This window comes from Virgibacillus siamensis, assembly GCF_039522605.1.
In the GTDB taxonomy this organism is placed as follows: domain Bacteria; phylum Bacillota; class Bacilli; order Bacillales; family Amphibacillaceae; genus Lentibacillus; species Lentibacillus siamensis.
In genome coordinates this window covers 41,675-98,647 of sequence record NZ_BAAADS010000015.1, presented here as the reverse complement: position 1 = coordinate 98,647, position 56,973 = coordinate 41,675, and the positions used below count along the sequence as shown (strand labels likewise).

At 42.4% G+C, this 56,973-nt stretch carries 70 protein-coding genes and 2 riboswitches (1 of these 72 running past the window's edge); of the genes, 28 read left to right on the top strand and 42 right to left on the bottom strand.

The genetic code is table 11. The features are described from left to right. The 6 genes from selD to ABD010_RS10795 all read left to right on the top strand — a co-directional run. Window positions 1-962: the 3' portion of a selenide, water dikinase SelD gene (gene selD / locus ABD010_RS10820; protein ID WP_343812895.1), read on the top strand. It extends 82 nt beyond the left edge of the window; only the last 962 of its 1,044 coding nucleotides appear in the window; the start codon falls outside the window, past its left edge; its stop codon occupies window positions 960-962. A 27-nt stretch (window positions 963-989) separates the two neighbouring features. Beyond that, the gene (gene mnmH / locus ABD010_RS10815) at window positions 990-2,030 is read left to right on the top strand and encodes a tRNA 2-selenouridine(34) synthase MnmH (protein ID WP_343812893.1); all 1,041 of its coding nucleotides are present in this window, start codon (window positions 990-992) and stop codon (window positions 2,028-2,030) included. An 18-nt stretch (window positions 2,031-2,048) separates the two neighbouring features. Further along, a complete protein-coding gene (locus ABD010_RS10810; RefSeq protein WP_343812891.1) occupies window positions 2,049-2,852 on the top strand; it encodes a metallophosphoesterase in 804 nt (267 codons plus the stop codon). 76 nt (window positions 2,853-2,928) lie between these two features. Further along, complete coding sequence (locus ABD010_RS10805) at window positions 2,929-3,318, top strand: hypothetical protein (RefSeq protein ID WP_343812889.1); 390 nt, start codon at window positions 2,929-2,931, stop codon at window positions 3,316-3,318. A 121-nt stretch (window positions 3,319-3,439) separates the two neighbouring features. Continuing rightward, window positions 3,440-3,679 (top strand): hypothetical protein, encoded by a 240-nt coding sequence (locus ABD010_RS10800; RefSeq protein ID WP_343812887.1) that lies wholly within the window; start codon window positions 3,440-3,442, stop codon window positions 3,677-3,679. Continuing rightward, window positions 3,663-4,244: a hypothetical protein gene (locus ABD010_RS10795; protein WP_343812885.1), complete on the top strand. Its 582-nt coding sequence runs from the start codon at window positions 3,663-3,665 to the stop codon at window positions 4,242-4,244. The genes ABD010_RS10800 and ABD010_RS10795 overlap by 17 nt, the downstream gene beginning before the upstream one ends. Window positions 4,245-4,287: 43 nt before the next feature. On the opposite strand, the gene nagZ is transcribed toward ABD010_RS10795, so the two are convergent. From nagZ to ABD010_RS10780, 3 genes are all read right to left on the bottom strand, one after another. Then, a complete protein-coding gene (gene nagZ, locus ABD010_RS10790; RefSeq protein WP_343812883.1) occupies window positions 4,288-5,964 on the bottom strand; it encodes a beta-N-acetylhexosaminidase in 1,677 nt (558 codons plus the stop codon). A gap of 30 nt (window positions 5,965-5,994) precedes the next feature. Beyond that, complete coding sequence (locus ABD010_RS10785) at window positions 5,995-6,942, bottom strand: MBL fold metallo-hydrolase (RefSeq protein ID WP_343812881.1); 948 nt, start codon at window positions 6,940-6,942, stop codon at window positions 5,995-5,997. A 71-nt stretch (window positions 6,943-7,013) separates the two neighbouring features. Beyond that, a complete protein-coding gene (locus ABD010_RS10780; RefSeq protein ID WP_343812879.1) occupies window positions 7,014-7,193 on the bottom strand; it encodes a hypothetical protein in 180 nt (59 codons plus the stop codon). Window positions 7,194-7,455: 262 nt separating this feature from the next. Between ABD010_RS10780 and ABD010_RS10775 the strand changes: the two genes are divergently transcribed. Both ABD010_RS10775 and ABD010_RS10770 read left to right on the top strand, forming a co-directional pair. Then, entirely contained in the window at window positions 7,456-7,908 is a 453-nt protein-coding gene (locus ABD010_RS10775) for a hypothetical protein (protein WP_343812877.1), read from the top strand. Between the two features lie 92 nt (window positions 7,909-8,000). Beyond that, window positions 8,001-8,615: a spore coat protein gene (locus tag ABD010_RS10770; RefSeq protein ID WP_343812876.1), complete on the top strand. Its 615-nt coding sequence runs from the start codon at window positions 8,001-8,003 to the stop codon at window positions 8,613-8,615. Between the two features lie 274 nt (window positions 8,616-8,889). Here the strand turns inward: ABD010_RS10770 and ABD010_RS10765 are convergent, their stop codons facing one another. Both ABD010_RS10765 and ABD010_RS10760 read right to left on the bottom strand, forming a co-directional pair. Further along, complete coding sequence (locus ABD010_RS10765) at window positions 8,890-9,063, bottom strand: hypothetical protein (protein WP_343812874.1); 174 nt, start codon at window positions 9,061-9,063, stop codon at window positions 8,890-8,892. A 6-nt stretch (window positions 9,064-9,069) separates the two neighbouring features. Then, on the bottom strand, window positions 9,070-11,025 hold the full coding sequence (locus tag ABD010_RS10760; protein WP_343812872.1) for an aconitate hydratase: 1,956 nt from the start codon (window positions 11,023-11,025) through the stop codon (window positions 9,070-9,072). A gap of 128 nt (window positions 11,026-11,153) precedes the next feature. On the opposite strand from ABD010_RS10760, the gene ABD010_RS10755 reads away from it, so the two are divergent. Both ABD010_RS10755 and ABD010_RS10750 read left to right on the top strand, forming a co-directional pair. Then, entirely contained in the window at window positions 11,154-11,945 is a 792-nt protein-coding gene (locus ABD010_RS10755; protein ID WP_343812870.1) for a TIGR00266 family protein, read from the top strand. Window positions 11,946-12,025: 80 nt separating this feature from the next. After that, a complete protein-coding gene (locus ABD010_RS10750) occupies window positions 12,026-12,208 on the top strand; it encodes a YfhD family protein (RefSeq protein ID WP_343812868.1) in 183 nt (60 codons plus the stop codon). A 41-nt stretch (window positions 12,209-12,249) separates the two neighbouring features. Here ABD010_RS10750 and ABD010_RS10745 read toward each other — a convergent pair whose 3' ends face one another. Next, window positions 12,250-15,009: a UPF0182 family membrane protein gene (locus tag ABD010_RS10745; RefSeq protein ID WP_343812866.1), complete on the bottom strand. Its 2,760-nt coding sequence runs from the start codon at window positions 15,007-15,009 to the stop codon at window positions 12,250-12,252. Between the two features lie 125 nt (window positions 15,010-15,134). Between ABD010_RS10745 and ABD010_RS10740 the strand changes: the two genes are divergently transcribed. Then, entirely contained in the window at window positions 15,135-15,383 is a 249-nt protein-coding gene (locus ABD010_RS10740) for a DNA alkylation repair protein (RefSeq protein WP_343812864.1), read from the top strand. A 135-nt stretch (window positions 15,384-15,518) separates the two neighbouring features. After that, a complete protein-coding gene (locus tag ABD010_RS10735; protein WP_343812862.1) occupies window positions 15,519-17,510 on the top strand; it encodes an acetoacetate--CoA ligase in 1,992 nt (663 codons plus the stop codon). A gap of 191 nt (window positions 17,511-17,701) precedes the next feature. Here the strand turns inward: ABD010_RS10735 and ABD010_RS10730 are convergent, their stop codons facing one another. The 3 genes from ABD010_RS10730 to ABD010_RS10720 form a co-directional block, all read right to left on the bottom strand. Further along, window positions 17,702-18,034 (bottom strand): hypothetical protein, encoded by a 333-nt coding sequence (locus tag ABD010_RS10730; RefSeq protein ID WP_343812860.1) that lies wholly within the window; start codon window positions 18,032-18,034, stop codon window positions 17,702-17,704. Window positions 18,035-18,379: 345 nt separating this feature from the next. Next, a complete protein-coding gene (locus ABD010_RS10725; RefSeq protein ID WP_343812858.1) occupies window positions 18,380-18,988 on the bottom strand; it encodes a class I SAM-dependent methyltransferase in 609 nt (202 codons plus the stop codon). A 162-nt stretch (window positions 18,989-19,150) separates the two neighbouring features. Then, on the bottom strand, window positions 19,151-19,426 hold the full coding sequence (locus ABD010_RS10720; RefSeq protein WP_343812856.1) for a Spo0E family sporulation regulatory protein-aspartic acid phosphatase: 276 nt from the start codon (window positions 19,424-19,426) through the stop codon (window positions 19,151-19,153). Between the two features lie 433 nt (window positions 19,427-19,859). Between ABD010_RS10720 and ABD010_RS10715 the strand changes: the two genes are divergently transcribed. Then, complete coding sequence (locus tag ABD010_RS10715) at window positions 19,860-21,233, top strand: MATE family efflux transporter (protein ID WP_343812854.1); 1,374 nt, start codon at window positions 19,860-19,862, stop codon at window positions 21,231-21,233. 91 nt (window positions 21,234-21,324) lie between these two features. Here ABD010_RS10715 and ABD010_RS10710 read toward each other — a convergent pair whose 3' ends face one another. The 4 genes from ABD010_RS10710 to ABD010_RS10695 form a co-directional block, all read right to left on the bottom strand. Beyond that, window positions 21,325-21,822: a DUF899 family protein gene (locus ABD010_RS10710; RefSeq protein ID WP_343812852.1), complete on the bottom strand. Its 498-nt coding sequence runs from the start codon at window positions 21,820-21,822 to the stop codon at window positions 21,325-21,327. A 158-nt stretch (window positions 21,823-21,980) separates the two neighbouring features. Continuing rightward, complete coding sequence (locus ABD010_RS10705) at window positions 21,981-22,325, bottom strand: DUF899 family protein (protein ID WP_343812850.1); 345 nt, start codon at window positions 22,323-22,325, stop codon at window positions 21,981-21,983. Between the two features lie 34 nt (window positions 22,326-22,359). After that, window positions 22,360-22,845 carry an NUDIX hydrolase gene (locus tag ABD010_RS10700; RefSeq protein WP_343812848.1) on the bottom strand — a complete coding sequence of 162 codons (486 nt, stop codon included), beginning with the start codon at window positions 22,843-22,845 and terminating at the stop codon, window positions 22,360-22,362. Window positions 22,846-23,065: 220 nt separating this feature from the next. Further along, window positions 23,066-23,218, bottom strand: coding sequence for a hypothetical protein (locus tag ABD010_RS10695; RefSeq protein ID WP_343812846.1), 153 nt, complete (start codon window positions 23,216-23,218; stop codon window positions 23,066-23,068). A gap of 748 nt (window positions 23,219-23,966) precedes the next feature. On the opposite strand from ABD010_RS10695, the gene ABD010_RS10690 reads away from it, so the two are divergent. Together ABD010_RS10690 and ABD010_RS10685 are read left to right on the top strand one after the other, a co-directional pair. Further along, window positions 23,967-24,263, top strand: a complete 297-nt coding sequence (locus ABD010_RS10690; RefSeq protein WP_343812844.1) for a hypothetical protein — start codon at window positions 23,967-23,969, stop codon at window positions 24,261-24,263. 16 nt (window positions 24,264-24,279) lie between these two features. Further along, complete coding sequence (locus ABD010_RS10685; RefSeq protein ID WP_343812842.1) at window positions 24,280-24,423, top strand: hypothetical protein; 144 nt, start codon at window positions 24,280-24,282, stop codon at window positions 24,421-24,423. 212 nt (window positions 24,424-24,635) lie between these two features. Here ABD010_RS10685 and ABD010_RS10680 read toward each other — a convergent pair whose 3' ends face one another. The 12 genes from ABD010_RS10680 to ABD010_RS10625 all read right to left on the bottom strand — a co-directional run bounded on the left by ABD010_RS10680 (window position 24,636) and on the right by ABD010_RS10625 (window position 32,748). Next, on the bottom strand, window positions 24,636-25,208 hold the full coding sequence (locus ABD010_RS10680) for a CBO0543 family protein (RefSeq protein ID WP_343812840.1): 573 nt from the start codon (window positions 25,206-25,208) through the stop codon (window positions 24,636-24,638). A 243-nt stretch (window positions 25,209-25,451) separates the two neighbouring features. Continuing rightward, entirely contained in the window at window positions 25,452-26,006 is a 555-nt protein-coding gene (locus tag ABD010_RS10675) for a GNAT family N-acetyltransferase (protein ID WP_343812837.1), read from the bottom strand. Then, entirely contained in the window at window positions 25,996-26,460 is a 465-nt protein-coding gene (locus tag ABD010_RS10670) for a GNAT family N-acetyltransferase (protein ID WP_343812834.1), read from the bottom strand. Before ABD010_RS10670 ends, ABD010_RS10675 begins: the two co-directional genes overlap by 11 nt. Before the next feature lie 14 nt (window positions 26,461-26,474). Further along, entirely contained in the window at window positions 26,475-26,930 is a 456-nt protein-coding gene (locus ABD010_RS10665) for a helix-hairpin-helix domain-containing protein (protein ID WP_343812832.1), read from the bottom strand. 64 nt (window positions 26,931-26,994) lie between these two features. After that, window positions 26,995-27,369 carry a hotdog domain-containing protein gene (locus tag ABD010_RS10660; protein ID WP_390350859.1) on the bottom strand — a complete coding sequence of 125 codons (375 nt, stop codon included), beginning with the start codon at window positions 27,367-27,369 and terminating at the stop codon, window positions 26,995-26,997. Between the two features lie 89 nt (window positions 27,370-27,458). Then, entirely contained in the window at window positions 27,459-27,818 is a 360-nt protein-coding gene (locus ABD010_RS10655) for a VOC family protein (protein ID WP_343812830.1), read from the bottom strand. A 93-nt stretch (window positions 27,819-27,911) separates the two neighbouring features. Beyond that, the gene (locus ABD010_RS10650; RefSeq protein ID WP_343812827.1) at window positions 27,912-28,649 is read right to left on the bottom strand and encodes a CPBP family intramembrane glutamic endopeptidase; all 738 of its coding nucleotides are present in this window, start codon (window positions 28,647-28,649) and stop codon (window positions 27,912-27,914) included. Between the two features lie 47 nt (window positions 28,650-28,696). Next, on the bottom strand, window positions 28,697-29,278 hold the full coding sequence (locus ABD010_RS10645; protein ID WP_343812824.1) for a histidine phosphatase family protein: 582 nt from the start codon (window positions 29,276-29,278) through the stop codon (window positions 28,697-28,699). 157 nt (window positions 29,279-29,435) lie between these two features. Continuing rightward, window positions 29,436-30,410, bottom strand: a complete 975-nt coding sequence (locus ABD010_RS10640; protein WP_343812822.1) for a cation diffusion facilitator family transporter — start codon at window positions 30,408-30,410, stop codon at window positions 29,436-29,438. 547 nt (window positions 30,411-30,957) lie between these two features. Beyond that, a complete protein-coding gene (locus ABD010_RS10635) occupies window positions 30,958-31,185 on the bottom strand; it encodes a hypothetical protein (protein ID WP_343812820.1) in 228 nt (75 codons plus the stop codon). 249 nt (window positions 31,186-31,434) lie between these two features. Further along, complete coding sequence (locus ABD010_RS10630) at window positions 31,435-31,839, bottom strand: VOC family protein (protein ID WP_343812818.1); 405 nt, start codon at window positions 31,837-31,839, stop codon at window positions 31,435-31,437. Window positions 31,840-31,845: 6 nt separating this feature from the next. Continuing rightward, entirely contained in the window at window positions 31,846-32,748 is a 903-nt protein-coding gene (locus ABD010_RS10625; protein WP_343812816.1) for a LysR family transcriptional regulator, read from the bottom strand. Window positions 32,749-32,856: 108 nt separating this feature from the next. On the opposite strand from ABD010_RS10625, the gene ABD010_RS10620 reads away from it, so the two are divergent. The 3 genes from ABD010_RS10620 to ABD010_RS10610 all read left to right on the top strand — a co-directional run bounded on the left by ABD010_RS10620 (window position 32,857) and on the right by ABD010_RS10610 (window position 35,607). Continuing rightward, window positions 32,857-33,870 (top strand): YeiH family protein, encoded by a 1,014-nt coding sequence (locus ABD010_RS10620; RefSeq protein WP_343812814.1) that lies wholly within the window; start codon window positions 32,857-32,859, stop codon window positions 33,868-33,870. Window positions 33,871-34,099: 229 nt separating this feature from the next. Then, a complete protein-coding gene (locus ABD010_RS10615; protein ID WP_343812812.1) occupies window positions 34,100-34,519 on the top strand; it encodes a hypothetical protein in 420 nt (139 codons plus the stop codon). Window positions 34,520-34,608: 89 nt separating this feature from the next. Next, the gene (locus ABD010_RS10610; protein ID WP_343812810.1) at window positions 34,609-35,607 is read left to right on the top strand and encodes an NAD(P)/FAD-dependent oxidoreductase; all 999 of its coding nucleotides are present in this window, start codon (window positions 34,609-34,611) and stop codon (window positions 35,605-35,607) included. 92 nt (window positions 35,608-35,699) lie between these two features. On the opposite strand, the gene ABD010_RS10605 is transcribed toward ABD010_RS10610, so the two are convergent. The 7 genes from ABD010_RS10605 to ABD010_RS10580 all read right to left on the bottom strand — a co-directional run bounded on the left by ABD010_RS10605 (window position 35,700) and on the right by ABD010_RS10580 (window position 40,421). Continuing rightward, window positions 35,700-36,230, bottom strand: a complete 531-nt coding sequence (locus ABD010_RS10605; RefSeq protein WP_343812807.1) for an ATP-binding cassette domain-containing protein — start codon at window positions 36,228-36,230, stop codon at window positions 35,700-35,702. Between the two features lie 17 nt (window positions 36,231-36,247). Next, window positions 36,248-37,159: an ATP-binding cassette domain-containing protein gene (locus ABD010_RS10600; RefSeq protein WP_343812804.1), complete on the bottom strand. Its 912-nt coding sequence runs from the start codon at window positions 37,157-37,159 to the stop codon at window positions 36,248-36,250. 243 nt (window positions 37,160-37,402) lie between these two features. After that, window positions 37,403-37,447 (bottom strand): erythromycin resistance leader peptide, encoded by a 45-nt coding sequence (locus ABD010_RS18370; protein WP_142301762.1) that lies wholly within the window; start codon window positions 37,445-37,447, stop codon window positions 37,403-37,405. Window positions 37,448-37,521: 74 nt separating this feature from the next. Beyond that, entirely contained in the window at window positions 37,522-38,340 is an 819-nt protein-coding gene (locus tag ABD010_RS10595; RefSeq protein WP_343812802.1) for a multinuclear nonheme iron-dependent oxidase, read from the bottom strand. A gap of 35 nt (window positions 38,341-38,375) precedes the next feature. Next, window positions 38,376-39,821: a sodium/pantothenate symporter gene (panF, locus tag ABD010_RS10590; RefSeq protein WP_343812799.1), complete on the bottom strand. Its 1,446-nt coding sequence runs from the start codon at window positions 39,819-39,821 to the stop codon at window positions 38,376-38,378. After that, window positions 39,818-40,099 (bottom strand): YhdT family protein, encoded by a 282-nt coding sequence (locus ABD010_RS10585; protein ID WP_343812797.1) that lies wholly within the window; start codon window positions 40,097-40,099, stop codon window positions 39,818-39,820. Before ABD010_RS10585 ends, panF begins: the two co-directional genes overlap by 4 nt. A gap of 76 nt (window positions 40,100-40,175) precedes the next feature. Further along, complete coding sequence (locus ABD010_RS10580; protein WP_390350865.1) at window positions 40,176-40,421, bottom strand: MGMT family protein; 246 nt, start codon at window positions 40,419-40,421, stop codon at window positions 40,176-40,178. A 398-nt stretch (window positions 40,422-40,819) separates the two neighbouring features. On the opposite strand from ABD010_RS10580, the gene ABD010_RS10575 reads away from it, so the two are divergent. Further along, entirely contained in the window at window positions 40,820-41,182 is a 363-nt protein-coding gene (locus ABD010_RS10575; protein WP_343812793.1) for a PadR family transcriptional regulator, read from the top strand. Next, on the top strand, window positions 41,169-42,170 hold the full coding sequence (locus ABD010_RS10570) for an HAAS signaling domain-containing protein (protein ID WP_343812791.1): 1,002 nt from the start codon (window positions 41,169-41,171) through the stop codon (window positions 42,168-42,170). Before ABD010_RS10575 ends, ABD010_RS10570 begins: the two co-directional genes overlap by 14 nt. 67 nt (window positions 42,171-42,237) lie before the next feature. On the opposite strand, the gene ABD010_RS10565 is transcribed toward ABD010_RS10570, so the two are convergent. The 3 genes from ABD010_RS10565 to ABD010_RS10555 all read right to left on the bottom strand — a co-directional run bounded on the left by ABD010_RS10565 (window position 42,238) and on the right by ABD010_RS10555 (window position 47,612). Next, a complete protein-coding gene (locus tag ABD010_RS10565; protein ID WP_343812789.1) occupies window positions 42,238-45,921 on the bottom strand; it encodes a 5'-nucleotidase C-terminal domain-containing protein in 3,684 nt (1,227 codons plus the stop codon). A gap of 324 nt (window positions 45,922-46,245) precedes the next feature. Further along, on the bottom strand, window positions 46,246-46,668 hold the full coding sequence (locus ABD010_RS10560) for a DUF4064 domain-containing protein (protein WP_343812787.1): 423 nt from the start codon (window positions 46,666-46,668) through the stop codon (window positions 46,246-46,248). A 23-nt stretch (window positions 46,669-46,691) separates the two neighbouring features. After that, window positions 46,692-47,612 (bottom strand): aminoglycoside phosphotransferase family protein, encoded by a 921-nt coding sequence (locus tag ABD010_RS10555; protein WP_343812785.1) that lies wholly within the window; start codon window positions 47,610-47,612, stop codon window positions 46,692-46,694. Between the two features lie 116 nt (window positions 47,613-47,728). Beyond that, a riboswitch (TPP riboswitch) is annotated at window positions 47,729-47,843 on the top strand. A 180-nt stretch (window positions 47,844-48,023) separates the two neighbouring features. Between ABD010_RS10555 and thiW the strand changes: the two genes are divergently transcribed. From thiW to thiE, 5 genes are all read left to right on the top strand, one after another. Beyond that, window positions 48,024-48,512 carry an energy coupling factor transporter S component ThiW gene (thiW, locus tag ABD010_RS10550; protein ID WP_343812782.1) on the top strand — a complete coding sequence of 163 codons (489 nt, stop codon included), beginning with the start codon at window positions 48,024-48,026 and terminating at the stop codon, window positions 48,510-48,512. A gap of 9 nt (window positions 48,513-48,521) precedes the next feature. Beyond that, window positions 48,522-48,624, top strand: a riboswitch (TPP riboswitch). A gap of 59 nt (window positions 48,625-48,683) precedes the next feature. After that, entirely contained in the window at window positions 48,684-49,373 is a 690-nt protein-coding gene (tenA, locus tag ABD010_RS10545; protein WP_343812780.1) for a thiaminase II, read from the top strand. Beyond that, window positions 49,370-50,173: a bifunctional hydroxymethylpyrimidine kinase/phosphomethylpyrimidine kinase gene (thiD, locus tag ABD010_RS10540; protein ID WP_343812779.1), complete on the top strand. Its 804-nt coding sequence runs from the start codon at window positions 49,370-49,372 to the stop codon at window positions 50,171-50,173. The genes tenA and thiD overlap by 4 nt, the downstream gene beginning before the upstream one ends. Further along, complete coding sequence (gene thiM, locus ABD010_RS10535) at window positions 50,174-50,944, top strand: hydroxyethylthiazole kinase (RefSeq protein ID WP_343812778.1); 771 nt, start codon at window positions 50,174-50,176, stop codon at window positions 50,942-50,944. Between the two features lie 3 nt (window positions 50,945-50,947). Beyond that, window positions 50,948-51,553: a thiamine phosphate synthase gene (gene thiE / locus ABD010_RS10530; protein ID WP_343812776.1), complete on the top strand. Its 606-nt coding sequence runs from the start codon at window positions 50,948-50,950 to the stop codon at window positions 51,551-51,553. A gap of 70 nt (window positions 51,554-51,623) precedes the next feature. Here thiE and ABD010_RS10525 read toward each other — a convergent pair whose 3' ends face one another. The 3 genes from ABD010_RS10525 to ABD010_RS10515 all read right to left on the bottom strand — a co-directional run bounded on the left by ABD010_RS10525 (window position 51,624) and on the right by ABD010_RS10515 (window position 53,283). Further along, a complete protein-coding gene (locus ABD010_RS10525) occupies window positions 51,624-51,881 on the bottom strand; it encodes a hypothetical protein (RefSeq protein WP_343812774.1) in 258 nt (85 codons plus the stop codon). Further along, the gene (locus tag ABD010_RS10520) at window positions 51,859-52,599 is read right to left on the bottom strand and encodes a MerR family transcriptional regulator (protein WP_343812772.1); all 741 of its coding nucleotides are present in this window, start codon (window positions 52,597-52,599) and stop codon (window positions 51,859-51,861) included. Before ABD010_RS10520 ends, ABD010_RS10525 begins: the two co-directional genes overlap by 23 nt. 249 nt (window positions 52,600-52,848) lie before the next feature. Then, entirely contained in the window at window positions 52,849-53,283 is a 435-nt protein-coding gene (locus tag ABD010_RS10515) for a hypothetical protein (RefSeq protein WP_343812770.1), read from the bottom strand. A gap of 130 nt (window positions 53,284-53,413) precedes the next feature. On the opposite strand from ABD010_RS10515, the gene ABD010_RS10510 reads away from it, so the two are divergent. Further along, window positions 53,414-53,602: a hypothetical protein gene (locus ABD010_RS10510; protein ID WP_343812768.1), complete on the top strand. Its 189-nt coding sequence runs from the start codon at window positions 53,414-53,416 to the stop codon at window positions 53,600-53,602. Window positions 53,603-53,662: 60 nt separating this feature from the next. Here the strand turns inward: ABD010_RS10510 and ABD010_RS10505 are convergent, their stop codons facing one another. The 3 genes from ABD010_RS10505 to ABD010_RS10495 form a co-directional block, all read right to left on the bottom strand. Next, window positions 53,663-54,481 (bottom strand): squalene/phytoene synthase family protein, encoded by an 819-nt coding sequence (locus ABD010_RS10505; protein WP_343812766.1) that lies wholly within the window; start codon window positions 54,479-54,481, stop codon window positions 53,663-53,665. A 134-nt stretch (window positions 54,482-54,615) separates the two neighbouring features. Further along, complete coding sequence (locus tag ABD010_RS10500; RefSeq protein ID WP_343813041.1) at window positions 54,616-54,969, bottom strand: UPF0158 family protein; 354 nt, start codon at window positions 54,967-54,969, stop codon at window positions 54,616-54,618. After that, window positions 54,930-55,085 (bottom strand): hypothetical protein, encoded by a 156-nt coding sequence (locus ABD010_RS10495; protein ID WP_343812764.1) that lies wholly within the window; start codon window positions 55,083-55,085, stop codon window positions 54,930-54,932. The genes ABD010_RS10500 and ABD010_RS10495 overlap by 40 nt, the downstream gene beginning before the upstream one ends. A 111-nt stretch (window positions 55,086-55,196) precedes the next feature. Here ABD010_RS10495 and ABD010_RS10490 point away from each other — a divergent pair, with 111 nt between their 5' ends. Further along, a complete protein-coding gene (locus ABD010_RS10490; protein ID WP_390350864.1) occupies window positions 55,197-55,736 on the top strand; it encodes a sugar O-acetyltransferase in 540 nt (179 codons plus the stop codon). A gap of 75 nt (window positions 55,737-55,811) precedes the next feature. Next, on the top strand, window positions 55,812-56,258 hold the full coding sequence (locus tag ABD010_RS10485; protein WP_343812760.1) for a YaiI/YqxD family protein: 447 nt from the start codon (window positions 55,812-55,814) through the stop codon (window positions 56,256-56,258). A gap of 97 nt (window positions 56,259-56,355) precedes the next feature. On the opposite strand, the gene ABD010_RS10480 is transcribed toward ABD010_RS10485, so the two are convergent. Beyond that, window positions 56,356-56,973, bottom strand: a 618-nt coding sequence (locus tag ABD010_RS10480) for a glycosyl hydrolase family 18 protein (protein WP_343812758.1), incomplete at its 5' end; no start/stop codon positions are given.

The window sequence follows — 56,973 nt, the reverse complement described above, 5'->3', positions numbered from 1 at the left end:
TTTTACACACACTGCCCCAAAGCACTCCCAATGAAAATCTGCTTGTCGGACTGGATACAAGTGATGACGCCGGGGTATACAAACTGACCGATGACTTGGCAATTGTGCAAACGGTCGATTTTTTCACCCCGATTGTTGATGACCCGTATTCATTCGGGCAGGTTGCGGCTGCAAATGCGATCAGTGATGTATACGCAATGGGTGGAACGCCAATAACTGCTCTTAACATCGTTGCCTTTCCAATATCAACCCTGGACAAAGACATACTGACCAAAATCCTGCACGGTGCTCAGGACAAATTGGAAGAGGCAGGCGTTTCTCTTGTCGGCGGCCACTCGATTGATGACCAGGAACCGAAATTCGGACTTGCCGTGACCGGAACTGTTAATCCGGAAAAAGTTCGGACCAATCAGGGAGCAAAATCCGGTGACAAGCTTATTTTGACAAAGCCGATCGGGGTCGGCATTATGTCAACATCAATCAAAAATAACCTGCTGGACGACACAGAAATACAGCGTGTAACCGAAGTCATGACGACGTTGAATAAAACCGCTGCTGAAACAATGGCCAGCTACGATGTTCATGCAAGTACTGATGTAACAGGATTCGGACTGCTCGGACATGCTTCCGAAATGGCTGCAGCCAGCAGTGTGGAAATTCATATTCATCATGAAAGTGTTCCAGTTTTGCCACGGACGAAAGAACTAGCTGAATCGGGATCAGTACCAGGTGGAACCAAAAACAATTTCAAACATGTCCAGGATGTGGTGACCTACCCTGACACAATGGATCAGATCGATAAATGGATCCTCTGTGATGCGGTCACATCAGGCGGTCTGCTTATCGCAGCGGCAACGGATGATGCTAATTCACTGCTGAACGACCTGCAAAAAAATGGTGTGGACGCACATATCATCGGTGAAGTTGTTGACGGAAAAGCGGGAACCATTACGGTCAAATAGTATTTCATACAGGAAGTGACGTTATTTATGTTTCAGGATATTACACTAAATGAATTATTGGATCAGCAAAGCAAACCTCATTCCGTGATTGATGTACGCTCCCCGAATGAATACCATGATGCCACCATTCCAGGAAGCATCAATATTCCAGTGTTCAATGACGAAGAGCGTGCAGAGGTTGGCACACTATATAAACAGGTCAGTCAGGAAGCAGCTAAAAAACGCGGGCTGGAAATTTTCTCGGCAAAGCTCCCACAGTTCATGGAGCAATTTAATCAAATCAACGCGCCGAAGACAGTATTTTGCTGGCGTGGCGGCATGCGGAGTAAAACAGCTGCAACCGTTCTTGATTTAATGGGAATGGATGTCCATCGTCTAAAAGGTGGATACCGGACCTACCGCCAGTGGGTAGTTTCCTCCCTTGAAAATATGGATTTTAAACCAGCTGTTTATGTGCTGAACGGCAACACCGGATCCGGTAAAACCATTTTATTGAATGAACTTGCCAAAAAAGGATACCCGATGATTGACCTGGAAGCGATGGCCGGCCACCGTGGATCTATTTTTGGACAAATAGGGCTTAACCCGCATAATCAGAAAAAATTCGATTCATTGCTTATGCGGGAAGTTCGCCGTTTGCAGGATGCTCCTTTTGTTTTCATAGAAGGGGAAAGCCGCCGAATTGGCAAGGTAACGATTCCGGAGTTTCTGTATACGAAAAAGGAACAGGGGATGCAGTTGTTTATTGACCTGCCAATCGATGAGCGGGTGCGGAACATTCTGGACGATTATCAGCCATGGAATTCACCTGATGAATTTCTTGACGCGTTTCGCAGGATTAAAAAGCGGATCCATACACCGATTGCCGCAGAAATTGATCAGGATCTCCAAAATGGCATGTATCATGACGCTGTCAAATTGCTGCTTGAATATTACTACGATCCGCGATATGAACATGCTGCCAAACAATATCCGGAAAATAAGACAATTAACCTGCATGCTGATGATAATGAAGACGCACGAAGAAAGGTTGAAAGCATGATTCTGGAAGCTGCCAAAAATAAATAAACAAAATGGAGGATGGAAATGAAAATAGGTGTATTGTCCGATATTCACGAGGGGATTAACCGAAAGAGAACCGGAGAAAATATTTTGCCCATCATCCAAAACTGGATCGATACAAATAAACCGGATGTTTTTATCATTGCCGGAGATATAAGCGCCAAACCGCAAAAAGCATTGACCCTGCTGAAGCAGCTCCGGCAAGCATGCTCTCCAACGAAAATACTGTTCGTCCACGGGAATCATGATGTCTATGATGAAAGTTCGGTCAACGCCTATGAAACATTGCTGCAATTTCCGGGAAATCTCGGCAACGGTGTGGTTAAATTGAATAAAGACTGGGTGGTAATCGGTGATGGCGGCTGGTATGACTATAGCTACGGCCTTCCGGAATACACAACAGATGACTTCAAAAAAGGCACCTTCCGTGATTTCACATGGCCGGATAAGACATATGCCCATTGGTCGGAATCCGATCAGGATGTTACCGACCGCTACATACGCAAACTGTCGTACTGGCTGGAAAAACATCGCAACCAAAACATTATCATGGTTACTCATTTCGTGCCGTTCTCTCGTTTTGTGGAAGTAAAAAATGACCCGGGCTGGGATTTTTTCAATGCCATGCAGGGGAGTTCGGTATTTGGTGATCTTGCCAAGCAGTATAACATCAAAAAATATATCTTTGGACATGTACATAAACGGTACCATGAACAATGCAATGGTATGGAAATTATCTGCAATCCGTTAGGCTACTATCCGCACGAATGGACAACCGGATCAGCGGAGGAAGAAATTGCATCAGCAATCAAAATGATAACCATTTGACTGTAACCCCCTATTCATATGCCGTTCACATTATTGATGTATACTGAAAGCAGTTTTAAAAAGGGAGAGAAACATTTTGAATACGTACAGTAAAACATTACTCAGATTTTCAGCTTTATTTGCTTTAGTCGGGGCATTTCTCGGTTCCCATATGGCGGGGGCCGGCAGCCTGGCATTTAAAACGGTGCATGCCCATATTTTAGTCGTCGGCTGGCTTTCATTGTTCGCTTGGGCTGTTTATTATAAATTGTTCACTCCGGCAAATAAAATACTGTCCATACTGCATGTCACCACAGCAATCGTCGGGGCTGTCGGACTGACTGCCGGCATGTGGCTGTATTACCTGCGTCCATTTAATATTGCCGATAGCGTCGCAACCGTATTTTTCATCGTTGGCGGTTCGATTCTGCTGCTGGCATTCGTATTTTTCGCCATTTTGGTATTTTTGAAAACGGAAGACGAATAACTTAACAGGAATCTGTTGGACTGGAGATGCAACGGGTTCCGTTTTTTATCACATGTACACTTCTATTTGAGTATGGATAAGATAGATATATGATATAATTTATAATAAAGGTGGTGTTTTCATGCGTTCTGTCAAAATGTCCAGGATTGAGAGAAACATTTTGGAAAACCGTCCATTTGTAAATGAACGGTTACATTCAAAAAGTTCCTCTCATTCACGTATAAGACGAAACAGACCAAGGTCACCGGATGAAAAAGTCGCACTTACAAAAGTCACCAGAGCAAGCGTCGAACGGGCAAAACGGGAAGGAAAAATGAAAATGGTCGGAAAGCGGAGAATGTATTATGATCCAACTGAATGAGCTAAAAGACGAATTCAAAAATCTCATCAAGCTGACAAAGCATGAAAGAATGTTGGAGTTTTGCGCACTGTTGACCGACTTTTTTCAGAAGGATGGAATCAAACCAATTATCGTTGGTGGATTATCCGTTGAAATTTATACACGTTCAAATTACACAACTTACGATATCGACCTTATAACAGATGGAAGGGAAACCATCGATAATTTATTAACCAATGAACTAGGTTTTAAAAAACACGGTCGAAACTGGTATCACGAAACACTTGAACTTTCCATTGAAATCCCAGATAACTTTTTGGAAGGAAGCAAGGAAAAAGTACTAAAAATAGAACTAAAAAATGGCCGTAACATCCATGTGATTGCTATCGAGGACATCATTATCCACCGTCTAGAATCAGCTATTGTATCAAGTCCAAAACATCCCGAATGGACAGATGATTATGAATGGGCAGAACGGATGTTTCAAATCCATAAACATGACGCCGGAATTTTGGATCACAGATATCTTTTGACTGCTTCGGAAAATGCTCAAGTGGACAATATTATCAAAAGATGGTTAAAATAACTGAACCCCGTATCATCCAAAATGGTACGGGGTTTTTTGGTAATTATTCCTTCAGCACGTTCTGAATTGAGTTATTAAGCCTCTGAACGTTAACCGGGTTCGTTTTTGCATCTGACAGGTGGTACTTTTCTTTCAAGCGGATAATTCTTTTAACACTGCGATCAATCCGTTCTTCCGAAATTTCCCCGCTGTGTACTGCTTTCGTTAACCCTTGAACAGCTGTGGTCACCTTATCATAATCATGTGCAACCATGATAATATCTGTCCCCGCTTTAACTGACTTTACTGCAGCCTGACCGATTTCATAATTATTTGTAATCGCCTGCATCGTCATATCATCTGAAATAATTACACCATCATACTGGAAATCCTTCCTCAGCATTCCGGTTATAACCGGTTTTGACATGGATGAAGGGTATTCCTTATCGATTTTTGGCAGCAAAATATGTGCAACCATAACGACATCCGCACCATGCTGTATTGCATTTTTAAAGGGAATTAATTCCAATTTATTTAACCCTGCTTTGTCCTTATTTACAGTCGGAAGCTGCAAATGGGAGTCAACACTCGTATCACCATGTCCCGGAAAATGCTTAATAACCGAAATGACATTCTGTGATTGAATCCCTTTCATCGTTTGGATTCCCAACCTGCTTACGGTTTCAGGGTTGCTGCTGAATGCCCGGTTTCCGATTACCGGATTATCCGGGTTACTGTTCACATCCATCACCGGTGCAAAATTAAGATTGAATCCATACTCCTTCACCATTTTTCCAAGAAGTGTTCCAATTTCACGGGCATATTCCGGATTGTTGCGTGCGCCTATTTTACTGTTTGGCGGAATGCCCGTTAATTCACCCGGCAATCGTGAAACTGGGCCGCCTTCCTGGTCAACTCCAAGCAACAGAGGTAATGCATGTTGTTTATTGATTTGCTTGATATTATTTACAAAATCGACCGTTTGACCCGGACTTTTCATATTGTTTGCGTACAAAATGAATCCGCCTACTTTGTACTCCTTAATCAGCTTCTTCGTTTGTTCTGTAACTGTTGTACCGGAAACCCCGGCAAAAATCATTTGACCGATTTTTTCATCCAATGTCATGGTATTAACCTGCTTTTCCAATTGATAGGCAGGGCTCATAACGACAGAAATATGATCCACTGCCGGATTTGGACGAGCATCAGTTGGTTTCGGAACAACCCATTTCAAACGATAATCATCGTTGACATCGTACACGAGAATAATCTGATCATGTGTCTTGTCTGTATAAACGTGTGTTTCATCAGGCTCCCCTTTTAACTCTTTAATCTTCTTATAGTGAATATTAGAGAGCCTCGAATCCAATAGTCGAATATCAAAAACAGTCCCATGCTGGATACCAAAATGAACATTGTTATCCGGGAATTGAACATATTGCCCATTATTCGTTTGTACCGTTTCCTGGTAGTTGCCCCACTTTTTTGTGACTGACTTTATTTTCGTTTTGCCAGCTGTGAAAGAATGATTCGGTATTTTCCCATTTGCGGCCCTTGAAAATATGTTATTGATGGTCGCCTGCGTACGTTCGCCATCCGGTTTTTCCGTCTGCTGCGAATTTTCCGGTGCAGAATCAGAAGGGGCATCAGATGATGACTCATGTTCACCCTGCTGGGGCAGAAAATAAACCCCGATGATTAAAAGCGGAATAACAACTGCCAATCCAACCTTTTTAATCACTGAAATATCCTCCAAATGTATGTTTCACTTTTAATGCTTCATCTTCTGAAAATAATCGATAATCCCAAGTGCACTGACTTGCATGTCCAAATTAATCAACACGAACACATCGTGGTCTGATGGGACACCAATTCCGTTCAAATATTCCTTAACCCGAGAAAGCAATCTTTCTGCAAGCACGTCATACCCTTTACCTTCTGCTTTAACACCCTCACTGATCCCCATGAAGATATCAAGCCATTCCGACACTTGGCTTAATGCCGCTTCTACACGATTTGTCATTCCAAAGTGACCGAAATAAATCCTGTCAACACCCAAACTGCGAATCCGGTCAATCGATTCATGCATCGCTTCCGGATCGAAATGATTTGGGGATGTCGACGGCAAAAAGAAGTCGATTCCCTGCTTTGCCAGCTGTTCATAACGAATTCCGACCGTATCGCCAGTAAAAATTCCATTACTGATTGGATCATAAATACTGAAATGGTGTTTAGAATGTCCAGGCGTGTCCAAAAATTCCAGCGTGCAATTCGCTCCGATTTTTAATGTTTCGCCATCCTTTTTAATGAGGAGACGCTCTTCAGGTACCGGCACAATTGGGTCAAACAGCTCACTGAAACTGTCTCCGTAAACAGCCCGTGCACCAGCAGCAAGTGCTTTTGGATCTGCCAAATGTCTGGAACCCCTTGGATGCACAATCACTGTTGCGTTCGGACATTCCCGAAGCAGCAAACCTGCTCCGCCTGCATGGTCCAAATGAACGTGTGTGACGATGACATACTTTACCTGCTCCAATGAAAAGCCCAGCATACTCAGCCCTTTTTTAATGTATTTCACCGATGGACTTGGACCAGTTTCAACCAATGTCAGTTCATCTTCTTCAATCACATATGTACCCGTCCGTTCAGGCTTTCCCAAATCAAACCCATCGATTAAATGGATTCTATCATCAAGTTGGATTGGGTTTTTTTCCTCCACAAATCTTACCCCCTTATCACGCTTCTTTCTTAACTATACCAAAAATATCTCCCCTTTTAACAGTTCACCGTTTATTCATTTGTATAGTATTTCCCGCACTGCACACAAACTTCCACCCAAAGTGATTCTCCATCAGTCAATGTCACCATTTCGGATGCTTCCATTACTTTCTTGCACCTATGGCATATGGACATGACAGGGTCATTATAGTCCAAATCATCAAAGTTATAAAATTCCTCCAGATCTTCCATTCGTTCCAGCCCCTCATTTTTCTTGAATTATATAGCAGTTTTTGTTTATCCGCTAATACATAAAAATGCAAAACGCTGATGCATATCAGTGACAATTATTCATTTTCTTTACAGGAAAACATAATTTTCACCTTCATTCCATACGTCAAAAAAAGTTTTCAGGAATATTTAATTAGTACTTCCAAAAGTTGGTATAAGCAGAAAACCTTTTAACCATACTAAGGCTGAATGATATCAATTCACATCAAGGAGGAATGAACAGATGCGAAAAAAACTTTTGTACCTGATACCAACTGTTTTTGTACTGTTTGTTGCGGCAGCGTGCGATGCCGGTAGCAACGAACAGGAGGAAACAAGCGAGCACCCTGCACAGGAAGCAGCGACTGCAGTCGATCAATCTGCTTCGGAAGATCTGAAAAGCGGAGTGGATAACGTTTTATCAGCAGTAAAAGAACTGAAAGATGTACCAGCTGATGATGCCAAAAAAGTGAAACAAGTCGGCGATAAGCTTCGTGAAAGCTGGGATAAAATTGAAAAAGAAGTGGAAGATAATTATCTCAACTATTATATGAACATCGAACATACCTTATATCCGCTCATTGATGAAACACAAAATGCCAATCCTAATTCCGAAAAAGTATCCAAACTATGTGATGTCACCGTACGTAAGCTCGAAGCATTTAAAGAGAAAATCGGACCTGCTGCAGCATCATAGGATAAAACCCTCTTTTCAGGGGGTTTTTTCTATACATATTGCGCTCGGTTTTCGCTCAAAATAACATTGACTAACTTAAGGAGGTCAATGGAATGCTTAATCAGCAACCACAAAATCAAAACACTCAAGGAACGACTGGCATGCCCGCACAGCAATATGGTGCTCATGACATGTTTGATGCACACGAAGCACTCTCGTCACTCGTTGGAGGCATGGATCAATATGTCATGTACGAACAGCATGTCCAGGATCCTGAATTAAAAACAATGATGCAAAAACACAAGACATTTTGCACACAATTATACAACACAATTGTTGATACGCTGAAGTCCGGGCAAGACCCTTCAACACCAACACAGAGCTACGAAATGCAACAGGATAACAATGTAATTTACGGCATGCAGCCTTCACAGCCGAAAACACCTATTCAGTCAACCACCGAACTGAACGATGAGTGCATTTCCGGTTTCATGCTTGGCTGTATGAAAGCAAACACAACAGCATTTACGTCAGCTGCCCTGGAAATGTCCAACCCGGTTATGCGCCGGATTTTACAGGATAGTATCCCAAACATGTCGGAAATGGCATATGAAATATTTTTATACCAAAACAAAAACCGTTATTATCAGGTTCCAAAACTCCAGCCACAGGATACACAGGCATTCCAGAACAGTTATGCACCAACACAGGGCACCATGCCCCATTAACCGGCTGGATATTAGAAAACTTGGTTGTAACCAAGCCCTTTAGGTGACAGCCATAGTTGCACTTATGCAGTAAGAAAGGATTTTATACTTTCTTAACTGCCCATAAAACACCCGCTCATTGTTCCGAGCGGGTGTTTTTATGTTGTGATTTTCCATGGGGGATTACTGTATGCGCTAAGTTTTGGGTTGTCGCGCCGTATTTTTGCCGTTTGCCGCCGTACAAACGCTACCAAAGAGGCAGCACCTTTCGACAGACCATTCGGAAGAGCATGATTTAATCCAGCAAACGGTTGTTTTCATCTACTGACATAATCCGTGCACCTCTGTCAATATCCTTTACATCATAGCTGCCATCCCCGTCACAAACACTGCATTTATATTGCCAGCCTTCGTCATCGGACAGCATTCCAGAACCTTCGCATGCTTTACATGTGTATTCTCGTTCCATTTATTTTCACCCCTTTGCTGCTTGCCTGTCTTTGGCCCAGTTGATAATACCACCGGCCAACATGATTTCGATCTGTCGCTTCGAGAGACTGTGACGAACTTTAATTTGCTGGTTTTTATCCTTAACATCGATATCAAATTCATATCCCTGCTGAATTTTATTTCGCATATCTGTCAGAATAAGCGTATCCCCAGACTTTAACAGGTCATAGTCTTCTTCCTTTACAAACGTTAGCGGAAGCACGCCAAAGTTCACCAGGTTTTGCCAGTGGATGCGGGCAAAATCTTTCACGAGTGCAACCCGCAGTCCGAGATAGCGCGGCGCCAGTGCAGCATGCTCACGGCTTGAACCCTGGCCATAGTTAAATCCGCCGACTACTGCATGTCCTCCGTCTTCCACGGTACTTTTTCCGCGCTTATAGTAAGTGTCGTCGATAATTTCGAATGTAAATTTACTGATTTCCGGCAGGTTGCTTCGATACGGCAGCACGCGCGCTCCACCGGCAAGGATTTCATCGGTCGAAATATTATCACCCATTTTCAGTAAAATAGGCAATTCAAATTCATCCGGCATGGGGTCCATTTTCGGGATTGACGCGATATTCGGCCCTTTTTGCAATTCAATCGTCTTTGCATCCCCATGTGGAATCGGACTGTCTAGTAAATTAACATCGGTTGTCGGATGCTTTGGATCTTTCACTTTCGGGTAATCCATTTCCAATGTTCGCGGATCGGTGATTTTCCCCATCAATGCAGATGCTGCAGCTGTTTCCGGGCTGCACAAATAAACACTGTCCTCTTTCGTCCCTGATCTGCCCGGAAAGTTCCGGGGTGTGGTCCGCAGACTGTTCCTTCCTGTTGCGGGGGCCTGCCCCATTCCGATACACCCGTTACAACCCGCCTGATGCATGCGTGCTCCTGCCTGCAGCAAGCTTGCAATATGACTTTCTTTTACGAGATCGGTAAGCATCTGCCTTGAAGTCGGGTTAATATCAAGTGAAATTCCATCCGCTATATGCTTTCCGGCAACTGTCTGTGCGGCCACCGCAAAATCACGGAATCCCGGGTTGGCTGACGATCCGATATAAGACTGGTAAATGGGTGTGCCTGCAATATCTTTGACAGGTACTACATTACCGGGACTGGACGGTTTGGCTATGAGCGGCTCGAGTTTGGAAAGATCAATTTCCTCTAGAATATCGTATTCCGCACCATTATCCGCTTCCAATTCAATCCAGTCATCTTCACGGTCCTGTTCTTTTAAAAACCGTTTAACTTCCTTATCAGATGGAAATACGGTACCGGTTGCCCCCAATTCTGCTCCCATGTTGGCAATAACATGCCGGTCCATGGCACTAAGGTTCTTTAAACCGGGGCCAAAATACTCGACGACTTTTCCGACACCGCCTTTTACATCATGACGACGCAGCAGTTCAAAAATGACATCTTTGGCGCTTACCCAATCGGGAAGTTTACCAGTCAATTTAACGCCCCATACTTGTGGCATTTTCACGTAGAATGGCTCTCCGGCAATCGCAAGGGCCACATCAATACCCCCAGCACCCATCGCAAGCATGCCCATACATCCGTTTGCACATGTATGGCTGTCAGATCCAAGCAATGTTTTTCCCGGCTTGGCCAATCGCTGCATATGGACCGGATGGCTCACTCCATTACCAGGTCTGCTGTAATACAGGCCAAAACGGCGTGCGGCACTTTGCAGGAATAGATGGTCATCCGGGTTTTTGTTATCCTCCTGAATCAGATTATGGTCCACATACTGTGCGGAAGCTTCTGTCTTGGCTCGATCAAGCTCCATTGCTTCAAGCTCCAGCATAACCAGTGTACCTGTAGCATCCTGTGTCAGTGTCTGGTCAATTTTAAGTCCAATTTCCTCACCAGGAACCATTTCACCGGCTACCAGGTGATCCTTTATCAATTTTTGTGTAATGTTTAATGGCATGGACATACCTCCTACATAAATATACTTTTTTAGTATATGAATATACGCGAATAATTATTTGCAGGAAATTTGAATCTATTCACGGAAACATACGTAATATTATTATCAAAATAGAAGGGGTGGGAATATTGAATAATCATGAAATTGATTTTAATCTATATGGTGATGATATGCAGTTTGTTGAAGTGGAACTGGACCCGCAGGAAACGGTTATTGCTGAGGCGGGAAGCTTGATGATGATGGACAGTGACATCCGTATGGAAACCATATTTGGCGACGGTTCCGAGCAACAGGGAAGCGGATTAATGGGTAAGCTTCTTGGTGCGGGCAAACGGGTTATAAGTGGAGAAAGCCTGTTCATGACAACCTTTACCAACCAGGGATCCGGAAAAAAACATGTCGCATTTGCAGCACCTTATCCCGGAAAAATAATCCCGATGGACCTGAGTGAATTTGAAGGAAAATTAATTTGTCAGAAGGATTCATTTCTTGCTGCAGCAAAAGGAGTCTCAGTCGGAGTCGAATATCAGAAGAAAATTGGCGCGGGTTTCTTCGGCGGTGAAGGCTTTATCATGCAAAAACTGGAAGGAGACGGCATGTCATTTGTTCATGCCGGCGGTACGATGCACAAAAAAGTTCTGGAACCAGGTGAAACGTTAAAAGTTGATACCGGTTGTCTGGTTGCCATGACCGGAAGTGTTGACTACAATATCGAATACATCGGTGGTGTAAAAACAGCACTGTTCGGTGGTGAAGGCTTGTTTTTTGCAACACTGCGCGGACCAGGTACAGTTTGGATACAGTCTCTTCCATTCAGCCGCCTCGCCAGCAAAGTATTTGCCGCGGCCCCACAAAAAGGCGGTGACAAAGGCGAAGGAAGCATCGCAGGTGGATTGTATGACCTGCTGGGCGGGAAATAGGCACCACCCGAATTTTGTCGAATTAAAAAGCTCCCGTCTGCACATACTACCCTTGAACGTTCAATACAGGGGTGATGAGCATGGGCAGAGATGAGCACAATAAATCGAGAGGCAGGAACCGGCTGGCGCAGACTCCGAAGAACCAAAAGTCGGACGGACGTGATATTGAATTTTCCGAGGAACTTGCCGATCATGATGATAAAATAGCACAGGAAAGAAGCAAAGCTGCGGACAAACGGGTTAAAAATTATTCGCGGAAATAAACACAACGGGCTCAGCCAATCTGCGCTGAGTCCGTTTTATATCATTTCACTTCTTCCAGTTTTCCTTCAATCTGCTCCATGATTTCAGCCGCTTTTTTCCATTTTCCGCTGGACAATGCTTTTTTATACGTATCAAACAGGTCTGACAGATCTCTTAACTGTTCCTCCGCATTGGTTAACGGTTGTGATGAATTGTTTTTTTCTTCGGTATTATTATCCTTTATGGAATCCCCGTCTTTCCCAGTTTGCTTGTCGCCGCTTGACGGATTAATCTTTTTCAAAATCGCATCAAGTGCATCATCAAATGTTCTCTCCATTACGATATGGTCCCCGTAAGCAAGAATAACCCGCTTCACTTCCGGCAATGACGTTGCATTGGAGGATTCGATGTACACTGGTTCCACATAAAGTATCGTATCTTCAATCGGAACCACAAGCAGATTACCCCGGATTACCTTGGAACCGCCCTGCGACCATAAATTCAGCTGCTTGGATATTTTCCCATCCTGATTAATTCGGTTCTCAATTTGCTGTGGGCCGTATATATTTTTCTGCTTCGGAAAACGATATACAAACAGTTCACCGTAATTTTTCCCATCGTTGCGCACACCAATCCAGGAAATCATGTTTTGCCTGTTTTTTGGTGTATATGGCTGCATCAGGATAAATTCTTCGTCTTTTCCTTCCGGCAGCCGCATTGTCATATAATACGGCTCCATTACAATATCCTCATTGAAATATTTCTCAGTCGGAAACTGCCAGGCATCCTCACGGTTATAAAACACTTCCAGGTTAGACATGTGATAGGTTCCATACATTTTCGCCTGTACGGTAAACAGCTTCTCCGGATAGCGAAAATGCGACTTTATATCGTCAGGAATATCAGTCGTAAACATGTCAGGGAATATACGCTGATATGTCTTTAACAGTGGATCATCCGGATTCACAACATAAAAGTTCACATCACCTGTATAGGCGTTCACCGTGACCTTAATCGGATTGCGTATATAATTTTTTTCTCCTTTGTAAGGTTCAGCATTTGGATACCGTTTCGCTGTCACATACGCATCAATCATCCAGACCATGCTTCCGTTATCCCTGGCTACAATATACGGATCTTTATCATAGGTAAAAAACGGAGCAATGCGCTTAACCCGCTCCATGATATTTCGTGTATCAAGCAATTTACTTTCATCGGTAATCTGATCTGAAATCATCATTCGAAAAGACCCTTCACGCAGCGAAAACAACAGCTTGTTGATTCCATTCAAGGGGATCCCCGCATCTGCGTCAAAACGCGTATCAACGTTCTTTTCACCTGATGGATAATCGAATTCATCGACCGCACTGTTAACGATAACGTTTTGATAGGGTTCCTCACCGAAATAGATCTGCGGACGACGGATATCCAGCACCCCTTCTGGCGGAAGGTTTTTCACCATATATTTCGGTTGTCCCTGTGGAGTAACCTGATTAACATGACTCATGGTAATCCCGTAGCCATGTGTATAGCGCAAGTTCTGATTGACCCATGTTTGGGCCTGGTCGGGAAGGTCTTCCATACTTAATTCCCTTGCACCCACAAACACCTGTTCATAGTCCCCGTCAATCCTGTAACGGTCAATGTCAATATCGTTAAACTCATAATAGGTGCGGAATGTCTGGACCTGATTATAGACATCAAGCAGCGGACGTGCATCATTCATCCGTATATTATCAATCGTCTTCTGGTTTCGTTTGACCATCGACTCAGTCAGTGAAAAATTGCCCGGGTGCTGCATTTCCTTAATATCATTCAAGGCATATGCATCTTTCGTATAGGAAAGGTTATACTCAAGAAATGGACGCTCTTTGGAAAATTCGTTCGGCGAGACGATGAAATTCTGGACAGCTGCCGATGCCAATTGTCCGGCAACCAATAATCCGGCGTAAATAGCAACCGGAGTGACCATCCCGCGGAGTTTCCCCCGAACAAGCGCAACAATCATCCATACCGTTCCAATCAATGCCGCGGCGGCCAGGACATAGGCTTTCGGAATATTAATCACCTTGTCCGTATAACTCAGTCCATGGACAACACTTTCCTGGAACAAGCTCACTTTATTGGTCAGCAGCGTGTCAAATGGTTCAAGCATATGAAGGGCAGCCAGAAGCAATCCAATAAAACCAAGTGTTAAACCAAGATGCAGCTGGGCGGAGCGGCTCATTCGATAGATATGAAAAACCGAATAAGCTGCTGCCTCGACTACCAGTAAAAAAGCAGCCAGACCAAGCAGTAAGTAGACAATATATTTCAGAAATGGCAAAACAAATATATAAAAGGAAATATCCAGATTAAAATAAGGATCCGGCTGCCCAAACGAGGCATGGTTTAAAAACTTCAATGTGCGCTCCCAGCCGAATCCCTGTGTAATGCTGCTGCCAAATATACCAATTAATGCTGCAATCCCAACCATGATGGGAATGATTTTTTTCCGTTCCAGCAGCAAGGGCGGTAATTGACTGCGATCCATATGCCCAAGATACGTGTGACGAATCCAGGAAAGGGTAAAAAAGGTAACAACCGCAAATAAAAGAAAACCGATTGCGGCAAGCCAGATTTTGCTTTTGAGAATAGTTGTAAATATCCCTGCAAAGCCAAGCGTGTCCATCCATATGTAATCCGTTATGAACCCAAGAGACAGCAATCCCGCGATAAGCAGCACAACAGGAATAATCAGTATATAGCCGGTGCGCCTCAACACCTTATTTATCCGTGCTTTATGACGTTCCGTAAAACCATTATTTATATCATCACTCAAACACAACTCCCCCTCTCCCATACATCGTACCGTATTCGAGGGTGCCTGTCACCACCCGTTTTTTGTCTAACTTTGGCGGATAGTACAATTATTTTTAGGAATAGTATTAAATGGAGGTGTTTTACATGGCACAACAATATCTTTGTCCGAACTGTAAAACCAATCGGTCACGGTTTAACATTATTGAGCAAGTGGCCAAGCCGGTAAAACTGGACGCACAAACCGGTGACATTATGAACGACTATACAGAAAATGATCCGGAAGTGTTTCACATTACCTACAGTGGTCCACAATACAGAATCCAGTGCGGAGCATGCGGACTGGTTGAAGATGAAATGACCTTTGTGAAGTTTGCTGAGTATGATAATCGATAAATAATATTCGACATAATTCGGGTGGTGCCAGGCACCACCCGAATTTGTTTTAGCCTGGGTCCGGGCACTTCTTTACACAGCGGAAACGGTTTCATATAATAGAGATAATGACTGTACAATTCGAGGAGGGGAAGAATGAGCGAGATACAAGAGGGTACCCTGCTTTGGGAGCCTGATGAAAAGAGAAAAGAACAATCCAATATCTATAACTATATGAAATGGCTCGAACAGCATAAAGGATTGAAATTCAATGATTACCAATCACTCTGGAAATGGTCAACCGATGAACTGGAAAGTTTCTGGGAATCTATTTGGGAGTATTTTGATGTTCAGACAAAACAACCATACAAGACCGTGTTAACCACGCACAAAATGCCCGGTGCGAAATGGTTTCCGGAAGCAACCATCAATTATACGGAACATATTTTCAGAGACCGGGACGAAGCGGAACCTGCTATCATTCACGCCTCCGAATCAAGAGAGACAGATGAAATGACATGGGGACAACTTTACAGAGAAACTGCGGCTTTGCAACAAACACTAAAAAAACTCGGTGTAACAAAAGGGGACCGGGTCGTGGCCTATGCAGCCAATATCTATGAAACTATCGTGGCTTTTTTGGCCACTGCAAGCATCGGTGCAATTTGGTCCAGTGCATCCCCTGACTTCGGTACGCAAAGTGTCATTGACCGCTTTAAACAAATTGAACCAAAAGTAATGATAACGGTGGATGGATACAGCTATGCCGGGAAAAAATTTGACCGGATGCCGGTAGTTGAAAACATCCAGTCAGAACTGCCAACGCTGGAAGCAACAATCGGGATTCCGTTTTTAAATGAAGAAGCGGATTTCAGCAGCTTAAAGAATGCCATTCCATGGAAAGATGCTATCGAGTCAGACGGAAATCCTGCATTAACATACGAACATATACCATTCAATGATCCATTATGGGTATTGTTCTCATCCGGCACAACCGGCAAACCGAAGCCGATTGTTCAAAGTCAGGGCGGTATCTTGCTTGAACACTTAAAGGCGCTTTCATTCCATGCTGACCTTGGTAAAGGCGACCGGTTCTTCTGGTTTACAACAACCGGCTGGATGATGTGGAACTTCCTTGTCGGCGGGCTTCTTACGGGGAGCACAATCATTTTATATGATGGGAACCCGGCTTATCCGGACAAAAAAATGCTCTGGAAATTTGCTCAGGATACAAAAATGACGACATTTGGCACAAGTGCAAGCTATATTACCGCATGCATGAAAGATGAAAATCTCGTACCAGGGAGAGAATTCGACCTGCGTCATCTGGAAAACATCAGTTCAACCGGTTCACCGCTTCCGCCAGAAGGATTCCAGTGGTGTTATGATAATGTCAAAAACGATCTTTGGATTGCATCAGCAAGCGGCGGAACCGACGTCTGTACGGCATTTATTCTCGGTACACCGATATTGCCGGTCTATGCGGGAGAACTGCAGTGCCGCGGTCTTGGTGCAAAAATTGAAAGCTTTGATGATGAAGGACGCCCGCATATCGATGAAGTGGGTGAACTGGTGCTGACCGAACCATTCCCGTCCATGCCAATTTATTTTTGGAATGACGAAGATGGCAGCCGCATGCATGACAGTTATTTTGATATGTTTGAGGGAATTTGGCGGCACGGGGACTACCTCAAAATCACTGACAGGCACACGTGCGTTATTTACGGACGTTCCGATGCAACCATTAACCGCGGCGGCATCCGTATCGGCACGAGTGAAATTTATCGCGCAGTTGATCATGTCAAACAGGTGGCAGACAGCCTGATTGTTGATATTCCAGGGAATAATGGTGATTCCTACACGCCATTATTCGTTACCATGCAGGATGGAGAGGAATTAACGGAGGATGTTCAAAAAACAATCAAAAAAGAAATCCGGGAAAAATGTTCCCCAAGACACATTCCTACTGGTGTCTACCAGGTTCCCGAACTGCCAACAACGTTAAATGGAAAGAAATTGGAGATCCCCGTTAAGAAAATTTTGATGGGTAAACCTGTCGATAAAGTCGTCAATAAAGGCTCACTGAGCAATCAGAAATCACTCGATTATTTCATAGCTTTTGCGGAAGAGCAGTTTGAACGAAATTAAGAATTACCATGATAAAAACGCCCGAAGCAGCAGATACCGCTCCGGGCGTTTTTTTGATTTGTTTTGAGATGCATATTGCTTCCTGACGATTCCGCTTCATGATTCATCCCTGCTTTTGAACAGCTCTTTTAGCAATTGTCCAATTTCCTGCCAACAATTCTACTCTTACCACACTGTCAAACAAGCTATTGTTAAGCAAAACACACCTTTATGGCCCCTTCCTTTTTAGCAGTTTCCAGACAGCTGTCGATAAACTTTAAGATTTCATCCTGCTGCCACGCATGGAAATCCTGTTTTCCCTTTTTACTTAAGTCTTTACCATAAAAATGATGATACTTTTTCATTGCATTTTCAATCCGATCCAATGTTAGTGTTGCCACCCCGCCGGAACCACTAACACCTGCATTATATTCATTTGCATCAAATAAATCATAAAACAGAGGAGCAACTATATCCCCCATTGTGAAGCGAACATAACCGATTTCTTCTCCTGCAATATTATATGAACTGATATCATGTCCCAATCATCCATCCTCCTTCGTTTTTACAGCCATGAATAGCACACGGAATACTGAAATATACAATTGAAATAACGAATAGTGGCAGGTTAAATGTTTTCGATTGAAGAAATAAAAACGTGTAGTAAGTTAAGAAAGGTTTACCGGAAGTGTTTAACATTTTGAAATGACCATCGAAGCTTTCTTACTATGTGGCATGTATGGGAAATTCTGTGAAGCGGAAAAGCAGTGGAATATGCTTAAACGTATCATACACCGTTTCAATATAGTTGTCAAATAAATCAAAAATTCATTTCAAAACCTGTTACAATAACTGATAACGCTTGCTTGCTAAACCTTTATTACCACATATTACTTATCCGGTTTCGCCCAGATCAATTGTATGATGCCTGACCAGTGACTTTGCGTACGTTCTATCTTCAGATGTGATTGTTCCACGATATTCGTAATATTTCGGTCGCAATGGCATCCAACCGCTTTAACAAATAACGGATCAATCAGCTTTTGGGTATTGGACAATAAAAAATTTGAACTGATCCCGTGTTCCATCAACAGAACGGTTCCATCCTTTTTACACCAGTTATGAAGGTTATTCAATACCTGGGTTGGATGTGAGTAGCCGCACAAGGTAAGGGTGGAAACAATACAATCAAAAGAGTCAGAGTTGAACCGCAATTCTTCCACATCCTCCTGAAAAAGTTCTGCATTCATTTGGCATGCCGAAGCGGTTTTTCGTGCAGTTTTTATCATTTCTGGGCTGAAATCCACTCCTGTAAGGTTAACATCTTCACGATTATAGAACCGAAAATTTGAGCCGATACCGACACCGACTTCCAAAACCTTGCCATGAGCACCATTCAACAGCTCCGTCCGCCACCTGGCCAGTGTCCGGTTATTAAGCGCCCGTTTATACGTATCTACCTGTCTATCGTATTTTTTAATCAGTTTTTCTTTTTCCATTTGCCATCAACCCCGAATTTATTTTGTATTATTGAAAAGCCGTTTCACAATCATATACCTGCGCTGACTGAAATATTCACGAACAAAAGTGTCCAATACCCATCAAGCATGGAGGTATTGGACATCCAATAAACCATTTCATATCCAATCTGAGTTTCCTTGTTATTTCGGTTTCTTTGCTTTTTTCAACGCCTGATTGTATTCATTTAATAATACATCCAAGCACTGTGAAATAACCAAAACCTGTGGATCATTCGGATCGTGATAATAGGTTTTATACATTTTTTCCCTTGTTTCTTCTATTTTTCTATTTAATTCTTTGATGCTACACAAACTTTCGTACTCCCTCTCCATCAACGTTGAATCTAATCCGCAGAATGGAGTTGTAAACTGCTTGTTCTCTTTTGAAAAAATCCATATGGTGTCTACTGCAGTCATGTGAATATCGTGCAGTTATCTTTTCACATTCATTATACACCTATTCGATTTTCATTACAGTTATTCTTCCATGCTGGAAAAAATTCTTCATTATCTCCATAATAACTGAATTGACCAACGATAAACAACACGATACCTTGGATGTCCAATTCTTTTCTGTGCGAAATAGTGAATTCGACCCCCTTTATGTATTATTTCCCACCCATATTTTTGAATCCAAGATGTTTTGCATAATACCGTCTATTAACTGATCAAGTTCAAATTTTATATAGAGATAACTTAGTACTTGATACCCATCTCCTCATAATATAAACGTTCTTCATTCTATTTGTACGATAACAATATGATATACAATTTTATTTCGTTAAAGGTGGAGACTTCCCACCTAAAATTGATAAAATGAACATTACTTACTAAATGGAGAAGTTTAAAAATGGGTCGAAAACGAAAAGACAAGATTCAGGTGAAAAAACAGCATAATTTTACAGAAGGAAATATTTTCAAGCAGTTACTTATATTTTCCGGACCACTGATGCTGACGAATCTGCTGCAGACATCATACCAATTCGCCGATAGTCTTTGGGTCGGAAACCTGCTTGGGGCGAATGCGCTGGGAGCAGTGGCGATTGCTAGTACAATTATTTTTACAGTGCTTTCATTTGTGCTGGGGCTGAATAATGCAGCTCTGACTATTCTTTCCCAGCAAAAAGGGAAAGAAAACGAATCCGGACTGAAACGCTATCTGAATGCCTTTGTTGTGATTTTAACGATTCTCGCGCTGGCACTGAGCGCTTTCGGGTTTGTCCTGGCAGAACAACTGCTGCACCTGTTGGGGACACCGGAGAATATGCTTCATGAAGCCAAGACGTACTTACAGATCAATTTTCTCGGCATCCTGTTCTTATTCGGCTACAACTTTATCAGCACTGTACTGAGGGCACTGGGTGACAGCAGGACCCCGCTGCGATTCGTCATGATCGCCGTCCTGCTCAACATCCTGCTTAATCCGTTATTCATTGCCGGGATGAACTTCGGTATCAATGGAGCAGCATATGCTACGATAGTGGCACAAGGTACAGCATTTTTGTACGGGGTCATTTATGTATTATCCAAAAAACTCGCTCCCTTCCGTTTCCCGACTATCCCCTCAAAACAAGAGGTGAAGTTGATTTTAAACCTGGGTATTCCGGCCGGACTGCAGATGGCCGTTATTTCAGCCGGATCAGCAGCCATCATGAGCGTTGTCACCATTTTTGGAAGCAGTGTCGTGGCAGGTTTCGGGGCAGCCCAGCGTCTGGACAAAATCCTGATGCTGCCGGCCCATGCACTGGGGACAGCTGTAAACAGTATGGCCGGACAAAACATTGGTGTCCATGACTGGGAGCGGGTGAAGAAGATCGCCAAATACGGTGTTCTGTACAATTTTTCGATTATGCTGCTGATCGGGCTCATCGTGATATTATTTGCGGAATATGGCATCCGGATGTTTATTGGGGAGGCTGAAGCAGTGTCATTCGGGACAACGTATTTGCAGATTGTTGCCTTATGTTATCCGTTTCTCGGTATCAACTTTATTTTAAATGGCATTGTAAGGGCGTCCGGCGCCATGTATCAGGTATTAGTGTTGAATATCATCTCGTTCTGGGTGCTCCGTTTCCCGTTAAGCTACGTTTTTTCCATCTGGTTCGGCGATACAGGAATCCCGCTTGGTATGGGTGCGAGCTTCCTGCTAAGCAGCTTTGCCTCATTCATGTACTTCCGCTTTGGCAAATGGCGTGAGAAGCAGTTGTTCGCAGGGGGAAATTAAGACATCCATCTATAAAATTATCGAAGTCTCCTTATTTTTAGTAGGGGAAAATCCTGAAAATATGGTGAATAGGATGTCTTATGAACGATGATTATGTTTGATCATCATGACAACAAAAGTTAGAGCTGCTCGTGTTACCATAATCGTCATGAAGACGCCACCATTCATACGGAGCGGATTGGGGCCAACCTCCCGGCGAGGATTCCCAGGTTTCTTGCCGGCCTAATGGTGTTAAATCAAGGTAGTTGAAAGGAATAAAGAGAGAATCCAGCCCCCTTAAAAACGTTGAATATGTGTGGAAGATACGGGAACCATCACGAAGAAAAACACTCAATCCCTGTTGCTGACGCTGTTCGCCACTAGTAGTTGTAGCCTCAAAATCGTAATTAAAATCGCTCTCAAAAGAAGAGAACCAAGGTATACTCCAATTCATACGCTCTTTAAAAGGTTTAACTTTGTCCATTGCGGCGTGGGAAACCAAAACTAAAGAAGTATCACGAGCATGCAAAGAACAAAAGCGGAAGCGCCCGTTTAGCGACGTACAAACTGGAGCACTCCGCAATGAGATAAAGGAAACACGCCCCTTCATAGGGGTGTGCTGACGTTGGCCGCAAAGGCCGGTTTTAGTCGGCCTTCCTTAAAGTACGAACCGATGTTGACTTATCGTAGTGTGGAAGTGTGAAGTTTGCTAGTCGCTGGGCGCTGGAGCTGGACGTGGCTGATTAGGAGCAAGTGCGTTATCCACATCTACAAAATTTTATAATTTCCTGTACAATGAGAAAGGTGCCCCATGCTGTCAACAATCATGGAACAACCCTCGCAGCCTTCCTCCCAACTTGGGTCAAACATGAAATGATAGACAATAAGCTGGCGTCGTCCCTCAAATAAATCAAGCAGACTAGCTTTGCCATCTGGTCCTTCGAGAATATAATCTTTATCAACCGCGACCATAGGGAGACGGCGACGCTCGGCACTTAGTGCATCTCTTGCACGAGTTAGTTCCTTTTCCTTATCCAGCAATTTTTGCCGTGCCACAAGCCACTCGTCTCGCGTTACTATTTTTGGTAGATGTGTAATACCCTCTGAACTCATACAGTATACCCCTTTTCTATTTAACTAATAATCACTAAACCGTTCTTTTATGCTTCAATTTAAATTCCGGTTGAGTTACGTAATCCATGTAAAAAACATGCCCTTCGAAATCCAAATAAGCTTGGAATCTTGTCCTGAGTGCAGGAGAAGTCACCATATCTAGCACTTCATTCTTTTTTACCCATTGGCTATTTGATGTTTCATCTGAAGAAGACAGTTCTCCGCCTATGGGCTTACATACATAATCAAACATTACTTTCGTAGGCACTGTTTTCACTCCGCTATGCCCTTTGTATGTTCCGGTGTTGGAATAAATGGCAGTTAGATGGGAGACTTTAACATCAATACCGCTTTCTTCTTTTACTTCTCTAATTAATCCATCCATCAGGTTTTCACCAACCTCTACTTGACCACCGGGAAAAACCCACTGATCACTTCGGCGTTCCTTAACAATTAGTATCTCTTCCTGATCGTTTTCCACAATTCCTAGTGCTGCAACAATATGTACAGGCATCTGCATTGAATCAACCTCCAAAAAGAACAATATATAAAATCCTTGTGATCAGATTACTCGCTTACCCTTTTAGTAAATACTACCACATCCAATTGATTTCGTGTAAGCATTACCAAATCTGTATTTAATTTACAGAGAATTATGCTGTTAGCCAGAGAAGGGGTGCAATAATAACTTCTTGCACCCTTTCACAGCACACTAAAAACCATTCACTATTGCTTCGTTATTACATATGAATTAGTTCGTCGCGTTTTCTTTTTGTTTCTCCAACGAGTCGGTTAACCAATAAACGATGTTCATATCGTTCAGCAATTGTTTCCGGTTTCGGTTTGCGAACGGAAACGGTAACCGTCATTACAAATAAATTTATACGTAGCATTTTTTTCACGCCTTTCCATCTTTCAATTCTTTCACGTCATTCCTGTCACTATCGTTTCCCAATCACGTTTAATTTCAAATTCCATCATGTGCACCACCTTTCTTTGTGTCTGAAATAAAAATATATAAAAAATGCCATAAGCTTACCTGCTCACGGCATTTTTAACCAAAAATAACAAAATTTAACATTAATCAGGCATAAAAATACCGCATGGGCTTCAAACAAACCCCATGCGGTTGCAGTCATGATTTTATTACATCAAGATACTCCACAGAGGCAAGAATGAAAATGATAAAAAATATTTTGTTCTAATGTATGTGTCAATGTGATGTACGTCATTTCATTCAGCCTCCTTTCGCTTGTTAATAATTGTATAACCGGATTATACGGGGAAACAGCCGATTTGTAAAGCCCATTTTTAAAATTATCAGTCAAGTCCATTAGATTTAGGGGCAGAATCAGCAGACTTCAACCAATCAGTAATATAAGTTCAGAAAAAATGCTTGCATTTAGAATCCATACCTTATGCCTCTGCCTATACAAAATAAAATTATAATCATAGGATGGATAAGAAAGACACAAAAATATCCAGAAACCAACCAATCCTGTATTATGCCTTAATGTCCTTTATTATTACGTATTCCTTCAATACAGTTCTTCGATAAAATGCTGATCCTACATATTCGGCTTTTTATCATACTCTATTTTGAACTACAAATACCTTCATTTGTCTAAGGAGGTGTCATATATGCCCAATCAAAATAACCGGAAAACCAATGTTCATTCGTTTACAACAGCTGATTTATTACGGCAACGTAACTTAGAAATCGTTGCGGCTGCATTACTTGTTACGGGAAAGCTTAAAATCGATTATGTTACCGTTTATCGAGATGAGCCAACAGTTGATGTACTCATTACTGGAGAATTACCGCAACCGAATTCTAAAAATAACAATATGAATCGAATGGCTAAATTTTTGAAGGACAACGGTGATATGACCATTAACGATGTTATGGGAGCGATTAATCAGCGTCTAAGTGAATAGAAAGGAGAGATAATAAATGTTTGAGGAATTTGATGGAGTAGCCTTTAATCAAGGAATTATCATTGTTCTATTAATTTTCTTGTTTATATTTGGAACTGTCGCTGGTGGAAATGGCGAAAACCAGGGTCAAGGTCAACAAGTACAGCAGGCTATGGCTTAGTAAACGAATTACCACTTGGATTAAAAAGTATCCTACATTCTATGAGTAATTCTCTCCTTGACACTGATAATAGTCTTTTTTTAAAACGCTGGATCTGATTGTTCAGCGTTTTTCATGTACCCCATCCAGTAATGTATCCCTTCCTCTTTTTAAGGCTATCCATAGACTGTACTTTAGTTCACTGATTATATACAACTGTAAATGCGATACCTTTAGGTTGATTTCTTTTCTTTTTCAAAATGAACAAATATGTTGGTTATCCATTTGGACATCACCATTACAATTAAATATCCCAGAATTACATACAGATAATTAATTCCATTTTTCACTTGAAATAAGTCAACAGTTGACAACAAAGGCCTCCATACAAAAGCGAGTATTAAGCACAGACCTGTTGCATACAGGTAGTAATTTTTGTCATGGTTTATTGTCCATTGATAAACGAACATAAAAACTACTGGAACAAAAGATGCCTCAAATGTAAATACAGGCAAATAAGGGATTAACTTATATGGAAAGCTCCATAATTCATTATATATCGCTATTTCATCCAAATAATTTAACCAAACATGAATATTAAAACCAAAGAAACCAATTTGAAGTGCTTTTTTTCTGTCGATAAATAAATATAGACAAATTAAGGATAATACTAAGACAGTTAGCAAAAACCAAAATTCCCATGAATGAAGGCTAGAATACTGTTGCCAATAATCAATCTTTATTGGTGTAAGTTTATTTTCTAATTTATTTATCTGTTCAATTTGTTTGATTTGTTCAGTCTCCAAAAATAAGCACCCCCTTTTCAATTTACATGTGAAAAATCCAGGATTCACTTACCATTTAACAGTATCTCCAGTATTACCTGTAATATGTATCTGCTGTTTGCAGCACAGGATATTGGATGACAAAATAAAAAACCTCAGCCCTTTAGCTGAAGCTCTTGCTGTTCTCCATTTATTCCCGATTATACTTTATGCAAAAAATAGCCTAATTCCGGTTCTTCACTGCAATAAGAAACCGCATTATCATCACCCAACAAAGCCTTTACTGTTCCATTCATAAAAAACAAACTTCAAATTTTCGCCATTCATTTCAAACATTTCAGCGCTGGTCCCCTTATATGTAAAGCCGTTTTTCACCAAAACCTGTTGTGAAGCTATATTATTTGCAGTTGTTTTAGCATGAATCTGATGAACTTCCAGGTCCTTCATATGTTCCAACAGCATGGCAAGCGCCCGCTTAGCAACACCCATTCCAATATAATCCTTACCCACCCTGTAGCCGAGATGTCCTTTTCTCTGCTGCTTATTAATGTCTACAAGATTAATCCTGCCAAGAATGGAACGGCCTTTATCTTTAATTAAATAAAAGTATGAATCTCCCTTCTCTTGTTCTTTAAGCAATGACTCATGACGCTTCATAAATTCCTCAGGCACATAATAATCATCCCCGCGGGTTGGCACCATTTTTTCAAAAAAATCTCTGTTTTCATGCTCAAACTTATACAGTGAATCTGAATCCCGGGCACATAATTTCCATAAGAAGTCCCCATTCCAGTGGAATACTGTAAAACTAGCATTCATAGACCATCTTTAAAAATTCGTACCTGTCGCCGTTCGTATCCTGCATAAATGTTCCGGCGTCATCAAATCCAAGCCTCCGATATACTTTTATTGCCCGTTGATTAAATGTTGCAACTGCCAGTGTTATGTTGATTGGGTCATATTTTGACCGAACAAAATCCATGCCTGCTTTCAGAAATTCCCGGCCCTTACCCTTCCCTGTCAAGTCCGGACGCATGCCTAAACCAATATCCACACTGCCGTCCGATTTTTTATCAGCACTAAAAAATCCGATTAGTTCGTTATCACTCATAACAGCAAAACTGGAATCGCACCTTGCTTCGGGATCCAGAAATTCTTCCAGATCTTCCTTATCAGCCTCCATGTCATAAAAGGAATACTTATCCTCATAATGCCAATTATAGGCAATATCTTCAGCCTGTTTTTGTGTTATTTTTTTAAATTCATATGTCATTTTAAACCCCCTTCCTATTCATACCATGGCTTTTCAGGCCGGTCCTTGGGATACCCCATTCTTTCCCGGTACCTTTTCCTCTCGCTCGTAAAATCAAACCACTGTTTATCAAAGGCTGGGCTATTTGCATAAGCAACCACACAGCGGATTTGATCCTCCACGCAACTATCGGTCCACACGCCTAATCGTTTTTCCAATTCATCAAGCAATTCCGCACCATGCTTATCTTTTATCGCTTCCAGGGAAAAAATCTGTAATTGATAAACCAGCTTCTCAGCCAATTTATGACCGATGGAGGGAACAAGTTGAAATTCGGCCAGACCCTTCATTTCTTTTGTCCTTTCGTATGACGCATTCAGTATTTCAGCCAGTTGTTCAGTACTTTGGCTATGTATCTCGCTGATTTTAATCTTTGCCTTTCTCAACCTTTCTTTTTCATCCAGTGTCAGTGGCAATGTCGGATTGGACATTTTAATCAGGCCCCTTTATCGCATGATTTGTTAATCCTTATTCCAAAAATACGATGTGACCAATTTAACGTATCACACCAGCGAAATATCCCTTCAACACTTCTCTGTCTTTCTGATTTCTGCATCTAAAAGATGAGGTAATAGCCGTTCTGTCCGTCTGCCTCTCCAGCTTATCAACGGTTACTTCACAGATTATCTTATCACCGGTAAAAACTGGGCGCAGAAATTCAAATTCCATCGTTCGGGCAAGCACATTGTTATCCCCGCCGATTTTAGTTGGTAACGTCGCGGTCAGCAGTCCCTGGATGACAACTCTTCCTTGTTCATCAGGGGTAAGATGGTGCTTCCCCTCATCACCTGAAATTCGTGTAAATAATTCAACGTCTTCCATCGTAAATGTCCGTTCAAATGTAATGATAGCTCCTTCGTGTAACGTCAACTATCTCCCTCCAGCACCATTCAGGTTCATTTTCCTTATGATAATATATATTATTCGACAAAATCCGAGTGGTGCCAGACACCTTAAAACTACTTCTCCTGTATCATTTCCACCCTGTTGCCAAAAGGGTCCCTAAACTCAAACCGATCAAATCCAGGGATTGGAACACACTCAAATATTGTAACGATGTCCTTCAATTCACTTCTCCAATACATTATATCTTCCACCTGATAAGCGATGTGTGCCTTTGTTTGTGTTCGGTCAAAACCTTCCTCAGTTCCAATATGTACTTGTCTGTCTCCAACTTGCAGCCAAAATCCACCGCGACTTTTTAATGAATCAGGCTTATCAATTTCGGGGAGACCCAATACCCCGCAGTAGAAAGCTTTCCCATCCTTTTCCCTGTGTTTAGGAATCGTTATCTGTGTATGATGCAAACCTAGTATCATCTAAACTCCCCCTCAAAAATCACATAAACGACTGTGCGCTGTCATAAAACACAGCCACCTCTATTTCCTCACAAATAGCAGTACTCTCAACTTTTAAAAAAGCTGGTATACAGAAATAACGTGCGCCAGTAAAACAATCGAAATGAAGTTCCAAATTCCATGAATAATGATGGCAGGAATAATCGATTTCGTATAATGCGTTACCAGTCCAAGAATAACTCCGGTCGCTGCCAACGCTGCCAGCCGGGTTATGCCAAATTCGAAATGTCCAACGGCAAACAGAGTGGATGAAATAACCAGTCCAATCCCAAGGTTATATTTCTTTATCAAAAAGTTCATGAGGATACCCCGGAAAAAGACTTCCTCACATATGGGAGCGATTACACTTCCGAATAAAATAACAGACCATGCTTGATAAATCGCTGCATTATCGTGTTGTGTCTTCGCAAGGAAAAATTCAGAAAGTCCGTTCAAATAATATATTGCGTGATTAATCATTCCATAGTAGAAAAAATAGTGAACCAGAAGTAACACGATAAGACCCAGAATAAAGACAACATAAAAACGCAGCTCCAAAATTTTGCGAAAGCCCCATTGCTGCTTCATCCATGTTCTGATTGGCCTGTATACGAGAATTGGAATAAAAAATAAAAACGGTTCATAAAATCCTCGCAAATACCATGGATTGTCAATCAAATGAAGATATCCAAAAACATACATAAGAACAAGTGACCAGACAACAAAAAGACCAAACCAACAATAAAACTGTTTTGATGAAAGCAGCTCATGCTTCAGACCCTTTAAATCCGCAGTTTTTACTAAGTTCTCCACGGAACCCCCCTCATAAAAAATGTATATCCTTTAAGCTGTCATCATTTTTATGCTTTTACCGATAAATGTTTTGTACAATTATACAAATCACATTCCCAGCCGCTCTTACATTTAATAAGTGTTGTAAAAGAGGTGTTATGTAATGACTCAACCATGTTTTCATCAGGAATGAGCGCATTTAAAAGACGTTTAATAAATGCACCGTGACTGACAATCAGCACTCTTTGGCTGTCATGTTTTACATTAATTTCTTCAATAAACGACATTCCCCGGGAAATAATGCTTTCATTCGACTCAAATTTCATGTCCAACTCCCGCCAGTCAACTCCCCATTTTTCCACCCGTTCTTCCTCAGTCGTCCCTTCAATAAGCCCACCGCTTCGTTCACGTAATCTTGGATCCAGATGCAGCGGCACGCCAATTTTTTTCACAATAATCTCTGCTGTTTGCTTTGCCCGTAAAAGATCACTGGCATACACAACATCCCAATTGGCAATTTCCGGTCGTTCGGCAAGTAACCTCGCTTCCTGCAATCCCTGTTCAGCAAGTGGTATATCAGAATTCCCTTGTGCTCTTCCTTCAATATTCCACGGTGTAATACCATGTCGGATAAATCCCAGTTTAGTCATAGCTGTTTATTCCCCCCGTTCATTTACTATATCCATAATAACACAAATTTTCTGATAGGGAGGGGAATTACACGAAGAATTCCGAACAAAAAAACTTCATTCAGAGGAGAGTCCAATACCCCCTGAATGAAGTGTTACCACCATGTTTTATACCAAGTTAAGTTGCCCCCCCAGGGTTATTCCAATTCTGTACCTGGTCATCCTGATCAAACTCAATAATCACATCGGTTACGCCTTTTTCGTCTAAAATCTTCTTTTCGATACCATCGCGAATTTTGTCAGCCTCTTTTATTGTCATCTCCGAATCCAGTTCAATTTTTAATTCAACATACAATTCCTGGCCTTGCCTGATAACTTTTAGATCACGTATATCCTTTACACGGGATGCTTCAAAAACATACTCGCCAATTTTGCCTTCCATTTTCTCGTCGGAAATCCCTAAAATACCAGCAGCGTTATCAAGAAACGTTCGTCCAACCACAAAAAACAACATAAGCCCAATAATGACGGAGGCATATCCTTCAGCTGCGTGAAACGGTGTGAAAGTTCCAATAAGAATACCGATAATAGCTATCAGAGCACCACTTGTGGCCACCAGATCCTCTAAAAACACAAGTTTGGTTGCCGGTTTTGCATCGCCAGCGTTTTTGAAGCTTTCTGTCACAATTTTAAACCCTGTTATATCTTCACCTTCCACGTCCGCTGTTATCTCTTTCATTGCTTTATACAAAACAAATGCCTCGAGCACCGCTGCAAGTCCAAGAACGCCTATATTCAACCATAACCATGAACCTGAACCTGGTGGATCAATGATATGATGAATCCCTTTTACGATTGTCTCATACGCCAGAATACCGACGACTATAACAGCACCAAGTAAAACTAAATTTACTAATCGGGCAAACCCTTCCGGAAAACGGTCGGTTGGTTCCTTTTTACTTAGAGCAGAGCCAATGTATACAAATAATTGGTTTGCCGAATCCCCAATACTGTGCATAAATTCCGCAAACATTGCCACATTCCCTGTTATAAAAAAAACAATCCCTTTCACCGTAGCAACAACCGCATTTATAATACATGCCCATAACGCTGATCTGCTGCCATTTTTCAACAGACTAAAAAACTCTTTCATGTTTTTCCCCGCCTTTTCGCTGATACATTAATTAAGGTATTACTATTGTCTCAATGATTGGTTATCTTTACTCATTGGATTAGCAAGTATTTTAATTTAACAGCGGGTGTTTTGGGAACGCCTATTGCAAAAGCAGCCGGCAGATTAGAGTCATACAGAACTAAACCAGTACAAATAAACAGTAACTCTTTCCGATTTTTCCATTTCCAAAAAGTTAAATAATAAATAGACCATTGCCGAGTAGACAATGGTCAGTTTTACTGACGAACAAGAATGTTATATTGTATAAGGTTTTCCCGATTCAATATAGTAAGAAACGAATTGAAAAACCTCATACAGTGTTCGCACATCATAGTTTTCTTTCCTTTTTCTACGGTCATTTGGATCATAGTGATGATGATGGGGCTCGGTTTCTATTTTATATTCGTCAGGTGTCCATTCCGAATCGTGCGAATCATTCCCCCACCCAGAAATATGATGAAATCTCACTCCCATTTTAGGAATAATAATTTTCCAATGGTACTGGTAGCGATGAACATAACCTGCCTCAGTTTTCTACAGCATGTAATCCTGTAATGCCATGAATAACAAATGGGAACAGCACCTCGAGCCGCTTTATCGTTCTTTTGAAGTCACCAAAAACTGATGCTTTATTCGATAGGTTTGAATAAGATTTTAAAAGGTGACCATAATCATCAAGAATGGAATCAACATCGGCAGGAAGCAGTATATCAGGTTGATTTATACTACCGTTTTGAGAATTTGGTTTTTTCACAATTACTTTCCCCCGATGTTTTCCAATATCTTACCTTTTTCATCTTCTAAATCTCGCCATAAATAATAATCTGCAGGGTCATCTAAGTTGTCTGGTGGGAGGATGATGAGTACATAGGGTATTATGGATAAAAAAACAAACCATATTGATTGATTCTATTTCAAAATGGTTTGTTTTTTTAATATTTTTAAAACTCATATCGCGAATGCGTTTCAAACTATTAACCCCGTTATTCCATTTAAGGTTATATTAACTGGATGGTTTCGTATAATTCAGCTCCCAGCTTATTCCATTCCTGTCTTTCACAATAGCATGTTTAGCGCCCCAAAACGTGTCCTGCAGTTCCATTTTTACCTCGCCATCTTCAGCTAGCTTGTTGTAGATATTCGAAATCTCTTCCTCTGAATCCAGGTCAGGTCCAAGCAGCATATCTGTGCCCTGCACCGTTTCTTCACTAAATACATCCGCCATGTAAAGAATGCTATTTTCATTTATATGCAATTCAGCATGTATATATTTTCCTTCATGTCCCTTAAACATTTCGATGCCGTCAGCAAGCTGGGTGTTTTTAATATTACCGCCAAATACTTGCTGATAAAATTCAATCGCTTCCTTACAGTTTTTGATTCGCAAATGTGGAACAATCTTTTTCATACATGTTCACTCCTTGTCATTCGTTGCTATCATTGTACCATTCCGCAGCAAATCAATAAAAACTTCCAATGCTTTTGTCTGAAAGGGTGATTTGGTTATAAAAGCAAATTGTCTTTTAAACGGAAGCCCGTCAACATTTAAAGTGACCAGATCACGATTTCGCACTTCCTTTTGGATAGCCCATTGTGACAGCAGCGTAATGCCAAGTCCGGCCTCCACCGCTCCTTTAATCGGCTGTGTACTGCTGAAATTCATTTGTTTAAGCGGTGAAATCCCGATGTCCACATACATATTTTCGGTTGCTTCCCTTGTACCGGATCCGCTTTCCCGGACAATCCACGTTTCCTGCTCCAACTCTGCTGCCGCAACAGGTGTTTTCTTTTTGGCAAGCGGATGTTCCGGTGAAGCTACAATATACATATGATCGGCAGAAAACACTTCCTTATTGAGCTGCTGCTCCTTAAAGTGTCCTTCAACAATGCCGATATCCAATTGATGAGATGATACCTGTTCAGCAATTACCGCAGTATTTCCAATCGTCACTTCCGGTTCAATGTCGGGGTACATTTCCTGAAGCTGCGCGATTATTTGTGGCAATACATATTCACCAAATGTATAACTCGCTCCTATTGACAGCGGTCCGTTCGCCTTGTTCGTCAAGTCATCGACAAGTGTCTGCATAGTGGTATAGAGTCCAAGAATTTCTTTCGCATGATGATATACGATCTCTCCCGCTTTATTCAGCCGGACATATTTATTGGACCGCTCCAAAAGTCTGGTGCCGATTGTTTCCTCAAACATGCGAATGTATTGACTGACCGCTGGCTGTGTCATGTGCAATTCCTCTGCCGCTCTTGAAAAATTCTTCTTTTCCGCAACTGCAATGAACACACTTAAATGCTGATCCATGGCTGTAACCATCCTTTTATTATAATAATTCACTTATGATTACTATTATAATGATTTATTTCACTTATACAAGGTATTCCCATATCCTTGATACAAGGAGGTTTTATTATGACGGACACCCAAGGAAAATCACCATTCACTGGAAAATGGCTTGGTGGTATCGCCTTTACATTTTTAATTGCTTTATTAGGATATTTGCTTGCAATGGTACCGGGATTCGACCGTGTCGGGCAGCTTGCCTGTGCGATAATCATTGCCATTGTTTACCGGCAATTTTTCGGATATCCGGAAGCAATTCGGGCAGGGATTGGTTTTTCATCAAAACGTCTCTTAAGGGCTGCCATTATTTTATACGGTCTTAAACTGAACATTGATGTCGTTTTGAATGATGGACTTGGATTGCTTGTCCGTGATGCAGGAGTTATCCTGTTTGCGATTCTGCTAACTGTCTGGCTGGCAAAAGTGTTTAAAGCGAATGACACGATATCGATGCTGCTTGGCGTCGGGACCGGTGTATGCGGTGCAGCAGCAATCGCAGCAGTCGCACCGATTATTAAAGCAAAGGATGAGGACACGGCGATTGGGGTAGGTATCATCGCCCTGATGGGAACTGTTTTCGCAATCGGCTACACCATAATCCGTCCCATCCTGCCAATGACACCCGTTGAATACGGTACATGGGCAGGTTCCAGTCTGCATGAGGTGGCACACGTCGCACTTGCTGCCGCACCAGGCGGGGAAGACGCATTGGCAATTGCGCTGTTGGCAAAACTCGGCCGTGTATTTTTGCTCGTTCCATTATGTTTTATTTTAATCTATTTCATGAAACGAAAAAATAAATCTGCAGAACAGCCTGAAACGAAAATTGAATTCCCCTGGTTTTTGGTTGGCTTTATCATTCTAAGTATCTTGGGCAGCTATGTATTTGGCCACTCCATTCCGGTATCAGATGGTGTCATGAATGTTGTCTTCGGTATCACCAATTGGCTGCTGACCGCGGCAATGGTCGGTCTTGGCCTGAATGTAAGCCTGCGCGACTTGCGGACGAAAGCATTAAAACCATTGATTGCAATGCTAATCACGTCCGTATGTCTGTCGGTAATTGTTTATTTTATTGTGTAAAAAATAATGCCGCATCCTCCTTATCGGGGGAGGCGGTATTTTTTATACTTTATCACTGCAAAAACATGCCATCATGCGGTGTTTTTTATATGCTCGGTTTTCACCTTTATCGTGATTATTCAGCCAATCTGAATACCGAGCATGGCATGGCCATACTCCCGTCCCGCATGTTTATCATAATCCTCCGAGGGAAAAAAGAAACAGCATTCTTTAACAGTGGGGGATCATCATGAATCGATTCGTAAAACTGGTTTTCATAGGCATTTTAGCCGGAATCATTTTGGCGGGGTTTTTAAATATCATTCAGTCACTTACTGGCAATCAGGCCTATATATTACTGTTTAACATGGACTATATCCCTGTTTTAAGCCAATGGAATAACGTACCCGGAATCGGATTGATTTTCCATTTTATAACATGCATTACGAGTGTAGTTGTCCTGTACTTCATTTTACAGCTCATGCGGTGGCACAAGCATTTTCTCCCCTATTTTCTGACATATACAATTGGCGGCGGCACTCTGTATACGTTAACCGCATTAACCGAGATACCACCGCTTTTAACGAACATAGCGGCATGGGGATTTTGGACGCTTGGACACGGGATCTATGGAGTTGTTGTCGGGTTACTGGTGAAGCATTGGAATTAACCCGCTGCCATATTCCAGTTGTCAAGGGGACCCCATAGTGCTACAATAATTGATAATGAATCTCAATTAGTAGGAAATGGGGAAATACGATGAACGGGGAACTTGAATTGTTTGATGTAACGATAATCGGCGGCGGCTCTGCCGGGTTATTTGCAGCATATTATACCGGCATGCGGGAGATGAAGACAAAAATTATTGAAAATCAATCCGAGCTGGGAGGCACAGTATCCGTTTTTTACCCGGAAAAATATATTTATGATGTGGGCGGTATTGCAAAAATTTCCGGGAATAAGCTGATCGAACAGCTAAAGGAACAGGCGCTGATGTTCGATCCCACTATTATTTTCAATCAAAAAGTGGAACGTCTCGAACAGCTGAATGATGGTACATATATCCTTACAACAAACACAGGTGAAAAGCATCACACCAAAACCGTCATTATCGCAGTTGGTCCAGGTGCTTTTTCCATAAATCGTTTAAAATTAAATAACCAATTCATTGACCCGGGTAAACATATCCATTACGAATCGGTTGATCCCAAAAATTTTGCCGGCAAAAATGTCCTTATTTATGGGGGCATCAATACCGCTGTATCGATGGCGAACAGTCTATCGAATAGTGCTGAAAACGTGTATCTGATGCATAAGCATGATAAATTTAAAGCCCTCGAATCCGATCTGGAGCAATTGAAGCATGCAGATGTTGAAATGCTGACCCCATATACGATGACAGGACTGGATGGAAATCGGGACTCGCTTGTCGGCGTTCATGCCCGGAATATTAAAACAAAAAAAGACCTGAATATACCAGTCGATGATCTGATTATTTGCCAAGGCTACAGTTTTGATGTATCACCGGTTACAGACTGGGGATTTACCCTGGAAAACCGGCGTATTCCGGTCAATGAAAACATGGAAACACATATGAAAGGCGTGTTCGTTGCCGGTGATATTGCAGGTTACCCGCAAAAATGGCGCCTGCTTGCATCAGCATTTAATGAGGCTGTTACAGCTGCAAATCATGCCAAATATCATGTTGATCCGGCCGCTGCTAAGCAGGTGTACAGTACGATTTTGTTTGATGAATAGAAAGCTAATATTGCTGAATCAGCAGGCAATTAATAGATCCGATCAAGACATAGGCAAAAGCCCGGCATGATATGAACCTGCCGGGCTTTTATTCAGTATTTCAATTTTAATTGCCTTCCCTCCATTTCATATACAGAATCAGCGACCCGATTCACAAACGTTCGATCATGTGAAACCAGAAGAACTGTTCCTTGATAGGCTTTCAAAAATTTTTCCAATGCCACGATACAATCAACATCCAGAAAATTCGTCGGTTCGTCCAGAACAAGCACATTGTATCTTCCCAGGAAAAGCTGACACAACACAAGTCGTATCGCTTCCCCGCCACTTAAGTCCCGTACATCTTTTTTTATATCATTGCCAGTAAAATTCATGGCATCCAGAGCGGCACGAATCCTTCCCTCATTTTGATCGCTCCTGTTTTTCATATACAATAGTACCGATTCCGCCTTAATAAACTGAAAATCCATTTGTTCGTAAACACCAAAAACCACTTTTGGAGACAGCTCAATATCTTCCCCTTGATTTACGATATGCTTGAGAAGCGTTGTCTTTCCGGAACCATTTTTTCCGGTTAGGGCAATGGTTGCTCCCAAAGGAAACTGGAAACTTGCCTCCTGCAAAAGCAGTTTATCACCGGTTAGGTTAACCGGTCCGCCATAACCGGAAACTTGTTATGCATTTGTAATGCCTTGGACTGATGAATATAAAGTGGCGTTTCCTCTTCAGGGGCTTCCACAACATCCAGCTGTTCGACCCGCTGCTCAATAGCTTTTGCTGCACGCTGTACCGACTTCTGGCTTGTTCCTTTTGATTTCGTCATAAACATTTTATTAGCTTTGGCCTTTGTATCTTTTTTGGACACCTTTTTATTGGATTGCGTTACCTTTTTTGCCTTTTCCATTTTCTCATCCGCCGCGCTTAACAGCCTGTTTTTCTCTTTCACATACAATTCATGCTGCTCCTGCTGCTGTTTTCTTTCCAATTCCTTCTGTACGGCATAATCAGTATAGTTACCCGTATACTCGGTGATTTTTCCATCTTTGATTTCCCAGATCTTTGTGACCAACTGATCCAACACGTATCGATCATGACTCACCAAAATCAACGCTCCATAGTAGTACATTAACTGATTGATTAAAAAATCAGTGCCCGCAGTGTCTAAATGTGTTGTCGGTTCATCGATTAGCATTATTTCATAATACAGGGAAAACAATTGCGCCATCTTCATCCGCGTTAGTTCACCGCCGCTCCATTCCCCCATATCCAATTGCGGAACCGATAATTTACCAAGCAGTTCATAATCCATTTCACCATCAACCGTCTGTGCAGTTTGTTCAAAGTAACCAATATCAGTTAAGCGATGAATTTTCCCTTTATTTGGTTGAATACTTCCGTTAATCAATTTCAATAACGTACTTTTTCCTGATCCATTTTTTCCAACAAGTCCAATTCGGTCAAATTGGTACACTGACAGTTTCGAAATATCCAACACTAATTGATCTAAAAAGGACACTTCAATGTTGGTTAACTCCAGTTTTAATTGTTCCATATCTACCCCTCCGAATAAAAAAATCACAGACATCTGCCTGTGATCGGAGTAAGCGGAAGTGGAACAAATAATGGTTCCAGAATAATAAACTTCTACCATAAAAATTTTTTCATATAAAAATTAGAAAAGACTGATCGAGCCGCCTTTCCACTACTGAAATTTGTTATATTACGGATTACTAAAAAAGGACAGACTACTCCCGTTTACTCCGCATTCACAAGCAGAGCCTTTGAACGTATTAAATTACTGGTTCAAAGTTGGGAATCGCAATCTCATCGCATGTGTCACTTTTTTAATAAGCCTCCTTAATTTATAATTTCAGTTTAATTATATGCAGTAATGCTAAGTTAGTCAACTTCATTTTAGCTTATTCCTGAAATAAACGTGTTAAGTTCCGGAACTTGCCTCTTCAGAACGTCCGAAACTGTCCTCCATTCAAATTTCGGTCCAACCCCTCCATATTCCAGCGAAGCAACCCATGGCTCCAGCCAATTTCCGTTTTGAACGTTTTGCAGTACCCAGTCAGCTAATTCCCAGTCTTCTTCAGTCAATGGCATGCTGTCACGAAGCCTATTGTTATCATCTTTTTGTATACCGGTAATGTGCAACTCTTTCAAATGGTCAAGTGGAAGTCGTGGTATGTAGTCATATACATCCTTCCCAAGGTATTTACACGTCATTTGTGCGTGAGCTGTATCCAGCAGAAATCCGCAGCCAGTGTTCCGGATAATTTCCGAAATAATATCCGGATCAATGATTGGACGAAGCATATTGCCATCGAAGCTGCGGTAAATGACATTTTCAGCAATAACACGGTCTCGACCAAAATAAGCAGCAACAGTCTGTATATCTTCTGTCACCCGTTGAATCACGTCATCGATTTCACCGGAATCCTGAGTGTTGATATCAATGTGCGGAAAATCCTTCGCGAAAGCCACAAGGTGTACATTGACATAAGGTGTGTCTGTTTTTTTCAGCAATCCTTCAATCTTTGACCAGTCTGTTTGATCAAGGTTTCCGCTTCCGACATTCAAATCGAAATGCACATACGACGGTCTGAGTGATTTTGCCGTTTTGATAAGATCCAGATCAAAATCCGGACATTTAAATAAATCAAACTTCACAGTACCCTCTTCCAGCAGATCATATACTTCCGGTGAATAGTTCACTGCAAACTTCATTAAATTTCCCCTTGAATAAAATTAAATACACCTGCTTACCCATCCATTCTGAGCCCTTTAGCAGATTGCTTTGTTGCCAGACTTACCAATACATACATGACGAACGATGCCACTATCGGCAGAACAACAGAATGCAGTCCCAGCGGTTTCGGAAAAAATGATTCAGACAAAACATACAACCCGATCCCGGTAAACATGGAAGCCAGCGCACCGTATTTGTTCCCTTTCTTCCAGTACAGCCCCATAATAATCGGCCAAATGAATGCCGCTTCCAATCCGCCAAAGGCAAACAAATTCAACCAGATGATTAAATCAGGCGGATTCAATGCCATGATGAAAATAATAATACCAAGAAGTGCAGTAATGCCCATGCTTAACTGTTTGATTTTTTCATGGGAAGCATCCGGACGCACATAGTTTAAATATAAATCTTTGACGATTGCTGAGCTGACCAGAAGCAGCAATGAATCAACTGTCGACATGATTGCTGCCATTGGTGCCGCCAGTACAATACCAGCGAGCCAATTCGGCAGGACTTCCAGCGCAATCAGCGGCATCACTTTGTCACCAACTTCAATCCCGGGTAAAATCGGCCTGGCAAATACACCAATCAAATGCATGTTCAGCATAATAACTCCGACGACAATTGTCCCGATAATAAGTGCACGATGCATGGACCGGGCACTTTTGTAGGACATGGCCCGTACAGCAATTTGCGGCAGTGCGACAACCCCAACGCCAACCAGGAGCCAGAATGAGGATACATATGTTGGCGTAAGACTGCCATCCGCTCCGAATGGTGTAACCAGATTCGGATTTTCATTGCTGAGGTCTGTCATGATATTCGAGACCCCGCCGCCTGCAATAATCGTGGCAATCAGCAGAATCAGCGTTCCAACGAACATAATAATTCCCTGAATCGCATCTGTCAGCGCAACCGCACGGAATCCGCCGATCACCACATAAACCAGCACAGATAATGCAAAAATAAACAAGGCACTCGTATAAGAAATACCGATTAGTGATTGAATAAGACGCGCCCCGCCGATCCATTGGGCAGCCATTGCCGAAAACAGGAAAATGACAATGCTGATGGCTGACACCAGCACGACCCATTTTGACTGGTAGCGCTCCTTTAAAAAGTCCACCAATGTGACGGCATTATACTTGCGGGTGACGATAGCGAATTTTTTACCCAAAATCATTAACACAAAATAGCCGGTAGCAACCTGTGACATTGCCAAGAGCACCCAGCCAAGTCCTTCGTTATACGCAACTCCCGGGCCGCCGATAAAGCTGCTGGCACTTCCATATGTAGCGGTCATCGTCATCGCCAAAACAAAGCCGCCGAGATTCCGGCTTCCTAAAAAATATTCCTGTAAAAATGTTGCTGATGATTTTACATACCTGCCGGCCCAGACACCAACGATGAAAATAATAATCAATAGTGCAATTAACGGTACTAACGCCTGCCAGTTCACGACTCATCCTCCTCGTCAAAAGGAATTTCCGTGAACCATTTTTTCACGACAATTGTTACGAGAATAACCATCACAATGAACCCGAGGACACAACTGTAAAAAAACCATGCAGGCAATCCGAGAATATATGTATATTCGGATGGGTCTTTGCCGCCCATTCCATAGGCAAACGCAAACCACCAGACAAAATTAAAAATCACCAGACCAACGCCTATCAATGCTTCCCTGTTGGCAATTTTAAAACGATGATCATCATTATTCGTGTTTCGATTATTCATTCCGTGCTCCTCCTCTAAAAGGGCTTACTTCATATAATATAACGGAAAATATAGCAGTTTGTAAATATTTGAAAATTTAGATATGGTGACGGTACTTGTTTACATCAAACTGGAAGTTACTCAAAAACACAACTCCTTCCGCTTCGAGTGACATTTTTTGTACTTGAGCCATTTCCTCGTCACGGATAGTAATTTTTCCTTCCGCATTGATAACCCGGTGCCATGGCAGTTGATGTTTTTTACTCATGGAATGCAGGATTCGCGACACTTGTCTCGCACCTCTCGGACTGCCGGCACATTTCGCAATCTGCCCATATGTCATCACCCTGCCGCTTGGAATGTCTTTTATAATGCTGATTACTTCTGCAGTGAATTTTTCCACGAAATGTCACCTCCCCATCTTTGAATCTCTTCTCATATTTTATCATGAAAACGAATGAATAGTAGGATCGCATACGGATACTATTACCTTCATTTAATTGTGAACTTCTAGCACTTTGACGGTGAACTTCCAGCAGGTTGACTGTGAACTTCTAGCACTTGCACGTTAACTTCCTGCACAAAATGGTTGTCTTCCAACACGTTAATCGTAAATTAGAAATCCCGACAAAATCCGGGTGATGCCAGGAATATCCTTTGCACATCATAATACAACGCAAAATAATATGCATTTTACAATAGTGTGCATCATACAGTATAATATGTTCAGGAGTTGATAACATGAGCGGCACAAATGAACAGATTGATAAACTGATGCAGGAATTAAGGCGTGGAACGATTACGATTGGTGTTCTTAGTCAGCTGGAAGAACCTCAGTATGGTTATTCGTTGGTTTCACAGTTGAAGAATCATGGAGTTGACGTTGAGCCTGGAACCTTATATCCACTACTGAGAAGACTGGAGAAACAAGGTCTTTTAGACAGTAAATGGGACACAAATGAATCAAGGCCAAGGAAGTATTATCTGTTAAGTAAAACAGGCAAAGAAGTATACGATCAGCTTTATGTTGAGTGGAAACGTGTTGTATCAAGTTTGGATAACCTAATTAAAGGAACGGGAGGACGAGGAAATGGAGATGATTGAACGGTATATTTATGCGGTAACACAAAAGTTGCCAACTTCGCAAAGAAGCGACATTGCGGAGGAACTTCGAGGTCTCATTGAAGACATGTTAACGGAACGTACACAAGGCGGTAAACCAACGGATAAAGATTTGGAAAATGTTTTAACTGAATTGGGGAATCCCAGGCATTTGGCACAAAAATACCGTGGAATAAAAAAATACCTGATTGGACCAGAAATTTTTGATTTGTATGTTCTGGTTTTAAAAATTGTTTTGATTTCCCTTGCTGCTGCGATAGGTATTGGCTTTATTTTACAAACAGTACTGGAGCCTATTTCCATTCTCGATCATTTTATTGATCTTATCGTCTCAATGGTAACGAGCATTCCAGCCGCTATTGGATGGACTACACTTGGCTTTGCACTCGGAGAATATTACGGTGGATTTAAGTCAATAGATTTGCAAGTCGATAAGGACTGGAACCCTTCAAGTCTGGCACCTATTCCAGATAAAAAACGGCAAATCAAACGCTATGAGCCAATTATTGGTATAGCATTTTACACGTTATTAATCGTAATGTTTGCTTTTTCCAACGAATTTTTCGGTGTCTGGGTATTTCATGAAAAATTCGCTGGTGTTGTACCATTTTTAAATGAAAATACGTACGTTTCTTACCTATTCTTTATTATCCTCATTCTCGGCTTTGGGATATTAAAGGAATCGTTAAAGTTAGTTTATGGGAAGTGGACGATTAAGCTTGTCGTCTATTCAGCAATAGTCAATTTAATTTCGATGGTAACCGTTATGATCATGATTAATGGGCCAGCATTTTGGAATCCGGACTTCATGGTTGAACTAACCCAGGCCGGCTTACTTTCTAAAGGTAGTGACGCATATGGGACAGTTAGTAAGATATGGGAACAATCCACATATTGGATTCTGGTTTTACTTGTGATTGGACTAATTTGGGATGTAATCGATGGGTACATTAAAAGCCGTAAAAGTTAGCTTGAGTAGATAAGTAAGTAAAGCGCACCAGCACTGACACGAGAGTTGGTGCGCTTTTTCAAACTAATTATTGCAGACTGACCTTCAGCACGGTCCCTTCAAATTCCCGCATTACAATTTCTTTTGACGTTTCACCATTTGTTACAACAAGTGTTATATCTTTTTTCTGCAAAATATCCACTTGCTTCTTATTCAGCAGCAGTTTTCTTGGTTTTTTCTCATTGTAAATGTCGATAATTGCGCGGACGCCGTTATCCAGTGCGCGCAGATCTTTCGTGTGTACTGTTGCCGTTCCGTTATTGTCTTTTGGTACAATAACCACTTCTTTTGGCTGTTCGCTTCCATCACCGTTGGACGTTGTAATGCGTCCTTCCGGTCCGTATTGAATCGGATCCGTTTCTGAGCTGTTCAGACTTTCTACAAATTCAACAGTTGCTTCCAAATCAGACGGGCCTGTTACAGGATTTTCGCCAAGTTCGCTGATTGGTGCGTATTTATCGCCAGTTGATGTACCCATATAGTTATTGACTGTCAGTGTATACGTTTTATCCATATCGACTGGCGAGCCATCCGGCATTGTAACATCTACCACCGTATTCGTTTCAGGATTCCAGGTATAGTGAAAACCGCTGATACTGTAATCCGGTCCATACTGCGGTGATAATTGTGCCTGGATGATTGGATAAAGATCTTCACCTTTGATTTCAAATTTCATCAGCGTATTGCCGAATGGCTGAATATTGTACAGATCGCCCCAAGTAATTTCCCCTGCAAGCAGATCATCACGAATTCCCCCGCCATTCATCATTGCAAAATCACTGTCCATGGCAGCTTTCATGCCATCCGCAATCAGGTTACCGAGCCCGTGGTCCCCGTTATTGGAATAATCACCAGTAAGGTCCTGGGCATTATAGCCGACCACTTCATTAATGATTGGGGCAACCATGTCTGCATATTTTTGCAAAATATTGGTTACAGCCGGATCTGGTTCAACCTGGCTTTGATTAACAAAGACAACTTCCGCTTCTTTGCTTACAATATCACCTGTCTCACGGTCAATTTCCACGTCGACATCAGCAAATGCTTTTCCATATTCAGATGCCTGTACAATTAATTTTCCATCGACCACACCATTGTTGACAACATGATTATGGGCAGAAAAAATCACATCGACTTCATCATCCACTGTATTCGCTAATTCAGCAGCCTTGCCTGTTACAGTGTCACCGCTTTGCTGGCCGGGAATATGTGACAACAGAACAATCGATTCGACACCTTGCGCCTTCAACTCGTCAACTGCCTCATTTGCAGCAGTTGACGCATCGGTAAACTCAATATTCTGAATTCCTGATGGCATTACCATACCCGCAGCTTCTTGTGTGATCACACCGACGAAGCCAATTTTTTCACCATCAACTTCTTTCACATAATACGGCGGAAGAAAAGTATCGCCGGTATCTTTATACACACAGTTGGCACATAACACCGGGAAGTTCATGCCATCATAGTTTTCGGTGCCGTCCGGGTGTTCGCCGCCATTAACCATACGCAGTAATTCATCGGTTCCTTCGTCAAATTCATGATTGCCGACAGTACCGACATCAAAACCGATTTCCTCCATGATTTCAACGGTCGGTTCATCCTGCAGCAACCCGGACACCGGCGAGCTTCCGCCAATCATATCCCCGGCATGAACAATCAATGTATTCGGATTCGTCTGCTCACGTTGTTTAATTGCCGAAGCGGTATAGTTCATTTTCCCATACGTATGGAATGTGCCGTCCCCATCCGGATCAAGCTCGTATTGCTGGTCAATTTTTCCGTGCAGATCATTCATGCTGAGTAACTGTACGGATAGATTGCTATCCGATGAGCCATCGTCATCACCGGCAAATGTGTAGCCATTTTCCTGAGCGGAAGCTTCATCCCAGAAAAACACCCGTTTTTCAACAGGAACATCCGCCCAGTTTTCCGGCAGTACATATTCTTTTGTAGCAGAATTCCCTACATATTTATCAAACGCTTCCTGATTATCGTGGGTCCGAAAAACAAATGGCAGCTCCATAAGCGGATCGTCCGGATCCCAAATGCCAATTCCGGCATCTTTTGCTTCTCTTACTGCATTTTGATAGGTTGGATAAACTTCTTCATTGAACGGTGCGATAAAATACGATACCGCATAACCTTTGCGCACCATTTCCAAATTAATATTTTTTCCGTCTTCTTTACGGACAATTTCTGCCAGCAATCGTCCATAGCTGTCAGTCGGTTCCTCACCGACTTTCACCTTCACTTCATCGCCCGGCTGGAGCAAATCCTTCATATAGGATTTTGCTTCTTCACCAAATCGCTTCTGATTGGCATTGATTTCATCCCGTGCCGGATCATCATTATGTGCCGTATATGTTTCCGGTGTATCGATATTTAAAAAACGTACCTTTGTCGTGCCGAGAACTGGTGTTTCGAGATGAATCGTGTCCCCATCCGTTACACTGGCAACGGTAGATTCATAAGTACCAGCTGCTGATGGTGGTTCAGGCTGGTCATCAGCCAGCTGAATATCTGCCTGCTCCGTTGGAATTAACTGATAGGCATTATATTGACTGACAATCGCCGTAATATCGTACCATTTTTCCGGCTCAATCTGTGACACATCCAGTGCATTTTCCATCACTCGGAGGGTCGTACCATTGTAGTCAGAATCAATCAAAGAAATATTGTATCCACCGCCGGCCGGGCTATCCGGAATATTGTCAATGTAGCCATTCACCTGGACAAGCTCACCTGCATATGACTCCGCAACAGCAGGGTCCTGAAGATCAGCAAGTGTAATCGATTGCGGTTCAGGCAGCTCCTGTCCCGTTTCGAGGACCTCAATGGATGAAGGAATAACCTCTTTCAACCCATTATATGTGTCCAGCTCTCCGGAAACTTTTACTTGTTCCCCTTCTTCCAGCTCCGGAAATTCACCCTGTTCAAATGCAAAAACATTGATGCCGCCTGTCTCGTCTTGTATGTAAGTTGTTAATTGGGCACCATTACTGATTGCATTGCTGTCAACAGTTACTATGCCGTTAACCGTCACTGCAGTCCCATCCGTCAATTCCCGGGCATCTGCAATTGTATATTCTTCACCGGGGTCACCCGGGTCATCCGGTGGGTCATCCGTTCCAATACCGTCCATTGTGTGGCTGCCAAGGTAGGCGAACGTATTTGCAGCATAATCTGTCCATTCTGAATCAACATATGTTGCAGTCGGCTGCTTAACTTCTGCATTCCGAACCAGTGTTACATCCTTGGCGTACTCGTTTTCGCTGCCTACTGTGCCGATTGCATCAACAACATTGCCGTTCTTTTTTAAAACAAATGCATCATTTCCATTAAAATTAATAACCGATGCGTTTTGCAAATCTGCTTCCGCCAAAATTTCCTGTGCGGCATTCTGATGTGCGATTACATATACCTCATTATGTTCCAGTGTTCCGGACAACTGTACAGATTGTGTTGGTTCCGCCGCACCATTGCTGTACAGCTCAATGGAAAAATCCGATAAATCTACCAGGTTTCCCGTGCCATTGTACAGCTCAATCGCTTTGTTGTACGAGCTTCCTTCCACATACTCTGAAATGATTAAGCCTTCCGCCGTGTCTCCACTGCCTGCTGCTGTTACCAGAACTGTCGAATAGTTCATAAAAACAAGCGTGAAAATAAGAAAAAGGCTCATTATCCGCTTCACAGTTAGATTCTTCATCAACACCCTCCATTATGAATAGATTATGACTCACTATTAATATGGCATAGTAAAAATGCCCACACAATAAAGAGTTTGTAAAATATAGTAAATTATTACCAGTTTTATAGATTTTTTTGAAAAAAGGTACATAATGCCTACGCGCTGAAGGGAACCGTTGTCAAAGGATTTTGTAAAATTGACCTGAGCCTGTCGCCGAGCAGTTATTGCGGTTGATGTTTCCCCGTTTGCGGTTGATGTTTGGCCCGCAGCGGTTGATGTTCTCTTTCATTCTACCCAAAAAAAAGAACAGCCTCATCTGGGCTGCCCTTCTTAAAATTTATCCTATTCCAATGTCTGAGCCGGTTTTGGCTTGCGTGCCAGCGCCATAATTCCGGCAATTAAGAAGAAGATTGCTGGTATTATAACACTAAGGACGGTTACAATCGTGCCAATAACAGATGTAATAATCAAAATAATTCCGGCTGCTTTTGGCTTTTTATTTCCCTTAAGGAATACAGCAGCGACGATTCCTAAAATCAACGATACAACAGACACAATCGCAAACAGCATGATGCCGCCTGACATAGTGTCAAACATAGCCATAACGTCACTTGCCGACATTTGCGGGGTAGCCATTTCATTTGCCATGTCCGACATCAGTTGTTCATTGCTTAATACTGTTGCGCCTGCAAAGCCTGCAAACGCGCATAAAGCATATACTACAATTCCAATAATTGATAATACTATTTCTCCTGTCCGTTTCATTCCAATTTCTCCTCCTCTTCATTTCATTCGACCCGTGCCATTAAACTGACGACATATTGATCGAGCCTCTCTTTCATTATATCATCGGTCAGTCCGGTAACACCAAACGCTTCCCAGCCTGGATAAACTTCCGGCGGCCCAACCAGCATATCCGCCACAGAAACTACATCCCAATATGGTTCATATGTAAACCGTGACCCGGCAAGTTCCCGATAATCCCTGAGAAACCCATCTGCTGCTTCCACGCCATGCAACATGGCCAGATTAACGCGGCAATGCCCGACGTCAACACCGCGTGGCCCTTTGCAGCCGTTGACCCAATCCACAACACCACTGACCGATCCATTGTCCCACAATACATTTGCTGGATGATAATCCCGGTGGATAAAGCACTCCGCCGTTTTCATTCGTGGAGCTTTTAAAAGATTAATAGCCTTTTTCCATGATGTTGAAACATTCGTCCAAGTCGGGATTTCAAATGAAAAAATATCATTATAGCTGTTGTGCCAGTATGGAAAGTCATCGGCATCAGTTCCGTGGAATTCCGCCAAGGCTTTAGCCAAGCCATAAAGCCACTGATCCATACGCTTAGGCTTCAGTTCCACCTCACCATCCAAAAGCGTCATTAAAATAACTGGGTAACCGCAAATGTCGCCCTTTTCATCATATGCAATAAGTTCCGGACTTACAACCCCTGTCTTCTTTGCCATCCGAAGACATGCAGCTTCATGATAGGCTAAATCAGGCTCTTCTTCCAGCCATTCCTTATTATCAAACTGCCGGACTACATAGTGATTCAGTTTCTGTCCTGATCGGAGTGCAATGCGATGCAGCGTTGAAGAGGTACTCCCCTTCAGCTGTTGATAGGATTCAACGGTTGCTTTTGGATTCGTATTATCCACAACCCAATCCAGCACCGATTCTGATAATTTTACATTGGTCATCTTCAGCCGCCCCCCGTTCACTATGTAATACGATTAATTATATAAAAAGTTTCGTGATTCCATGACAAATCATAATTCTTTTGTTATGCTTACGTTGAACAGTTAAATAATTTCAATTTCACTACTAGGGGTGCCCAAAATGCGGGCTGAGAGGAAAGCGCACATCAGCTTTCTGACTCTTATGGACCTGATCTGGCTAATACCAGCGGAGGGAAGTAGACATGCAATTTTTATCCAGCAGACTATTTCAAGTCAGGTCCTTCATGGGGTCTGGCTTTTTTTGTTTCCTTAGAAAAACTGTTATTTGCCTCGTCTTATAGCGAGTGATGAACTTTTTCATATAAGGTCTACCTAACTTTTACCCTTTGACGGTACAAAAACAGTCTCACCCCTAATGAAAGGAGAGATTTATTGAACCGAACCAGATTAATGACGACGATGGCTGTATTTGTTGCAATCGGCACAATCGGTTCCCAGTTGCTCTGGTTTCCGGCGGGTGTCGCAAAAGCGTATCCCGTCCAGCATGCCGTGAATGTAATGGCTGCCGTAACACTCGGGCCGGGACCTGCTGTTGTAATTGCATTCATGATTGGTCTAGTCCGCAATATGTTGGGACTTGGCACACTGCTGGCTTTTCCGGGCGGCATGATTGGTGCTTTTTTAGCCGGAACGCTTTATAAAAAAACTGGCAAAAAAGGGATGGCGGCACTAGGCGAGGGGATTGGAACGGGAGTACTCGGCGCACTGGCTTCAGCTCCTATCGCCAATTTGTTGATGGGCAGTTCTGCCGGCGCATTATTTTTTCTGCCATCATTTCTTGTCAGCAGTGTTTCCGGTGCATGCATCGGCTGGCTTGTTGTCGCAAAAGTTAACCAGCGGAAACTATCACTCGAAAATTAAATAAATACGATGAACTGCTGGGGGCGCTGTTTTGGCTGAGAAAAGGAATTCCTTTGTCCCTTGGAACCTGAACAGGATAATACCTGCGCGAGGGAAGTAGTTGCGAACTCTCCATCTATCTTCCATTAATCCCCCAGCAGCTTCCATTACCATTTCAAGGAGGCTTTTTTCATGACATTTTCACAGGTTTTACGCGAAGAAAATAAAGACATATTCCAGGCTATTTTTGACCATCCATTTGTTGATGGGATTGGGAAAGGTGATGTACCGAATCAGGCAATTGCCCACTATATCAAAGCCGATTTTGAATATCTGAATGCATTTATGCGTACTTACGGGATTGCAGTCTCCAAATGTGATTTGCGTGACGATATGCGTTTTTTCGATGAGCAAATTCAATTCATACTGAACAGCGAAATCCACCCGCACCACAACTTTTGCAATCATATTGGGGTCGGATACGATGAACTCCAGGGCTATCCGCTGCCGCCAACGGCTGATCATTATGTCAAACACATGATGTATCATGCACAATTGGGGAGTCTGGGTGAAACATTATGTGCGCTTTTGCCATGCCCCTGGACGTATTTGGAAATCGGTCAGGAACTAATGGAAAAATATCAGCCAAACCAAAATCACCCCTTTTATCAGTGGATCCGTTTTTATGCAGATAAAGAGGTTGGAAAAATAACAACGGAAATGCGGGAGCGGCTTGATAAAATTGCCGAGAATTCCTCCTTTAAACAACAGCAAAAAATGAAAGAAGCTTTCCGTAAAAGCTGTCAGCTGGAACTATCGTTTTGGGAAATGGCCTACACGTGTGAAGAATGGCCACTGAATGATGGGGTGATCAGCAAATGAATAAAATTCCATGTGTGCTGACCATCGCAGGCACTGACCCAAGCGGCGGTGCGGGAATTCAGGCCGATTTAAAAACATTCCAGGAATTACAAACTTACGGCATGTCGGTGATTACCTCCGTCGTTGCTCAGAATACAACTGGGGTCAGGCAGGTTCACCACCAGCCCGTCGAAATGATTGAGGAGCAGCTTGATGCTGTTATATCTGACATCCCATTTCACGCGTTCAAAACCGGGATGATTGCAACAATTGACATGATGAGGTCAGTTGCCCGGAAAGTATCTGAATTGGATATTCCATTTATTATGGATCCGGTTATGGTAGCCAAAAGCGGGGACCCTTTAATCGCCAGCGATGCCCGCAGCTATTTAAGAGAAGAGCTTCTGCCGATGACGACGCTGATCACACCAAATATACCGGAAGCGGAAGATATTATCGGATGGAAAATTGAAGATACAGAAGCCATGCAAACAGCGGCAAAAGAAATCGTCCACACATATGGTGCTGGCGGCGCATTGGTAAAAGGCGGACATCTGGAAGGTAAAGCTATCGATATTTTATACGATGGCGAAAATGTAAACAGCTTTGAAGCGGAACGCATCGATACGAAGCACACGCACGGAACCGGATGCACCTACTCTGCTGCAATTACAGCATATATCAGCAGAGGGGAAACGTTACCTGAAGCTGTAGAAAAAGGAAAAAACTTTGTGACGGCCGCTATACGTGATTCTTTTCCACTGGGACATGGGAGCGGTCCAACAAACCATTGGGCATTGCGCCAGGAAAAGGTGAGATAAATGAATAAAATGATTATTAACAACGTACGGGAAAAGCAGCCATTGATCCATCATCTGACAAATCAGGTGGTCATGAACTTTACAGCAAATGGTCTTCTTTCCTTTGGAGGTGCACCGGTTATGGCAAAATCCGAGGAAGAAGCTGACGATATGGCTTCAGCTGCGGATGGTGTCCTGCTTAACATTGGCACCATCACTGCACCGGAAATCCCGGCAATGATTGCAGCAGGTAAAGCAGCTAACGAAAAAGGAGTTCCGGTTGTACTTGATCCGGTTGGAGTAGCAGCCACTCCATTTCGCACAGATGCCGTAAAAAGGATTTTAAAGGAAGTTCAACCTGCCGTCATTAAAGGAAATGCCGGCGAACTCGCCCACCTTGTGCAAATTCCCTGGGAAACAAAAGGAGTTGAATCAATAGGTAATGGCAATTCCGATGATATTGCAGTAAAAGTTGCGAAAACCCATCAGACGACAGCCATTGTCACCGGGAAAACCGATGTCATTTGCAGCGGTGAAAAGGTTCTCCACAATAACACCGGTAATCCAATTCTCGGAAAAATCACCGGTGCCGGCTGTCTGCTCGGATCTATTATCACAGCATGCCTGACAACAGACGGTTCAATTGATCAACAGGCACATACCGCAATCGAATTTTACGGGTTGGCTGCAGAATTTGCTGCCAATGGACTGGATGTAAATGGACCAGGTACCTTTCTGCCGCGATTTATCGATGCCTTGTCACTCGAAACCAACAAACTGGAAAGGATTTAGTTTATGAATCTGCGAAAATATCTGATTATGGGCAGTCAAAATTGTGATGAAGATCCTGTGAAAATATTGGAGGCTGCAATTGACGCAGGTATTACCGTGTTCCAGTTCCGCGAAAAGGGCAGTGGCGCCCTGACCGGTAATGCCAAGCTAAATCTCGGGTTCACGTTACGATTGATATGCTCGCAGCATGACATACCTTTTATCGTTAACGATGACATTGACTTGGTGGAGCCATTGGAAGCTGACGGCATCCACATCGGGCAGGATGATCAGGCTGTTGAAGAAGTGCGGAAGACTTTTCCCGATAAAGTGATTGGCCTTTCTGTATCCAACCAGTTAGAAATAGACGCAAGCCCGATTCATTTGGCAGATTACCTTGGAGCTGGTCCGATGTTCCACACTTCTACCAAGAAGGATGCGAAAAAGCCTGTTGGTCCGGAGTTGGTTCAGCAGCTCCGCAAAGAATATCCCGACAAACCGATTGTAGGCATTGGCGGAATCAGTGAAAGTAATGCCGATTCGGTCATGGCAGCCGGCGCAGATGGTGTTGCTGTGATCTCGGCCGTAACGAAAGCAAAAGATATTAATGCAGCAATACAGCGGCTCTAGCGAAATGGGTCAAAAAGTTTTTCGCGGAAAATTAGGCAAGCCCGCTGGTTTGACCGGTTGCCTTTGTACATTAGGGTGATGCGCCGTACTTTGGTCCTTTCCCGCCGTATATCGGAGCAAACCCGCCGTACTTTTGCCGTTTTACGCCGTACATCGAAAAACCCCGCAATAACGCGGATGGTTCCCGATGTTCCGGATAAATATCCTCTTTACTAATATTATCGATCCAAAACACCAAAAAAGTGGCATCTATTTTTAAAAAGATGCCACCTTTTTTCGTTTCGATACGATTTATAGGGTGAAGACTACTTTTGATGCCGATCAGCATAAACAGCCATCGCATCGCGCATGAACACTGCAAGGCCGTCACCGAACCGATCGATGTTCTTCGTGAAGCGCTCGTCATCCACATACATTTGCCCGAGTCCTTTGAAAGCATCCAATGAATAGCTGCCCATTCTATTCAGGAAATGATACCATTTTTCAATCCCTGCCTGAGCTGCGTCCGATTCCGGTGCTTCATGACGAATAACTGCCAGGTCTCTATAAATGGCATTGAATTCATCTTCAAATGCTTTTTTTTCATCTTGAGACATGCTGTTGATTTCGGCGTTCGATTCATCAACTGCTTTATCGCCCCAGCGTTCACGTGCTTCCTGTTCGTATGGGTTATGACTGAAATCAAAGCCTTCAAATTTTTCTTTGTTGCTCATTTTAATCTCTCCTTTCATATCCAGAATGGTCTTATCAACCGTCGCTAGCATTTGGTCAAGTCGGTTTCGTTTCTCCCATAGCATGTTACGGTGCATTTCCAACGCTTCCTGCCTGTCAAATGTAGGACTGTCGATAATTTCTTTTATCTTTTTCAAAGGGAAGCCCAGTTCTTTAAAAAATAATATTTGCTGCAATGTTTCCAAATCACGGTCTGAATAGATTCGGTAACCGGATTCGGTTGTCTCTTCCGGGATCAGCAACCCGATTTCATCATAATGATGCAGTGTGCGCACACTGATACCAACCAGATCAGCAACTTCTTTTACTTTCATCGATGCAGCCTCCCTTCCATTATTACTATAAAGTATCACGTTACGTTAGAGTCAATCATTTTTTTAAAAATTGGTTGTCGTCAGTCCTTTAGATGACAGCCTTAGTTGCAGTTATGCACTAAGAAAGTTTTATCCCTTCTTATCTGCCTAAAAAACGTTGGTTTCTATGCCTCAATAAGAAAGATTCACTAAACGATAAAAAATAACCACTATCCCTCCTTACAATTGGATAGTGGCGTATCATTTTAATTAATGATATCTAAACCAGACAAACCAGTCTTTTTCTTTACTTTTGGCGAGGAAAACCTGACCTTCCGCATTGCTTGCACTTTTTCCTTCCCATTTCGGAAAATGAATCCTGACCAGCCATGACATTTCAGCAACTTCTTTTCCACAAAAATTAGTGGCCATTTCATAATAAACTTCATTTTGATTGTCTCCAATAGTTTTGGGAAAAGGCGTAGCAGTGATGATTTCCCATTCACTGTACATGTCAGCGTCATCGCCCCGGGCATAAACTTTTGGAATAATCTTCTTTAATGTTTTCCTAAGTTCCTTTTCATTTTTTAATGACGTTTCTTCCAGATCTTTCGGTTCAGGGCAATCAACAGAATCTGCACGAACTGCACCTGCAGTTGTTACAAAAAATAAAATCACCAGCGTAACCATCATTATTTTTTTCATATATTTCGCCTCCATTGTGTCTACTCTTCCACAACAGATGCAATATATGAGGAGTTACTGCTGCCCATACAAAATTGGACATCCGGCCATATTCTAATAGGAAGGACTTATTAACAGGAGGTATTATAAAATGAGAGATTTGGTTTTCGTATATTTGGCCAGCATCCTCGCAGGCTATGCACTTACCATTGTACCGACATCCGCTGTCATTACCCAGGCAATCGCTGATGTACTGGGGTTAATCGGCGGGCTGGCGATGATTGTATTCGCCATTGCTATACTGGTACTGGGCGTCAAAACCCTGCTGAATAAGCATTAAGCTAACTAGTATGAGAGACCGCATCAAAGCGGTCTCTCATAAAAATCAGCTGCATTTCAATTATTTTTCTTTAATATCTTCCACAATCGTTTCGACTTCATTACGTGATATTTTTTCCCGGCCTTCCTTCAATGCTTTTACTGTCCGTTTTGCCAAAGCAAGCGGGATCCGGCAGAATACTTTAATCGTACGGGTATTAATATCGTTCATGTATTCATCTGCTTTGGCAAGATTAGTTTCCGTGTAATGAAACATGTCATTGCGGTTCCAGCCTTCCGGGACGAAATTCACGCCGCGCTCACTGTCTTCATCCTGATTCCGCAAAATATTGACCGCCTGAAGTCCACGGCCATATCCAATGGCCAAGTCACGGTCAGTTGTAGTGCCATCATACCATTCCCAAATATCGGAAAGCATGACACCAACCAGTCCGGCAACATAATATGTATAATCATCCAGATCTTCTTTCGTTTTCACATTCCAGCCTTTTTCCGCCCAGTCAGCCATCCCGCCGGCCATAACGCTGGTCGATTCCTTAACCTGTTCGACGATATCTTCAGGGCAGACTTCCAGCCAGTCACCAAGCCTGAGTGTAACTTCCGGCAGGAGCCTTTCGTAAGGCTTCAGCAATTCACGATATGCATCCTGATCAAATTCACTTTGCAGCAGAACCTTAGTCGACCGAAGCAGGTGTGATTTTGTTTCCGTATCCAACTCCTCATGATCTTCCATTTCATCAATGGCACGCATGCACAAATAAGCCGACCCTACTGTTTTTTTTAATACGGGCTTCAGCAATGTGATCGGTATGTAGAACGTTCTGCTCGTCAGTTTCAGAACTTGCATCGCATCTTTTTCCAGTTTCTTTGCTTCACTCAACCGTTACGCCTCCCTTTATTATTACTAGTATAACAAAAATTCCGAGGTAATAATATTGAAAATAAAGAGAGGCAAGTCTGGTTTACTCAAACACACATTATGATCTTTTTCCCCTGCTATCCTATTTTTGAAAATTAATCCACATATTCCACACCATGATCTTCACAAAATTGTCGGGCAATCTCTTTATAGCATTCATCACGATAATCAAACCACCTTTGCCTCAAACCGAAATCAATGATGGTATCTTTAAATCTTCTGAATGCGCCCTTTCCTCTAATCACACGCAACAAAGTATCCCTTTCCTGTGAATCTTTCAATGAATAACAAAAATCTTCAATCATGCTGTATTCATGAATATCAAATTCTGAAGGAAGTTCAACGTACATATCGCCAAAACCATCAACCACATCATATGCCCGCTTCATTTCCTCCTGCTCTTCGTCACTTAAATCCTCATAGGGTTCCCCATCTTCGGCATCTCGAATATACGTATCATCCAGGAAAAAATGTCACCTGTCTGTTTATTTAAAATTGCATTGGTTTCTTCCCATTGCATTTCGATTGCATCTACAATATCAGCAAGTTTAATCTTGACACCCATGTTTTTGTCTCCTTCATTGGCATTTATTTTTGTTCTATCTTATGATGTAAATGATGAAAATGGCAAACGTATTGATTGGAGGAAATTATTTTGCTGACGGAGAAAGAAAAAATGCTAAACGGTGAATTATATAATCCTGAAGATGCAGAATTGTCGCAGGAACGAACAAAAGCAAGGGGACTGACCAGACTGTTTAATAATACGGATGAAACGGAAGATGAACTACGCCGTGGATTACTCAGGAAACTCTTCGGATCTGCCGGCAAAAACATCGAAGTCGAGCCTGACTTCCGCTGTGATTACGGATACAACATTCATGTCGGAGAAAACTTTTATGCAAATTTTAACTGTGTCATTCTCGATGCATGTCAGGTACGAATCGGTAACAATTGCATGATGGCGCCAGGGGTACATATTTACACGGCAACGCACCCGCTGAATCCGTATGAGCGAATTACCGGAAAAGAATATGGAAAACCAGTATCAATCGGGGATAATGTATGGATTGGGGGAAGTGCGGTCATTAACCCGGGAGTGACGATTGGAAATAATGCAGTTATCGCATCAGGCGCTGTTGTCACAAAAGATGTTCCGGATCATGTTGTTGTCGGCGGGAATCCTGCGAAGATCATTAGGAAATTGTATGCGTAACATAAACATACTCAGGAAGTGGTCTGTTCAGCCTTTATTTGCTACAATAACCTGTAACGATTGGAGGGATTCGTGTTGAAAATTTACGTGGATGCAGATGCTTGTCCAGTGAAAGATATCATTATATCGACTGCGGCGGAATACGAGGTACCTGTGGTGATCGTCAAGAGCTTTGCCCATTTTTCACCGAATGATGAGCAGCCTGACGTGGAGACAATTTATGTTGATACCGGTGCTGAAGCTGCGGATTATCGGATTATGAAACTGGCCAGGAGCGACGATATGATTATCACCCAGGACTATGGACTCGCTTCACTTGGACTTGCAAAAGGCTGCACCGTCCTGCATCACAAAGGGTTTGCATACACGAATGACAACATCGATCAGCTCCTGCAGACACGGTATTTAAGTGCAATGGCACGAAAAAGCGGCAAACGCACAAAAGGACCGAAAGCATTCAGCGCTGAAGATGAACAGAAATTCACCGAACTTTTCCGGGAAAATCTTGAGAAATTGATTTAAGTTTTCCCGGTATGAACTGGTATGATGCAGCCCTCTTGACTGCCAAAACAAAAAACACCCCCAATACCCGGCATATCAGAAGTGTTTTCCGGAGTCTTCATAATTTCCGCACAGAAAAATTATCCTGCAGAACCGCCCAGTTTTGCGGGAAGACATTTCCCAGCACCCAGTAACTCGGACCACGCAAATTGTATTCTTTTATCAGATCATATTTAGCCTGCATGCTTCGGGCATCCTCAAACCATACTTCATGGCGCTGTCCGGTTTCGTCGGTATAATGAAAAAACGGAGCCTGGTACTCTTCGTTATATTCAATCGGTACACCATATTGAACGGCAAGCTGTACCGCATCCTGTGGGCTGATTGTACGTGCTGTTGTACCTTCCTGCCATGGAATTTCCCAATCGCGGCCGTATAATGGCACACCCATCATAATTTTGTCACGAGGTACAACCGACACCGCAAAGTCCAGCACGTTACGGACCTCATTAACTGGTGCAATGGCCCAAGGCCTGCCACCTGCCCAGCCCCATTCATATGTCATCGAAACAATAAAGTCGACTATTTCACCCTGTGTCTGATAATCATGTGCTTCGTATAATAATCCCGATTGATCAGCACTTTCTTTCGGCGCAAGTGCTGTGGAAACCAGATATTCCGGATGCAATCGTTCTACAACCCTCCGTAAAAAGTTATTATAATTCTCGCGGTCTTC

Coding starts and splice junctions, on each gene's coding strand:
- mnmH (WP_343812893.1), top strand. CDS start 990: ATGTTTCAGGATATTACACTAAATGAATTATTGGATCAGCAAAGCAAA.
- ABD010_RS10810 (WP_343812891.1), top strand. CDS start 2,049: ATGAAAATAGGTGTATTGTCCGATATTCACGAGGGGATTAACCGAAAG.
- ABD010_RS10800 (WP_343812887.1), top strand. CDS start 3,440: ATGCGTTCTGTCAAAATGTCCAGGATTGAGAGAAACATTTTGGAAAAC.
- ABD010_RS10795 (WP_343812885.1), top strand. CDS start 3,663: ATGATCCAACTGAATGAGCTAAAAGACGAATTCAAAAATCTCATCAAG.
- ABD010_RS10780 (WP_343812879.1), bottom strand. CDS start 7,193: ATGGAAGATCTGGAGGAATTTTATAACTTTGATGATTTGGACTATAAT.
- ABD010_RS10775 (WP_343812877.1), top strand. CDS start 7,456: ATGCGAAAAAAACTTTTGTACCTGATACCAACTGTTTTTGTACTGTTT.
- ABD010_RS10770 (WP_343812876.1), top strand. CDS start 8,001: ATGCTTAATCAGCAACCACAAAATCAAAACACTCAAGGAACGACTGGC.
- ABD010_RS10765 (WP_343812874.1), bottom strand. CDS start 9,063: ATGGAACGAGAATACACATGTAAAGCATGCGAAGGTTCTGGAATGCTG.
- ABD010_RS10760 (WP_343812872.1), bottom strand. CDS start 11,025: ATGCCATTAAACATTACACAAAAATTGATAAAGGATCACCTGGTAGCC.
- ABD010_RS10750 (WP_343812868.1), top strand. CDS start 12,026: ATGGGCAGAGATGAGCACAATAAATCGAGAGGCAGGAACCGGCTGGCG.
- ABD010_RS10740 (WP_343812864.1), top strand. CDS start 15,135: ATGGCACAACAATATCTTTGTCCGAACTGTAAAACCAATCGGTCACGG.
- ABD010_RS10735 (WP_343812862.1), top strand. CDS start 15,519: ATGAGCGAGATACAAGAGGGTACCCTGCTTTGGGAGCCTGATGAAAAG.
- ABD010_RS10725 (WP_343812858.1), bottom strand. CDS start 18,988: ATGGAAAAAGAAAAACTGATTAAAAAATACGATAGACAGGTAGATACG.
- ABD010_RS10720 (WP_343812856.1), bottom strand. CDS start 19,426: ATGACTGCAGTAGACACCATATGGATTTTTTCAAAAGAGAACAAGCAG.
- ABD010_RS10715 (WP_343812854.1), top strand. CDS start 19,860: ATGGGTCGAAAACGAAAAGACAAGATTCAGGTGAAAAAACAGCATAAT.
- ABD010_RS10710 (WP_343812852.1), bottom strand. CDS start 21,822: ATGAAGGGGCGTGTTTCCTTTATCTCATTGCGGAGTGCTCCAGTTTGT.
- ABD010_RS10705 (WP_343812850.1), bottom strand. CDS start 22,325: ATGAGTTCAGAGGGTATTACACATCTACCAAAAATAGTAACGCGAGAC.
- ABD010_RS10700 (WP_343812848.1), bottom strand. CDS start 22,845: ATGCAGATGCCTGTACATATTGTTGCAGCACTAGGAATTGTGGAAAAC.
- ABD010_RS10695 (WP_343812846.1), bottom strand. CDS start 23,218: ATGCTACGTATAAATTTATTTGTAATGACGGTTACCGTTTCCGTTCGC.
- ABD010_RS10690 (WP_343812844.1), top strand. CDS start 23,967: ATGCCCAATCAAAATAACCGGAAAACCAATGTTCATTCGTTTACAACA.
- ABD010_RS10685 (WP_343812842.1), top strand. CDS start 24,280: ATGTTTGAGGAATTTGATGGAGTAGCCTTTAATCAAGGAATTATCATT.
- ABD010_RS10675 (WP_343812837.1), bottom strand. CDS start 26,006: ATGAATGCTAGTTTTACAGTATTCCACTGGAATGGGGACTTCTTATGG.
- ABD010_RS10670 (WP_343812834.1), bottom strand. CDS start 26,460: ATGACATATGAATTTAAAAAAATAACACAAAAACAGGCTGAAGATATT.
- ABD010_RS10665 (WP_343812832.1), bottom strand. CDS start 26,930: ATGTCCAATCCGACATTGCCACTGACACTGGATGAAAAAGAAAGGTTG.
- ABD010_RS10655 (WP_343812830.1), bottom strand. CDS start 27,818: ATGATACTAGGTTTGCATCATACACAGATAACGATTCCTAAACACAGG.
- ABD010_RS10645 (WP_343812824.1), bottom strand. CDS start 29,278: ATGACTAAACTGGGATTTATCCGACATGGTATTACACCGTGGAATATT.
- ABD010_RS10640 (WP_343812822.1), bottom strand. CDS start 30,410: ATGAAAGAGTTTTTTAGTCTGTTGAAAAATGGCAGCAGATCAGCGTTA.
- ABD010_RS10630 (WP_343812818.1), bottom strand. CDS start 31,839: ATGAAAAAGATTGTTCCACATTTGCGAATCAAAAACTGTAAGGAAGCG.
- ABD010_RS10625 (WP_343812816.1), bottom strand. CDS start 32,748: ATGGATCAGCATTTAAGTGTGTTCATTGCAGTTGCGGAAAAGAAGAAT.
- ABD010_RS10620 (WP_343812814.1), top strand. CDS start 32,857: ATGACGGACACCCAAGGAAAATCACCATTCACTGGAAAATGGCTTGGT.
- ABD010_RS10615 (WP_343812812.1), top strand. CDS start 34,100: ATGAATCGATTCGTAAAACTGGTTTTCATAGGCATTTTAGCCGGAATC.
- ABD010_RS10610 (WP_343812810.1), top strand. CDS start 34,609: ATGAACGGGGAACTTGAATTGTTTGATGTAACGATAATCGGCGGCGGC.
- ABD010_RS10600 (WP_343812804.1), bottom strand. CDS start 37,159: ATGGAACAATTAAAACTGGAGTTAACCAACATTGAAGTGTCCTTTTTA.
- ABD010_RS10595 (WP_343812802.1), bottom strand. CDS start 38,340: ATGAAGTTTGCAGTGAACTATTCACCGGAAGTATATGATCTGCTGGAA.
- ABD010_RS10585 (WP_343812797.1), bottom strand. CDS start 40,099: ATGAATAATCGAAACACGAATAATGATGATCATCGTTTTAAAATTGCC.
- ABD010_RS10580 (WP_390350865.1), bottom strand. CDS start 40,421: ATGACATATGGGCAGATTGCGAAATGTGCCGGCAGTCCGAGAGGTGCG.
- ABD010_RS10575 (WP_343812793.1), top strand. CDS start 40,820: ATGAGCGGCACAAATGAACAGATTGATAAACTGATGCAGGAATTAAGG.
- ABD010_RS10570 (WP_343812791.1), top strand. CDS start 41,169: ATGGAGATGATTGAACGGTATATTTATGCGGTAACACAAAAGTTGCCA.
- ABD010_RS10565 (WP_343812789.1), bottom strand. CDS start 45,921: ATGAAGAATCTAACTGTGAAGCGGATAATGAGCCTTTTTCTTATTTTC.
- ABD010_RS10560 (WP_343812787.1), bottom strand. CDS start 46,668: ATGAAACGGACAGGAGAAATAGTATTATCAATTATTGGAATTGTAGTA.
- ABD010_RS10555 (WP_343812785.1), bottom strand. CDS start 47,612: ATGACCAATGTAAAATTATCAGAATCGGTGCTGGATTGGGTTGTGGAT.
- tenA (WP_343812780.1), top strand. CDS start 48,684: ATGACATTTTCACAGGTTTTACGCGAAGAAAATAAAGACATATTCCAG.
- thiD (WP_343812779.1), top strand. CDS start 49,370: ATGAATAAAATTCCATGTGTGCTGACCATCGCAGGCACTGACCCAAGC.
- thiM (WP_343812778.1), top strand. CDS start 50,174: ATGAATAAAATGATTATTAACAACGTACGGGAAAAGCAGCCATTGATC.
- thiE (WP_343812776.1), top strand. CDS start 50,948: ATGAATCTGCGAAAATATCTGATTATGGGCAGTCAAAATTGTGATGAA.
- ABD010_RS10525 (WP_343812774.1), bottom strand. CDS start 51,881: ATGCTGATCGGCATCAAAAGTAGTCTTCACCCTATAAATCGTATCGAA.
- ABD010_RS10520 (WP_343812772.1), bottom strand. CDS start 52,599: ATGAAAGTAAAAGAAGTTGCTGATCTGGTTGGTATCAGTGTGCGCACA.
- ABD010_RS10515 (WP_343812770.1), bottom strand. CDS start 53,283: ATGAAAAAAATAATGATGGTTACGCTGGTGATTTTATTTTTTGTAACA.
- ABD010_RS10510 (WP_343812768.1), top strand. CDS start 53,414: ATGAGAGATTTGGTTTTCGTATATTTGGCCAGCATCCTCGCAGGCTAT.
- ABD010_RS10495 (WP_343812764.1), bottom strand. CDS start 55,085: ATGGGTGTCAAGATTAAACTTGCTGATATTGTAGATGCAATCGAAATG.
- ABD010_RS10490 (WP_390350864.1), top strand. CDS start 55,197: ATGCTAAACGGTGAATTATATAATCCTGAAGATGCAGAATTGTCGCAG.